This is a genomic window from Haemophilus haemolyticus, assembly GCF_003490935.1.
GTDB lineage: Bacteria > Pseudomonadota > Gammaproteobacteria > Enterobacterales > Pasteurellaceae > Haemophilus > Haemophilus haemolyticus_M.
Genome location: NZ_QQGD01000001.1, coordinates 172,471 through 230,141 on the forward strand (window position 1 = coordinate 172,471; position 57,671 = coordinate 230,141).

55 protein-coding genes and 3 pseudogenes (2 of these 58 only partly in view) are annotated in these 57,671 nt (G+C 38.5%); 36 read left to right on the forward strand and 22 right to left on the reverse strand.

Going from position 1 to position 57,671, the window contains the following annotated elements; translation table 11 throughout:
* The 4 genes from leuS to DV417_RS00930 form a co-directional block, all read left to right on the forward strand.
* Positions 1 to 1,174: the 3' end of a leucine--tRNA ligase gene (gene leuS, locus DV417_RS00915; RefSeq protein ID WP_118878024.1), read on the forward strand. Its footprint begins 1,412 nt before the window's first position; only the last 1,174 of its 2,586 coding nucleotides appear in the window; the start codon falls outside the window, past its left edge; it ends in the stop codon at positions 1,172 to 1,174.
* 95 nt (positions 1,175 to 1,269) lie between these two features.
* Positions 1,270 to 1,773, forward strand: coding sequence for an LPS-assembly lipoprotein LptE (locus DV417_RS00920; RefSeq protein WP_118878026.1), 504 nt, complete (start codon positions 1,270 to 1,272; stop codon positions 1,771 to 1,773).
* A complete protein-coding gene (gene holA / locus DV417_RS00925; protein ID WP_118878028.1) occupies positions 1,773 to 2,807 on the forward strand; it encodes a DNA polymerase III subunit delta in 1,035 nt (344 codons plus the stop codon). Before DV417_RS00920 ends, holA begins: the two co-directional genes overlap by 1 nt.
* 87 nt (positions 2,808 to 2,894) lie before the next feature.
* The gene (locus tag DV417_RS00930; protein WP_118878031.1) at positions 2,895 to 3,161 is read left to right on the forward strand and encodes a DUF5339 domain-containing protein; all 267 of its coding nucleotides are present in this window, start codon (positions 2,895 to 2,897) and stop codon (positions 3,159 to 3,161) included.
* 48 nt (positions 3,162 to 3,209) lie between these two features.
* Here DV417_RS00930 and mutT read toward each other — a convergent pair whose 3' ends face one another.
* The 3 genes from mutT to secM form a co-directional block, all read right to left on the reverse strand.
* A complete protein-coding gene (gene mutT, locus DV417_RS00935; RefSeq protein WP_118878033.1) occupies positions 3,210 to 3,623 on the reverse strand; it encodes an 8-oxo-dGTP diphosphatase MutT in 414 nt (137 codons plus the stop codon).
* Positions 3,624 to 3,687: 64 nt separating this feature from the next.
* Entirely contained in the window at positions 3,688 to 6,393 is a 2,706-nt protein-coding gene (gene secA, locus DV417_RS00940) for a preprotein translocase subunit SecA (protein WP_118878035.1), read from the reverse strand.
* 124 nt (positions 6,394 to 6,517) lie between these two features.
* Positions 6,518 to 6,820, reverse strand: a complete 303-nt coding sequence (gene secM, locus DV417_RS00945; protein ID WP_065245803.1) for a secA translation cis-regulator SecM — start codon at positions 6,818 to 6,820, stop codon at positions 6,518 to 6,520.
* A gap of 78 nt (positions 6,821 to 6,898) precedes the next feature.
* Here secM and DV417_RS00950 point away from each other — a divergent pair, with 78 nt between their 5' ends.
* Positions 6,899 to 7,213, forward strand: a complete 315-nt coding sequence (locus DV417_RS00950; RefSeq protein WP_046942222.1) for a DUF721 domain-containing protein — start codon at positions 6,899 to 6,901, stop codon at positions 7,211 to 7,213.
* Positions 7,214 to 7,246: 33 nt separating this feature from the next.
* Here the strand turns inward: DV417_RS00950 and tadA are convergent, their stop codons facing one another.
* From tadA to ampD, 6 genes are all read right to left on the reverse strand, one after another.
* The gene (gene tadA, locus DV417_RS00955; protein WP_065245804.1) at positions 7,247 to 7,762 is read right to left on the reverse strand and encodes a tRNA adenosine(34) deaminase TadA; all 516 of its coding nucleotides are present in this window, start codon (positions 7,760 to 7,762) and stop codon (positions 7,247 to 7,249) included.
* Entirely contained in the window at positions 7,762 to 8,613 is an 852-nt protein-coding gene (locus DV417_RS00960; protein WP_065245805.1) for a thymidylate synthase, read from the reverse strand. The genes tadA and DV417_RS00960 overlap by 1 nt, the downstream gene beginning before the upstream one ends.
* A gap of 9 nt (positions 8,614 to 8,622) precedes the next feature.
* The gene (gene lgt, locus DV417_RS00965) at positions 8,623 to 9,429 is read right to left on the reverse strand and encodes a prolipoprotein diacylglyceryl transferase (RefSeq protein ID WP_118878038.1); all 807 of its coding nucleotides are present in this window, start codon (positions 9,427 to 9,429) and stop codon (positions 8,623 to 8,625) included.
* An 8-nt stretch (positions 9,430 to 9,437) separates the two neighbouring features.
* On the reverse strand, positions 9,438 to 10,235 hold the full coding sequence (locus DV417_RS00970) for a sulfite exporter TauE/SafE family protein (RefSeq protein ID WP_118878041.1): 798 nt from the start codon (positions 10,233 to 10,235) through the stop codon (positions 9,438 to 9,440).
* Positions 10,235 to 10,825, reverse strand: a complete 591-nt coding sequence (gene rppH, locus DV417_RS00975; protein ID WP_005637259.1) for an RNA pyrophosphohydrolase — start codon at positions 10,823 to 10,825, stop codon at positions 10,235 to 10,237. The genes DV417_RS00970 and rppH overlap by 1 nt, the downstream gene beginning before the upstream one ends.
* Before the next feature lie 525 nt (positions 10,826 to 11,350).
* Positions 11,351 to 11,905, reverse strand: a complete 555-nt coding sequence (gene ampD, locus DV417_RS00980; protein WP_009499712.1) for a 1,6-anhydro-N-acetylmuramyl-L-alanine amidase AmpD — start codon at positions 11,903 to 11,905, stop codon at positions 11,351 to 11,353.
* A gap of 114 nt (positions 11,906 to 12,019) precedes the next feature.
* Between ampD and ppdD the strand changes: the two genes are divergently transcribed.
* Genes ppdD through DV417_RS01000 form a run of 4 tightly spaced genes read left to right on the forward strand, consistent with a single transcriptional unit; the run spans position 12,020 to position 15,757 of the window.
* Positions 12,020 to 12,460: a prepilin peptidase-dependent pilin gene (gene ppdD / locus DV417_RS00985; RefSeq protein ID WP_005637257.1), complete on the forward strand. Its 441-nt coding sequence runs from the start codon at positions 12,020 to 12,022 to the stop codon at positions 12,458 to 12,460.
* Entirely contained in the window at positions 12,457 to 13,851 is a 1,395-nt protein-coding gene (locus tag DV417_RS00990) for a GspE/PulE family protein (protein ID WP_009499710.1), read from the forward strand. The genes ppdD and DV417_RS00990 overlap by 4 nt, the downstream gene beginning before the upstream one ends.
* The gene (locus DV417_RS00995; protein ID WP_009499709.1) at positions 13,848 to 15,068 is read left to right on the forward strand and encodes a type II secretion system F family protein; all 1,221 of its coding nucleotides are present in this window, start codon (positions 13,848 to 13,850) and stop codon (positions 15,066 to 15,068) included. The genes DV417_RS00990 and DV417_RS00995 overlap by 4 nt, the downstream gene beginning before the upstream one ends.
* Positions 15,065 to 15,757: a prepilin peptidase gene (locus tag DV417_RS01000; protein ID WP_118805232.1), complete on the forward strand. Its 693-nt coding sequence runs from the start codon at positions 15,065 to 15,067 to the stop codon at positions 15,755 to 15,757. The genes DV417_RS00995 and DV417_RS01000 overlap by 4 nt, the downstream gene beginning before the upstream one ends.
* 53 nt (positions 15,758 to 15,810) lie before the next feature.
* On the opposite strand, the gene rho is transcribed toward DV417_RS01000, so the two are convergent.
* Positions 15,811 to 17,073, reverse strand: coding sequence for a transcription termination factor Rho (gene rho, locus DV417_RS01005; RefSeq protein WP_005629550.1), 1,263 nt, complete (start codon positions 17,071 to 17,073; stop codon positions 15,811 to 15,813).
* Positions 17,074 to 17,320: 247 nt separating this feature from the next.
* Between rho and metJ the strand changes: the two genes are divergently transcribed.
* The gene (gene metJ / locus DV417_RS01010; RefSeq protein WP_005634287.1) at positions 17,321 to 17,638 is read left to right on the forward strand and encodes a met regulon transcriptional regulator MetJ; all 318 of its coding nucleotides are present in this window, start codon (positions 17,321 to 17,323) and stop codon (positions 17,636 to 17,638) included.
* Between the two features lie 13 nt (positions 17,639 to 17,651).
* Here the strand turns inward: metJ and DV417_RS01015 are convergent, their stop codons facing one another.
* A complete protein-coding gene (locus tag DV417_RS01015; protein ID WP_046942234.1) occupies positions 17,652 to 18,038 on the reverse strand; it encodes a Cu(I)-responsive transcriptional regulator in 387 nt (128 codons plus the stop codon).
* A 76-nt stretch (positions 18,039 to 18,114) separates the two neighbouring features.
* Here DV417_RS01015 and DV417_RS01020 point away from each other — a divergent pair, with 76 nt between their 5' ends.
* The 5 genes and pseudogenes from DV417_RS01020 (at position 18,115) to DV417_RS01040 (ending at position 23,539) form a co-directional block, all read left to right on the forward strand.
* Entirely contained in the window at positions 18,115 to 18,321 is a 207-nt protein-coding gene (locus tag DV417_RS01020; protein ID WP_046942235.1) for a heavy-metal-associated domain-containing protein, read from the forward strand.
* 24 nt (positions 18,322 to 18,345) lie between these two features.
* A pseudogene (locus DV417_RS01025) lies at positions 18,346 to 18,486 on the forward strand (cation transporter); the annotation flags it as partial.
* Positions 18,487 to 18,503: 17 nt separating this feature from the next.
* Positions 18,504 to 20,675 (forward strand): heavy metal translocating P-type ATPase, encoded by a 2,172-nt coding sequence (locus tag DV417_RS01030; protein ID WP_118878046.1) that lies wholly within the window; start codon positions 18,504 to 18,506, stop codon positions 20,673 to 20,675.
* A gap of 222 nt (positions 20,676 to 20,897) precedes the next feature.
* Entirely contained in the window at positions 20,898 to 22,136 is a 1,239-nt protein-coding gene (locus tag DV417_RS01035; RefSeq protein ID WP_118878048.1) for an HAAAP family serine/threonine permease, read from the forward strand.
* A 35-nt stretch (positions 22,137 to 22,171) separates the two neighbouring features.
* Complete coding sequence (locus DV417_RS01040) at positions 22,172 to 23,539, forward strand: L-serine ammonia-lyase (protein WP_065250236.1); 1,368 nt, start codon at positions 22,172 to 22,174, stop codon at positions 23,537 to 23,539.
* A 1,414-nt stretch (positions 23,540 to 24,953) separates the two neighbouring features.
* Here the strand turns inward: DV417_RS01040 and gorA are convergent.
* A complete protein-coding gene (gorA, locus tag DV417_RS01050) occupies positions 24,954 to 26,324 on the reverse strand; it encodes a glutathione-disulfide reductase (protein ID WP_118878050.1) in 1,371 nt (456 codons plus the stop codon).
* 230 nt (positions 26,325 to 26,554) lie between these two features.
* Entirely contained in the window at positions 26,555 to 27,154 is a 600-nt protein-coding gene (locus DV417_RS01055) for a YajG family lipoprotein (RefSeq protein ID WP_118878053.1), read from the reverse strand.
* 92 nt (positions 27,155 to 27,246) lie between these two features.
* Between DV417_RS01055 and DV417_RS01060 the strand changes: the two genes are divergently transcribed.
* The 10 genes from DV417_RS01060 to mnmA all read left to right on the forward strand — a co-directional run bounded on the left by DV417_RS01060 (position 27,247) and on the right by mnmA (position 36,349).
* A complete protein-coding gene (locus DV417_RS01060; protein WP_118878055.1) occupies positions 27,247 to 27,558 on the forward strand; it encodes a BolA family protein in 312 nt (103 codons plus the stop codon).
* A gap of 292 nt (positions 27,559 to 27,850) precedes the next feature.
* The gene (locus tag DV417_RS01065) at positions 27,851 to 29,194 is read left to right on the forward strand and encodes a Na(+)-translocating NADH-quinone reductase subunit A (RefSeq protein ID WP_005629172.1); all 1,344 of its coding nucleotides are present in this window, start codon (positions 27,851 to 27,853) and stop codon (positions 29,192 to 29,194) included.
* A 2-nt stretch (positions 29,195 to 29,196) separates the two neighbouring features.
* Positions 29,197 to 30,432 (forward strand): NADH:ubiquinone reductase (Na(+)-transporting) subunit B, encoded by a 1,236-nt coding sequence (locus tag DV417_RS01070; RefSeq protein WP_005636872.1) that lies wholly within the window; start codon positions 29,197 to 29,199, stop codon positions 30,430 to 30,432.
* Positions 30,425 to 31,159 (forward strand): Na(+)-translocating NADH-quinone reductase subunit C, encoded by a 735-nt coding sequence (locus DV417_RS01075; protein WP_118878057.1) that lies wholly within the window; start codon positions 30,425 to 30,427, stop codon positions 31,157 to 31,159. The genes DV417_RS01070 and DV417_RS01075 overlap by 8 nt, the downstream gene beginning before the upstream one ends.
* A complete protein-coding gene (gene nqrD, locus DV417_RS01080) occupies positions 31,159 to 31,785 on the forward strand; it encodes an NADH:ubiquinone reductase (Na(+)-transporting) subunit D (protein WP_005629349.1) in 627 nt (208 codons plus the stop codon). The genes DV417_RS01075 and nqrD overlap by 1 nt, the downstream gene beginning before the upstream one ends.
* Before the next feature lie 3 nt (positions 31,786 to 31,788).
* Positions 31,789 to 32,385 carry an NADH:ubiquinone reductase (Na(+)-transporting) subunit E gene (gene nqrE / locus DV417_RS01085; protein WP_005631374.1) on the forward strand — a complete coding sequence of 199 codons (597 nt, stop codon included), beginning with the start codon at positions 31,789 to 31,791 and terminating at the stop codon, positions 32,383 to 32,385.
* 12 nt (positions 32,386 to 32,397) lie between these two features.
* Positions 32,398 to 33,633, forward strand: coding sequence for an NADH:ubiquinone reductase (Na(+)-transporting) subunit F (gene nqrF, locus DV417_RS01090; protein ID WP_118878059.1), 1,236 nt, complete (start codon positions 32,398 to 32,400; stop codon positions 33,631 to 33,633).
* Positions 33,634 to 33,777: 144 nt separating this feature from the next.
* Complete coding sequence (locus tag DV417_RS01095) at positions 33,778 to 34,818, forward strand: FAD:protein FMN transferase (protein WP_118878061.1); 1,041 nt, start codon at positions 33,778 to 33,780, stop codon at positions 34,816 to 34,818.
* A gap of 2 nt (positions 34,819 to 34,820) precedes the next feature.
* A complete protein-coding gene (gene nqrM / locus DV417_RS01100) occupies positions 34,821 to 35,081 on the forward strand; it encodes a (Na+)-NQR maturation NqrM (protein WP_118878063.1) in 261 nt (86 codons plus the stop codon).
* A 116-nt stretch (positions 35,082 to 35,197) separates the two neighbouring features.
* Entirely contained in the window at positions 35,198 to 36,349 is a 1,152-nt protein-coding gene (mnmA, locus tag DV417_RS01105) for a tRNA 2-thiouridine(34) synthase MnmA (protein WP_118878066.1), read from the forward strand.
* 42 nt (positions 36,350 to 36,391) lie between these two features.
* Here mnmA and pgeF read toward each other — a convergent pair whose 3' ends face one another.
* Positions 36,392 to 37,126 carry a peptidoglycan editing factor PgeF gene (gene pgeF / locus DV417_RS01110; protein WP_118878068.1) on the reverse strand — a complete coding sequence of 245 codons (735 nt, stop codon included), beginning with the start codon at positions 37,124 to 37,126 and terminating at the stop codon, positions 36,392 to 36,394.
* A 1-nt stretch (position 37,127) separates the two neighbouring features.
* On the reverse strand, positions 37,128 to 38,102 hold the full coding sequence (rluD, locus tag DV417_RS01115; protein WP_118878071.1) for a 23S rRNA pseudouridine(1911/1915/1917) synthase RluD: 975 nt from the start codon (positions 38,100 to 38,102) through the stop codon (positions 37,128 to 37,130).
* Between the two features lie 107 nt (positions 38,103 to 38,209).
* Between rluD and DV417_RS01120 the strand changes: the two genes are divergently transcribed.
* Positions 38,210 to 38,998, forward strand: a complete 789-nt coding sequence (locus DV417_RS01120; RefSeq protein WP_118878074.1) for an outer membrane protein assembly factor BamD — start codon at positions 38,210 to 38,212, stop codon at positions 38,996 to 38,998.
* Positions 38,999 to 39,049: 51 nt separating this feature from the next.
* Here DV417_RS01120 and smpB read toward each other — a convergent pair whose 3' ends face one another.
* From smpB to dprA, 5 genes are all read right to left on the reverse strand, one after another.
* Positions 39,050 to 39,532, reverse strand: coding sequence for an SsrA-binding protein SmpB (smpB, locus tag DV417_RS01125; RefSeq protein ID WP_005633362.1), 483 nt, complete (start codon positions 39,530 to 39,532; stop codon positions 39,050 to 39,052).
* A 243-nt stretch (positions 39,533 to 39,775) separates the two neighbouring features.
* Entirely contained in the window at positions 39,776 to 40,741 is a 966-nt protein-coding gene (gene pfkA, locus DV417_RS01130) for a 6-phosphofructokinase (protein ID WP_005633361.1), read from the reverse strand.
* Positions 40,742 to 40,848: 107 nt separating this feature from the next.
* Positions 40,849 to 41,430 (reverse strand): hypothetical protein, encoded by a 582-nt coding sequence (locus DV417_RS01135; RefSeq protein ID WP_118878076.1) that lies wholly within the window; start codon positions 41,428 to 41,430, stop codon positions 40,849 to 40,851.
* Positions 41,423 to 42,199 carry a peroxide stress protein YaaA gene (yaaA, locus tag DV417_RS01140; RefSeq protein ID WP_118878079.1) on the reverse strand — a complete coding sequence of 259 codons (777 nt, stop codon included), beginning with the start codon at positions 42,197 to 42,199 and terminating at the stop codon, positions 41,423 to 41,425. The genes DV417_RS01135 and yaaA overlap by 8 nt, the downstream gene beginning before the upstream one ends.
* A 52-nt stretch (positions 42,200 to 42,251) precedes the next feature.
* Complete coding sequence (dprA, locus tag DV417_RS01145) at positions 42,252 to 43,373, reverse strand: DNA-processing protein DprA (protein ID WP_114891002.1); 1,122 nt, start codon at positions 43,371 to 43,373, stop codon at positions 42,252 to 42,254.
* A gap of 531 nt (positions 43,374 to 43,904) precedes the next feature.
* Here dprA and leuA point away from each other — a divergent pair.
* The 4 genes from leuA to leuD all read left to right on the forward strand — a co-directional run bounded on the left by leuA (position 43,905) and on the right by leuD (position 48,717).
* Complete coding sequence (gene leuA / locus DV417_RS01150) at positions 43,905 to 45,452, forward strand: 2-isopropylmalate synthase (RefSeq protein ID WP_118878081.1); 1,548 nt, start codon at positions 43,905 to 43,907, stop codon at positions 45,450 to 45,452.
* A 77-nt stretch (positions 45,453 to 45,529) separates the two neighbouring features.
* Complete coding sequence (gene leuB / locus DV417_RS01155) at positions 45,530 to 46,606, forward strand: 3-isopropylmalate dehydrogenase (RefSeq protein WP_065245828.1); 1,077 nt, start codon at positions 45,530 to 45,532, stop codon at positions 46,604 to 46,606.
* An 88-nt stretch (positions 46,607 to 46,694) separates the two neighbouring features.
* A complete protein-coding gene (gene leuC, locus DV417_RS01160; protein ID WP_065250218.1) occupies positions 46,695 to 48,104 on the forward strand; it encodes a 3-isopropylmalate dehydratase large subunit in 1,410 nt (469 codons plus the stop codon).
* Positions 48,105 to 48,114: 10 nt separating this feature from the next.
* Positions 48,115 to 48,717 carry a 3-isopropylmalate dehydratase small subunit gene (leuD, locus tag DV417_RS01165; RefSeq protein WP_065245830.1) on the forward strand — a complete coding sequence of 201 codons (603 nt, stop codon included), beginning with the start codon at positions 48,115 to 48,117 and terminating at the stop codon, positions 48,715 to 48,717.
* 48 nt (positions 48,718 to 48,765) lie between these two features.
* On the opposite strand, the pseudogene DV417_RS01170 reads toward leuD, so the two are convergent.
* Positions 48,766 to 49,024 (reverse strand): annotated as a pseudogene (locus tag DV417_RS01170) (IS3 family transposase); the annotation flags it as partial.
* 498 nt (positions 49,025 to 49,522) lie between these two features.
* On the reverse strand, positions 49,523 to 50,737 hold the full coding sequence (locus tag DV417_RS01175; RefSeq protein ID WP_118878084.1) for a pyridoxal phosphate-dependent aminotransferase: 1,215 nt from the start codon (positions 50,735 to 50,737) through the stop codon (positions 49,523 to 49,525).
* A 157-nt stretch (positions 50,738 to 50,894) separates the two neighbouring features.
* Between DV417_RS01175 and DV417_RS01185 the strand changes: the two genes are divergently transcribed.
* The 6 genes and pseudogenes from DV417_RS01185 to DV417_RS01215 form a co-directional block, all read left to right on the forward strand.
* A complete protein-coding gene (locus DV417_RS01185) occupies positions 50,895 to 52,166 on the forward strand; it encodes an isochorismate synthase (RefSeq protein ID WP_192878519.1) in 1,272 nt (423 codons plus the stop codon).
* A gap of 14 nt (positions 52,167 to 52,180) precedes the next feature.
* The gene (menD, locus tag DV417_RS01190; RefSeq protein ID WP_118878089.1) at positions 52,181 to 53,890 is read left to right on the forward strand and encodes a 2-succinyl-5-enolpyruvyl-6-hydroxy-3-cyclohexene-1-carboxylic-acid synthase; all 1,710 of its coding nucleotides are present in this window, start codon (positions 52,181 to 52,183) and stop codon (positions 53,888 to 53,890) included.
* A 61-nt stretch (positions 53,891 to 53,951) separates the two neighbouring features.
* Positions 53,952 to 54,695: a 2-succinyl-6-hydroxy-2,4-cyclohexadiene-1-carboxylate synthase gene (menH, locus tag DV417_RS01195; protein ID WP_118878091.1), complete on the forward strand. Its 744-nt coding sequence runs from the start codon at positions 53,952 to 53,954 to the stop codon at positions 54,693 to 54,695.
* Positions 54,696 to 54,750: 55 nt separating this feature from the next.
* Positions 54,751 to 56,067 (forward strand): MFS transporter, encoded by a 1,317-nt coding sequence (locus DV417_RS01200; RefSeq protein ID WP_005634220.1) that lies wholly within the window; start codon positions 54,751 to 54,753, stop codon positions 56,065 to 56,067.
* Between the two features lie 1,086 nt (positions 56,068 to 57,153).
* Positions 57,154 to 57,294, forward strand: a pseudogene (locus DV417_RS09630) (IS3 family transposase); the annotation flags it as partial.
* Between the two features lie 130 nt (positions 57,295 to 57,424).
* Positions 57,425 to 57,671: the start of a sigma 54-interacting transcriptional regulator gene (locus tag DV417_RS01215; RefSeq protein ID WP_118878095.1), read on the forward strand. 710 nt of this gene lie beyond the right edge of the window; the window shows 247 of its 957 coding nt (coding positions 1-247); it begins with the start codon at positions 57,425 to 57,427; its stop codon lies beyond the right edge, outside the window.

Consider the following 57,671-nt stretch of genomic DNA (forward strand, 5'->3'; position numbering starts at 1 on the left):
TAACTGGGCAAAAACAACCCTTAACGGCGCACCAGCGTTAAAAGAAACGGATACCTTTGATACCTTTATGGAATCCTCTTGGTATTACGCGCGCTACACTTGTCCACAATATCAAAATGGCATGCTTGATGCGGAAGAAGCAAACTATTGGTTACCAGTGGATCAATATATCGGTGGTATTGAACATGCAACAATGCACTTGCTCTACTTCCGTTTCTTCCACAAATTATTGCGTGATGCAGGATTTGTAACCAGTGACGAACCAGCCGATAAATTATTATGTCAAGGTATGGTGCTTGCAGATGCTTTCTACTACACCAGTCCAACCAATGAGCGTATTTGGGTGAGTCCAACACAGGTGACTCTTGAACGTGATGAAAAAGGCAGAATTATTAAAGCGACCGATCCTGAAGGGCGTGAACTAGTCCACAGTGGCATGACCAAAATGTCGAAATCCAAAAATAACGGTATTGACCCACAAGAAATGGTAGAGAAATATGGTGCCGATACTGTTCGTCTCTTTATGATGTTTGCCTCTCCAGCAGAAATGACCTTGGAATGGCAAGAATCTGGCGTAGAAGGTGCTAAACGTTTCTTAGGGCGTGTTTGGAACTTGGTATATCAATATCAACAAAATCCAGCAAAAACAAGCCTAGATACCACCGCACTTTCAGCAGCTCAAAAAGCGCTTCGTCGTGAAGTACATAAAACCATTGCGAAAGTGAGCGATGATATTGGTCGTCGTCAAACATTTAATACTGCTATTGCAGCAGTGATGGAGTTGATGAATAAACTCACTAAGGCTTCCTTAGAAAGTGATCAAGATCGGGCTGTCATGGCGGAAGCGTTAAGTGCAGTTGTGCGCATGCTTTATCCAATTACGCCACATATCTGCTTTGAATTATGGCAAGCGCTAGGAAATGAAAGCAACATCGATACCGCTGAATGGGTGAAAGCTGATGAAGCCGCAATGGTAGAAGATGAAAAACTCATTGTTGTGCAAGTAAATGGCAAGGTTCGTGGAAAAGTGACTGTTCCCGCAACGTCTTCAGAAGAAGAAATTAAAGCGGCGGCCAAAGCAGATCCTAATGTTGCAAAATTCCTTGATGGAAAAGAAATTCTTAAAGAAATCTATATTCCATTAAAAATGTTGAATTTTGTGGTTAAACCATAATCCGTAGAATCTGTGGAATATTGATATTTCACAGATTCTATCTTTATTAGTGTATGGATTTTAAATTTGTACACTCCACAATAAAGGTAATTTTTATGATTAAATCAATCAAAGCGTTGTTTATTGTAGCAAGCATTACCGCTCTTTCTGCTTGTGGCTGGCATTTTCAAAACGGTACATTAATTCCACAAGAATTACGTACTCTTACCTTTGAAAGCGCTGATCCATACAGTGAAATGTCAGTGGCGATGCGTAATCAGTTACAAGCGAATAATGTTCAACTCGTCAATTCGACTCAAGGCATTCCTGTTTTGCGGATCAATAAATTTCGCACAAATGATGAAGTTGCTTCTGTCTTTAAACGCGGGCGAGAAGCTGAGAAAGTATTGATGTTAGAAGTGGAAGCAAGCATTCGTTTAGCGAATGGTGAAAGCCATCCAATCACGGCAAAAGTCAACCGCACTTTCTTTGATAACTCTCGCGCAGCATTAGCTAAATCTAGCGAACGAGAAGTAATTTGGAATGATATGCGAGAACAAGCTGCACGTCAGCTCATTACTAAAATGGTTGCATTAGAAAAACAAGTGAAAAACAAATAATGAATCGAATCTTCCCTGAGCAACTTAATCAACATCTTTCCCAACGTTTAGCCAAAGTTTACTTTTTGGTCGGGCAAGATCCATTGTTACTGAGTGAAAGTGAAGATGCCATTTATAAAACAGCCAACCAACAAGGATTCGATGAGAAAAATAGCATTCAGATTGATAGCCAAACTGACTGGGCGCAACTCATAGAATCCTGTCAATCCATGGGATTGTTTTTTAATAAACAAGTCATGGTATTAAATTTACCAGAAAACTTCACCGCACTTTTACAGAAAAATCTGCCAGAATTTATTTCGGTTCTACATGACGATATCTTGCTGATTTTACAAATTGCAAAGCTAGCAAAAGCAAATGAAAACCAAGCATGGTTTGTTGAACTAAACCAATATGAAACCAGTGCGATTCTTGTAAATTGCCAAACGCCTACAGCTGAAAATCTCCCCCGTTGGGTAAAAAATCGTACCAAAACGATGGGATTAGAAGCTGATGATGAAGCAATCCAACAACTTTGTTACAGTTATGAGAATAACCTGCTCGCACTCAAACAAGCTCTGCAACTTTTAGATTTGCTCTATCCTGACCATAAACTTAACTACAATCGTGTAATTAGCGTAGTCGAACAATCCTCAATTTTTACACCATTTCAATGGATTGATGCTTTGCTAATGGGAAAAGCAAATCGCGCTAAACGTATTTTAAAAGGTTTACAAGCTGAAGATGTGCAACCTGTTATTTTATTACGCACGCTACAGCGAGAATTATTTACGTTGCTGGAACTCACAAAACCACAGCAACATACGATGACAACGGAAAAACTTCCAACTCAACAAATTAAGGTTGAATTTGACCGTCTAAAAATCTGGCAAAATCGCCGACCGCTCTTTTTAAGTGCGATTCAACGTTTAACCTACCAAAAGCTCTACGAAATTATTCAAGAGCTCGCCAATATCGAACGTCTTGCTAAACAAGAATTTAGCGATGAAGTGTGGATTAAACTTGCTGATTTATCTGTAAAAATTTGTTTGTAATCGCTATTGTTTTTTTTTTTGCACTAAAGCGGTATAATAAAACGCCACATCGGCAATGACTTATTAATTAACTTTCGTGAGGATATCATGATAAAAAAAACACTAGCTACACTTATTTTAATGGGATTTGGTTTTTCAGCTTCTGCAGCTGATTTGTCTGCAAGTTGTAAAACTTATTTCGCTGAAATTGATTCTTTCTTAGCATCAATGCCAGCTGCGCAAGCAAATGCAATGAAAGCGCAATATGAATCAAGCAAACAACAATTTGCCTCAATGCCCGTAGCGGCACAAGATAAGGCTTGTAATCAAGCGGCAGAACAACTTAAACAAATGAAAGCCGCAATGCCGAAATAATTTGAAAAAATCAATAGATGTTATATAAACCCTAGTCTGACTAGGGTTTTATTTTATAGGATGGAGAATTTCATTCAATAACCGATGAATTAATTTTGCATTAGCGGGAGGAAACTGTCCTGCATCTAATGCACGTTGCTCAACCCAAAAACCTTCTTGCCCCTCTCGCCCAAAAGGCTCACCAATCCATTCATCTACGATATAAAAGAAAAAAGAAATAATCTTTGTTGGATATTCAAATTGGAAGCGCTCGTAAAGTTCAGCATTTAATACCACAATGCCAATTTCCTCTTCCAGTTCACGTTTTAAAGCCTGTTCTGGGGTTTCTCCCGCGTCCACTTTTCCACCGGGGAATTCTAAAGATTGCGCAAAATCCTGTCCTTCTAAACGCTGCGTTAAATAGATCTGACCAAACTCATTACGAATAATCCCTGCAGCAACTTGTATAATTTTTTTATCCATTTCTTCTATCCAATAGCACCTATGAAAAAAGTGCGGTGAAAAATCACCGCACTTTGGCTAATCATTAATGGCGAGCTGCACGACTGCCATGACAATGCTTATATTTTTTACCCGAACCACAAGGACAAGGCTCATTGCGTCCAATACGACGATCTGAATAATCTCCAGAATCTGAATTCTGGATTGCCTGACCATTTTCATCCACAGGTAAATTATTTTGATTGATACGAGCAGCCATCTCCTGACGAGCACGTTCAGCTTCTTCCATTTCTTCCTGAGTACGCACACGTACACGCGTTAACGTCGTGATAACGTGGTGTTTTAAAGAATCCAACATTTCCGTAAACATACGGAAAGATTCTTTTTTGTACTCTTGTTTTGGATCTTTTTGCGCATAACCGCGTAAATGAATACCTTGGCGTAAATAATCCATTGCAGCTAAGTGTTCTTTCCAAAGCTCATCTAAGGTTTGTAACATGACGCCTTTTTCAAAGTTGCGCATGGTTTCTTCACCAGCGAGTGCTTCTTTTTCTTTATATTCTTTTTCGGCGACTTCGACGATGCGTTCACGCAAGTTTTCTTCGTGAAGATTATTATCTTCTTCCAGCCAATGAGAAATTGGTAATTCCATACCAAACTCTTGAGCCAAACGTTCCTCAAGCCCTTTAATATCCCATTGTTCTTCCAAAGATTGCGGTGGAATATATTGATCAATCACGCTATTAAATACATCGTGGCGAATGGCGTTGATAGTTTCAGAAATATCATCATTATCAAGCAAATAATTGCGTTGCTCATAAATTGCATGACGTTGGTCATTTGCCACATCATCATATTCAAGTAGGTTTTTACGACCATCGAAATGGAAGGCCTCAACTTTTGCTTGAGCTGATGCGATCACTTTCGCCAACATTTTCGATTCCATAGCCTCACCAGGCACGGTGAACGCTTTACGCATTAAATTAAGTTTACCTTCATTTAAATAAATGCGCATTAAGCCATCTTCCAAAGAAAGATAGAAGCGAGAAGAACCAGGGTCACCTTGACGGCCAGAACGACCACGCAACTGGTTATCGATACGGCGAGATTCATGACGCTCTGTACCGATAATATGCAAACCACCTGCTTTCATTACAATCTCGTGGTTCTTTTCCCACTCAGCTTTAAGCGCTTCAATTTGTTCTTGAGTTGGATTTTCTAATTTAGCAGCCTGCGCTTTCCAGTTACCCCCAAGGATAATATCCGTACCGCGACCCGCCATATTCGTTGCGATAGTCACCGCACCAGGATAACCTGCTTCAGCCACGATTTCCGCTTCTTGTTGGTGGAATTTCGCATTCAACACATTGTGTTTGATGCCCACTTTATCTAAGGCCTTAGATAATTTTTCTGATTTTTCTACTGAAATCGTCCCCACTAACACTGGTTGCTGGCGTTCTACACAATCTTTGATGTCTTCAATAATCGCATTAAATTTATATTGTTCATTTTCAAACATAACATCTGTGCGATCATCACGAATCATTGGACGGTTTGTTGGAATCACAACAGTTTCCAAGCCGTAAATTTGTTGGAACTCAAACGCTTCGGTATCCGCAGTCCCCGTCATACCCGCAAGACGCTCATATAAACGGAAGTAATTTTGGTAAGAAATTGACGCAACAGTTTGGTTTTCACTCTTAATTTCAACCCCTTCTTTTGCCTCAATGGCTTGATGTAAACCATCTGACCAACGACGCCCTGCCATTGTTCGACCTGTGTGTTCATCAACAATCACGATTTCACCATCTTTCACAATGTAATCGACATCTTTTTCAAACAATGTGTGAGCACGCAATGCAGCCATAACATGGTGAAGCAACACGATTCGACCAGGAGAGTACAAAGAATCCCCTTCAGGCATTAAACCTTGCGCAATCAACCAATCTTCTACTTTTTCTTGGCCACGTTCAGTTAAGTGTGCCTGTTTAGATTTAAGATCTAAGGTAAAATCACCTTCACCTTGGTATTCTTCTGTATCTTCTTTTTCTTGTTTAATTAAGTTTGGAATCAGTTTATTGACTGCAATATAAAGCGCAGAACTGTCTTCAGCTTGACCAGAAATAATCAATGGCGTACGCGCTTCATCAATTAAGATGGAATCCACTTCATCCACCAGCGCATAGCCTAAAGTACGTTGGAAACGCTCTTCTTTTGAGTGGGCTAAATTGTCACGTAAGTAGTCAAAACCAAGTTCACTATTAGTTGCATAAGTAATATCAGCTGCATAAGCTGCACGTTTTTCTTCAGGTGGTAAACCAGGAATATTTACGCCTACAGTCATACCTAAAAATTCAAATAACGGACGGTTTGTTTCTGCATCTCGGCGAGCAAGATAGTCATTCACCGTCACAACATGAACGCCTTTCCCTTCAAGGGCGATTAAATAACAAGGCAAAGTCGCAGTTAATGTTTTACCTTCACCAGTACGCATTTCTGCGATACAGCGGTTAGTCAATACCATTCCACCAATAAGCTGAACATCAAAATGGCGCATACCAAGCACGCGCTTACTTGCTTCACGTACCGTTGCGAATGCTTCTGGTAAAATTTGTTGCAAAGTTTCGCCCGCACTTAAACGATCACGAAACTCTTGTGTTTTTGCTTTTAATTCATCATCACTTAATGCCTCAAAAGCTGGCTCCATTTTATTAATTTTAACGACTTGTTTTTTTAATTTACGTAGAATACGTTCATTACGACTGCCAAAAATTCTTGTTAAAATGCTCATAATTTCTCTTTTTAAATATATAAGTTAAATAGTTAAATGCTTATGAAATACTTTATTTCATGCACAATAATTTTTTAAAATATCGCTATTTCAATAGCAATATTCTTCACAAAAAACAGAAAAATTAAATAAGCAAGGGGCCTGCTCGAATTGGCGCACTAAGATTCAACGCTTCAGCAAAAAAGTGCGGTTGAATTTTAAGTTGTTTTTCAGTTTGGTGGGAAATTGAAGGTTGAGGAATGGCTTGTCGTTGCACTTCGCGTGCCACTTTTACCGTCTCTAACGCTTGTTGAATCGAAACACTCGAGGAATAATTTTCCGCGTTATTTTGATTTTCAAAACTTTGTGCGTTAGGCAAAGCAAAAATTGCGATAATACTCAAAAGTAATCGCGACCAAAAATTCGGTTTGACAGTGCCTGAAATCATCATCTCGTTGTTTATTATGAAAATTGCGTGTATTGTAGCGGAAATCTAAACTAATGTCATTTACTGGGGGCAGACTTTATGGAAAACAAGGCTGATCGTTATCAAAAAGCAGTCAATATTATGGATGTGCTTGAGCAATCTCCCTTTGCCAAAATAATGAAAAAAGGTCTTGCTATCAATGAACTTAATCAAAAATTTAACCGCATTTTTCCACAGGAATTTCACGGAAAATTTCGTATTGGTAATATGATAGATAACTCAATTTTTATTGAGACAGCAAATGCCATTGTTCGCCAAGGAATTTTATTCAGACAGACTGAATTATTAAAACTTATTCAAGAAGAATTTCCGCATGTAAAACGACTTGAGATAACAATAAACCCTGGTTTTTAAAAGCTAAGAATAGGAGAGAGGGGAGATTTAATATCAATCAGACTTTTTTAACAATGCTTTCTCTATTTTTTTCTCTTCGCGTCTCTTCTGAAAAAATGCGCTTAATTTATGACTACACTCTTCTGCCAATACACCAGATGTGATCTCCAGAGTATGATTCATCTTATAATCATCAAAAAAATGGAAACGTGATCCAACAGCCCCAGTTTTATAATCAGAAGCGCCGAACACAAGGCGTTTAATTCTACTATGTAAAATCGCCCCAGCACACATTGTGCAAGGCTCCAATGTCACATAAAGCGTAGTATTTAGTAAGCGATAATTTTGAATATTTTTCGCGCCATTACGCAAAGCGATAATTTCAGCATGTGCGGTGGGATCGCTTTGAACAATGGAAAGATTCCAACCTTCTCCAATAATATTTCCAGCGTCATCAACCAAAACCGCCCCCACAGGAATCTCACCTAACGCTTCTGCTTTATCGGCAAGTTCAAGGGCATAGCGCATCATTTTCTCGTCAAATTCTGACCGCACTTTTGCTGCATCCATTAGACGGAAAAAGGATACTTAATCGGTTCATGAGATTGATAGCCAACGACTTTGAAATCATCCATCGTGACCCAAGTTTCTAAATCTTCAAGGCTTTTTATATCTGGATTGATTTCTAATTTTGGCAACGGGAAAGGCTCGCGTTTAAGTTGCACATCACGCATTAACTCAAGCTGATCTTCATAAATATGCGCATTCACAATTTTATGATATGCCTTGCCTGCTTTTTTGCCCGTAATCTGAGCCATAAGCGCCAAGAAAGTAAACACTTGAATTTGATTGAAATTCAATCCAAGCGGAACATCACAGGAACGTTGATAGCTAGTGAGATGTAAAGTATCACTCACAAGAGAAAAAGTATGCGTGTGCATACAAGGACGAAGACAACCAAGATCAAATTCTCCTGGATTAAAGAAGGTTAAAATTTCCCCTCTATCATCAATACCCTTGGTCAAATTATTAACAATTTTGCGTAGCTGATCGATGGTTTCACCATTAGGTTTACGCCATGCTCTGCCTTGCACACCATATACGCGCCCCATATCATCAACACCTCTACGGTGCGGATTCGCGAGCCATGCTGCATTTTCATTCGCATTGGCATCCCAAGTTTTAGTACCAAGTGCGCGGAAATCAGCGGCATTGTCATAACCACGAATATAACCTAAAAATTCGGCAATTGCCGCTTTCCAATAACTTTTACGCGTGGTTATCAACGGAAATTGATTATTCGCCACATCATATTCTAAATCTGCATTAATAACCGTCAAACAACGCTTACCTGTACGCTCATTGGCAATCCATTCACCTTCATTAACAATGCGACGACAAAGATCAAGATATTGTTTCATAAAAATCTCCTATTTTATTACCGCACTTTTGCGTGAATAAGCCCAAGCCATAATTAAAGTCCCACCAATAATCATTGGTAAACAAAGTGCTTGTCCTCTTGTAATGACCCCAAAGAAATTTTCAACTTCAGGCTCACGCACATATTCCACAATAAAACGGAAGACGCCATAACCAATTAAGAATAAGCCTGCAACAGAGCCCATTGGACGTGGCTTTTTAATAAAAATATTCAGAATCGTAAACAACACTACGCCTTCTAAAAAGGCTTCATAAAGTTGTGATGGATGACGAGGAAGTAATAGTGGATCATTCGGGAAAATCATTGCCCAAGGCACATCCGTTTCGCGTCCCCATAGCTCAAGATTAATAAAATTACCAATTCTACCTAAACCTAAACCAAACGGAATCAAAGGCGCAACAAAATCAGCCGTTTGCCAAAAATTACGTTTTTGTGAGTAAGACGTCCAAATCATGGCAACAATGACGCCTATTAAGCCGCCATGGAAAGACATTCCACCTTCCCAAACACGGAACAAATAAAGCGGCTCTTGTAAGAAACGATCCAAATTATAAAAAAATACATCGCCAACACGTCCGCCAATAAATACGCCCATAAAACCGTTGAAAAGTAAGGTATCAACTTGATCCACCGTCCAACCGCTATTTGGGTGACTAGCACGGTGAACCGCAAGCCAACGTGCAAAAATAAACCCCAAAAGGTACATCAAACCATACCAACGTAAGCCGATATTGCTATCACCAAGAGTAAAAATAGTTGGGTCAAAATGAGGCAGAAGCAAATAATTTGAATTCATAATTTTCTCTATCTAATAAACATATCAACAGCAATGGTAATTAATAAAAGTGCAAATCCTTTCTTTAAAGTTGGCACTGGTAGTTTTGAGGTGGCTGTCGCACCAAGTTTTGACGTGAAAAAGGATGTGGCAGTAATACATAACACGGCAGGGAAATAAATGTAACCTAAAGAATATTCCGGCATTGCTGCATTCCCCAAGCCACTTAACATGAAACTGAACATTCCAGAAGTTCCGAGTAACATGCCACAGAAAGCCGAGGAACCAATAGCCTTTTTCATATCGATACCGCGAGAATTTAAAAACGGCACAATAAATCCACCACCACCGATGCCTGCAGCACTAGATGCCATGCCAATTAGAATGCCACCGATAATAGACGATTGAGTCGTCAAAGGTTTAACTGTTTTATTTGTCTTAGGTTTAATAGATAAGACCATTTTAACTGCGAGATAAACCACTAAACAGGCAAATAATTTACTAGAAATATCGCGATCAAGTTTTCCGATAAAAAAACCGCAAATAAACACGCTAACCATGATGCTCGGAGCAAGTACCTTCACCGCACTCCACACAACATTACCTAACTTATGATGTCGTTGAGCTGAAGAAAAGCCAGTAATAACAATCGTTGCGAAAGAGGTTCCAAGTGCGGTAGACATCAATAAAGGTTCTGGCACGCCCACCATTGGCAATAAGTACACTAACACAGGAACAATCAGCAATCCGCCACCAATACCAAAAAGCCCCGCAAAAAAGCCAGCAACCGCCCCCACAAGCAAACAAAGTAAAATAAAGCTAAGCATTATGAATTCCTTGTTTTATTAAAAGAACGTTTTGGAAATTTTGAACCATTATATTTTTTAGGATGAGTATAAGATTTTTGCTCCAATTCTCGTGTAGGTTGATATACAGGAGGATTTTCTGAGAACAACACCCCCGAAAACTCTTTCATCGCTTTGCGATACACTTCTTTTTTGAACGACACGACTTGACGAACTGGATACCAAAAACTCACCCAACGCCATCCATCAAATTCTGGCGATTTGGTCGTTTGCATATTGATATTTTTTTCATCGCCAACAAGCTGCAACAAAAACCAGCGTTGTTTTTGCCCTATACACATCGGTTTGCTGTCATAACGCAACAAACGCTTTGGTAATTTATAACGCAACCAATGTTTAGATACATATAAAATGCGCACATCTTTAGGCTGTAGCCCAACTTCTTCGTACAGTTCACGGTACATCGCTTGCTCGGCACTTTCATTATCATTAATGCCACCTTGCGGAAACTGCCACGAATTTTGCCCACAGCGCTTCGCCCAAAGCACTTGCCCTTTGCGATTACAAATCACAATACCCACATTTGGACGGTAGCCATCAAAATCGATCACTATCGTTTTACCTTAAATTTTTCATATAAAAATAGTCTGCAGATTGTTTCATAAATCAGTGTTTTTATCAACCAAAGGGCGGATTACGCAATAAAATATACAGATTGTGGATAACATTGTGAATAACAGATTTCTGATTGTGAATTGAGCACGTAAAAATGGGAAAGGATCCTTATCTCATCAAACTTGAAAATAAATTGAGTTATTTCCAATCAAAAGATCTTAAACAAAAATAAACCGCACTTTTCACATATAAAAATGGAAGAAAGTGCGGTAAAAAAATACAATTTTTAAAGGAACTCCATTCACCAAAGAGCTTTTAGCTATCTCTTTGAGTTATTCAATATTTCTGTGGATAAAATTGTGGTTGAGAAAATCCATAATGTTGTATAACTCAAAAAAACCTTTCCAAGACAATTTCAAGAGAAAATTTATCCATTTAAATTCAATTGCTTAGCAACAAAACATGACAATATCTTTAATACACAGAATCCTCTAATTTTTGATGTCTAATTTTTAAACAAATTATTTTAGGCTGGCAAAATAACGTTCCCAATCGAAATATTGACCAGGATCGATCTTACGTCCTGGCGAAATATCACAATGCCCAACAATTCGTTCTTTCGTAATTTTAGGGTAATTTTTCATGATTAAGTTAGTAAGCTCTTGCAATGCCAAATACTGCTCATTAGTAAAAGGCTGCTCATTACTACCTTCTAACTCAATTCCAATGGCAAAATCATTACATTTTTCTCTCCCTTGAAAGCTAGATAATCCAGCATGCCAAGCCCTTTGGTTAAAATTAACATATTGTGTGATTCGCCCGTCTCGTTCAATCAAACAATGGGCAGAAACACGCATTTGATGAATTTCTTCAAAATAAGGGTGAATCTTAGGATCTAATTTCCCTTGAAAAAAATCATCCACATATCCGCCACCAAATTGTTCTGGCGGTAAGCTAATGTAATGGATCACAAGAAGTGAAATATCCTCTAAATCTGGGCGTTCATCAAAATGCGGAGATGGAATTTGTCGACAATCAGTCAGAAATCCTTTCTCAATATCTTTTATTTTTCGCATACATTTTTCCTATTTTTGCGATCAGGATCGCAGAAAAAGTGCGGTCTGTTTTACAAAACAATTTTCCCTTTTCACAATATTTCAGCCAATAAAGGCTTAACGAAAGGAAAATAAATGAAACTAACTACACAAACTACCTTGAATAAAGGGTTTACTTTAATTGAATTGATGATAGTCATCGCCATCATCGCGATTTTAGCTACTATCGCTATTCCTTCTTATCAAAATTATACCAAAAAAGCCGCGGTATCCGAATTACTGCAAGCTTCTGCACCTTATAAGTCAGATGTGGAATTATGCGTTTATAGCACAGGTAAACCGTCCACTTGCTCGGGAGGAAGCAATGGAATTGCGGCTGATATTACAACAGCAAAAGGCTATGTAAAATCAGTGACAACAAGCAACGGTGCAATAACAGTAGAGGGCAATGGTACATTAGACGGAATGAGTTACACACTTACTGCTGAAGGCAATAGTGCAAACGGCGTTACATGGAAAACTACCTGTGGCACAACGAATGCCGATATTTTCCCTGCTGGATTCTGTTCAAAATGATCGACTTAACTAGTGCCAAACCTCGTGTAAAAGCACAAAATGGCGAGATATTTACGATCTCGCCAGATTTATGGGGGCGTAATCAGCAACAACAGTCTCTGCTCTTACGTTATTTTGCTTTACCACTCAAAGAAGAAAATAATCGTCTTTGGTTAGGTGTTGATTCCCTTTCTAATCTTTCCGCCTGTGAAACTATTGCGTTTATAACCGGTAAACTTGTTGAGCCTGTTTTATTAGAAAGCACTCAACTTAAAGAACTATTACAACAACTTGCCCCTAATCAACTTCAAGTGGAAGAGCAAGTTAAATATTACCAACATCAAGAACAGTCTCATCTTGACCAACAAGATGATGAACCCGTCATTCGCTTGCTTAACCAAATTTTTGAATCTGCTTTACAAAATAATGCCTCAGATATTCATTTAGAGATCTTATCGGATCATTTCCAAGTGCGGTTTAGAATTGACGGTGTTTTACAAGCTCAGCCTCCACTTAGCAAAAATTTGGCGAATCGAATTATTTCTCGCCTAAAACTGCTCGCTAAATTAGATATCAGTGAAACCCGCCTTCCACAAGATGGACGATTTCAATTTAAAACTACGTTTTCCGATATTCTTGATTTCCGTCTTTCAACGTTACCAACCCATTGGGGAGAGAAAGTTGTCCTAAGAGCACAGCAAAATAAACCAGTAGACCTCAGCTTTTCTGAACTAGGCATGACTGAAAGTCAACAGAAAGAATTTCAACGCGCGCTTAGCCAACCACAAGGATTAATTTTAGTAACTGGCCCAACAGGAAGTGGGAAAAGTATCTCACTTTACACCGCACTTCAGTGGCTAAATACGCCAGATAAACATATTATGACCGCTGAGGATCCCATTGAAATTGAACTTGATGGCATTATTCAAAGCCAAATTAATCCACAGATTGGATTAGATTTTAGCCGTCTATTGCGCGCTTTTTTACGCCAAGATCCCGATATCATTATGCTAGGTGAAATTCGCGATGAAGAAAGTGCAATGATTGCACTACGTGCCGCCCAAACGGGGCATTTGGTGCTTTCAACTTTACATACCAATGATGCAATATCTGCCATTTCCCGCTTACAACAACTCGGTATTCAACAACATGAAATTGAAAATAGTTTACTGCTCGTTATTGCGCAGCGTCTTGTACGAAAAATCTGTCCAAAGTGTGGTGGAAATTTAATAAATTCTTGTGATTGCCATCAAGGTTATCGAGGTCGAATCGGCGTATATCAATTTCTACATTGGCAGCAGAATGGCTATCAAACGGATTTTAAAAATTTACATATGAGTGGTTTAGAAAAAGTGAGCCAAGGTATAACAGATGAGAAAGAAATTGAACGTGTGTTAGGTAAAAACTCATGACTAAAAAACTCTTTTATTATCAAGGTAGTAACGCATTAAATCAGAAACAAAAAGGCTCAATTATTGCGGATACGAAACAACAAGCATACTTTCAATTAATAAGCCGCGGGCTTACTCACATCAAATTACAACAAAACTGGCAATTTGGGGCAAAGGCCAAAAATTCAGAAATTAGCGAATTACTCAATCAATTAGCAACATTGCTACAATCCGCAATTCCGTTAAAAAACAGCCTGCAAATTTTACAACAAAATTGCACTCAAATTATGCTCAATGAATGGCTTGAGCGACTGCTTCAATCTATTGAATCTGGTTTAGCATTATCACAGGCAATTGAACAACAAGGGAAATATCTCACACAACAAGAAATTCAACTGATTCAAGTGGGAGAAATAACGGGAAAACTTTCCGTTGTTTGTAAAAAAATAGCCACACATCGTAGCCAATCTTTAGCATTACAACGTAAATTACAGAAAATTATGTTGTACCCATCAATGGTGTTGGGAATTTCTCTATTATTGACACTCGCATTACTGCTTTTTATCGTGCCTCAATTTGCTGAAATGTACAGTGGCAATAATGCCGAATTACCAACAATAACCGCAATATTGCTCTCTATATCTAATTTTCTTAAGCAAAATATTGGGATTTTGCTATTTTTCACTTTTAGTTTTTTTCTATTTTATTACTTTTATCTAAAACGCCAGACTTGGTTTCATCAAAAGAAAAATCAACTTATTTCTATCACGCCTATTTTTGGCACAATTCAAAAGCTTTCACGTTTAGTGAACTTTAGTCAAAGTTTACAAATTATGTTGCAGGCTGGCGTACCGCTTAATCAAGCACTAGAGAGTTTTCTCCCTCGCACACAAACGTGGCAAACCAAGAAAACCCTCGTAAATGACCTAGTATTAGATAAAGAAGTGCGGTCAATTTTACAATGGGTTTCTCAAGGCTATGCGTTTTCTCATAGTGTAAGTAGCAATCTTTTCCCGATGGAAGCACAACAAATGCTCCAAATTGGCGAACAAAGCGGAAAACTCGCTTTGATGCTAGAGCACATAGCGGATAATTACCAAGAAAAACTTAATCATCAAATTGACTTACTCTCACAAATGCTGGAACCATTAATGATGGTGATCATCGGCAGTCTGATTGGAATTATTATGATGGGAATGTATTTACCTATCTTTAATATGGGCTCTGTTATTCAATGATTTACTTCGCAATGTTTTTATTAGGTGGCCTCTTAGGGATCGCATTGTGGTTCTACCTATCTGGTTTTATTACGCGTTTGCAGCAAGAGATTTATGCGACTTACGTTGAATTATTTCCACAAAACCGTTCTCCATTTCAACCGCACTTTGCCTATATTCAACCAAAAAAGTGCGGTCATATTTTGAGGTATTTTTTAGGTATTGGAGTAGGATTTATATTTTTACAAATTGCCTTCAAAGATTCTATTTTTACTGTATGGTTCGGACTCACACTTCTTATCCTTTGGGCAATCAGCTATCTTGATTGGCACTATCAACTTATTTCTACTACTCCCTGTTTATGGCTACTTACAATCAGTTTATTTGGAGCAGACAATAACTTTTCATTGCTTACGTTATCTGAAAGCATAAAAAGTGCGGCAAGTTTTTTTATTGTTTTCTACGCAATCTATTGGATTGCAAAATTCTATTACGGCAAAGAAGCCTTTGGACGGGGAGATTATTGGCTAGCAATGGCATTAGGAAGTTTTATTCATTTAGAAACCTTACCGCACTTTTTATTATTAGCCTCAGTTCTTGGAATATGTTTTTCGCTTATTCATAGGAAGAAAAAAGAATTTTTACCTTTTGCCCCTTTTATGAACTTGTCGGCTATCATAATTTATTTCGTCAAATATTACGGATATTAAAAAGGGGAAAACATAATATTTTCCCCTTGTTCTTCATGGAAGTGCAGTTACTTTTACGAACGTTTCATCACTTCAAAAAACTCTTCGTTAGTTTTCGCCATCATGAGTTTATCAATCAAGAATTCCATTGCATCCACTTCATCCATTGGATTAAGAATCTTACGAAGAATCCACATTTTTTGTAATTCATCAGATGTTGTGAGTAAGTCTTCTTTACGAGTACCAGAGCGTTTAAAGTCAATGGCTGGGAATACGCGTCTTTCTGCAATTTTACGAGAAAGGTGTAATTCCATATTACCTGTACCTTTAAATTCTTCGAAAATAACTTCATCCATTTTCGAACCAGTATCAACTAGCGCGGTGGCAATAATCGTTAAACTACCGCCTTCTTCCACGTTACGTGCAGCACCAAAGAAACGTTTTGGACGATGCAATGCATTCGCATCCACACCACCAGATAAAATTTTACCTGAAGCTGGGGTTACCGTATTGTAAGCGCGCGCTAAACGTGTAATAGAGTCAAGCAAAATTACCACATCTTTTTTATGCTCTACTGAACGTTTTGCTTTTTCGATTACCATTTCTGCCACTTGAACGTGACGAGTTGCAGGCTCATCAAAAGTAGAAGCAATGACTTCGCCTTTTACTGAACGTTGCATTTCTGTCACCTCTTCTGGGCGTTCATCAATCAATAATACGATAAGCTCTACATCAGGATAATTATGCGTGATACTTTGCGCAATATTTTGCAGCAACATGGTTTTACCTGCTTTTGGTGGAGCAACAATCAAACCACGTTGACCTTTACCAATTGGTGATGCTAAATCCAAAATACGTGCGGTTAAATCTTCTGTTGAGCCATTTCCTCGCTCCATTCTTAAACGAGAGTTAGCATGTAATGGCGTTAGGTTTTCAAATAAGATTTTGCTACGAGAAACTTCAGGTTTGTCATCATTAACTTGATCAACTTTTAAAAGTGCAAAATAGCGTTCGCCTTCTTTTGGTGGACGGATTTTACCTTCGATTTTATCACCAGTTTGAAGGTTAAAACGACGAATTTGACTTGGGGAAACATAGATATCATCAGGGCCTGCAAGGTAGGAACTGTCAGCAGAACGAAGGAAACCAAAACCATCCGGTAAGATTTCTAACACGCCACCACCGAAAATATCTTCACCGCTTTTGGCGTGCTGTTTTAAAATTGCAAAGACAATATCTTGTTTACGCAAACGAGCTAAATTCTCTAAGCCCATTTGTTCTTCGCCAAGTTTCACAAGATCAGAAACAGGCGTATTTTTAAGTTCAGTTAAATGCATAATGAATAAATATTGGAATTAATAAGAATTGATGATTCGAATGGTGAGCTAATGCTCTTTGAATGGCGCGTAAATTACCACTAAAACCCTGTACTGTCTAGCGTTTCTTTATATTTAATCTAAAAAATTACCGCACTTTTCTTTCTCTTTTTAACATAGAAGTTTAGCCGTCTAGATTGTTATTTATTTGATTTTTCATTAGAATACGGACAATTTGTAAGGTTATCAATAAGCACTAAGGTAAATTATGGCGGATTGGGACGGAAAATATATCAGCCCTTATGCAGAACATGGCAAAAAAAGCGAGCAAGTAAAAAAAATCACTGTGTCTATTCCAATCAAAGTATTGGAAATTTTGACGAATGAACGCACTCGCCGCCAATTAAAAAGTTTACGTCATGCAACTAACAGTGAATTACTTTGCGAAGCATTTTTGCATGCTTTCACCGGTCAACCTTTGCCCACCGATGCAGATTTAATGAAAGAGCGTAATGATGAAATTCCCGAAGATGCCAAAGTGCTTATGCGAGAATTAGGCGTCGACCCAGAAAGTTGGGAATATTAACCGCACTTTTCATTTATCCTTTTAATCCATTCAAAATTGAACATTCAGGGCAATCATTGCCCTGACAATTATCATGCCAACGCTGCAATTCTTGTACCATTTTTTGTAACTGTTCTATTTGTTGATTCAACATCGCAATATGTTGAGCAGTTAGCACTTTCACTTCTCGGCTACTACGCTTAGGATTATCTTGTAGTGCTAATAATTGTGCGATTTGATGTAATGAAAACCCCACATCGCGTGAGTGGCGAATAAAATGCAACCTTTCTAAATCACTTTCTCCATAATTTCTATATCCCGACAAACTGCGAATAGCGGGTTTAATTAAACCCATTTTTTCATAATCACGGATTTGTTTCGTAGATAAACCTACTAATTTTGCGGCTTCACTAATATTCATAAAAAATCTCTTGACCTTAACCTTACGTAAAAGTTTATAGTGTAGCCATCAATAAAACGACTCACAAGGAGTAAAAATGAAAACTATCACATTAAACATAGAAGGCATGCATTGCGGCGGTTGCGTAAAAAGCGTTACTCAAGTTTTAACTGAATTAGATGGCGTACAGTCTGCTGATGTTCAACTAGAAGGTAAAGCAAATATTACTTTTGATGAAAATCGAGTCAATGTTGCACAGTTGATTGAGGTCATTGAAGATGCTGGATTTGACGCCACAGAGTAAAAAATTTCGATTCAGATTGGTGGGATGACCTGCCAATCTTGTGCCAATCGTATTGAAAAAGTTTTAAATAAGAAAACATTTATACAACAAGCTGGAGTGAATTTTGCCGCCGAAGAAGCACAAGTTGTATTTGACTCTACGCAAGTAAGCGAAACTGAAATAGTTGATTGAGGTAATTGAAGATGCCGGATTTGACGTCACAGAGTAAAAAAATTTCGATTCAGATTGGTGGGATGACCTGCCAATCTTGTGCCAATCGTATTGAAAAAGTTTTAAATAAGAAAACATTTGTACAACAAGCTGGAGTGAATTTTGCTGCCGAAGAAGCACAAGTTGTATTTGACTCTACGCAAGTAAGCGAAACTGAAATTATAGAGATTATTCATAAAACAGGTTTTTCTGCTCATATCAAACAAGCCAACGAATTACCAATAGAAGAAAAAAATATATCAATCCCTTGGCGATTAATCATACTTTGGATAATCAATATTCCATTTCTGATTGGTATGCTTGGCATGATGAGTGGCTCACATAACTTAATGTTGCCACCTATTTGGCAATTTGCATTAGCGAGCATTGTGCAACTTTGGTTAGCCATTCCATTTTATCGCGGAGCAATCGGTAGTATTCGTGGTGGACTTGCCAATATGGATGTCCTTGTCAGTACAGGAACGCTCACCATTTATCTTTATTCTGCTTTCATGTTGTTTTACCACGACAATCATGCAATGGGACATGTGTACTTTGAAGTTTCTGTTATGGTGATTGGTTTTGTCAGTCTTGGAAAATTTCTTGAAGATCGCACTAAAAAGCACAGCCTAAATAGCTTAAGCATGCTCTTGCAACTGACACCGAAAAAAGTCACTGCTCTGCGTAATGACAAATGGACTGAAATTGCTCTTGACCAAGTAAATATCGGCGAAATCATTCGTGCGAATCAAGGCGAGCGTATTGCGGCAGACGGCATAATTGAAAGTGGAAATGGGTGGTGTGACGAAAGCCATTTAACGGGTGAATCTCGTCCAGAAGAAAAACAGAAAGGTGGAAAAGTATTAGCTGGGGCGATGGTAACAGAAGGTTCTATTATCTATCGAGCGAATCAACTTGGTAGCCAAACCTTACTTGGCGATATGATGAATGCATTATCAGATGCGCAGGGCTCAAAAGCACCAATTGCACGATTTGCAGACAAAGTTGCGTCAGTGTTTGTGCCAGCTGTATTAGTGATTTCACTTGTTACTTTCGCGTTAACTTACGTTCTGACGAATGATAGTGTGTCTTCACTTATTCACGCGGTATCCGTGCTTGTGATTGCTTGCCCTTGTGCCTTGGGATTAGCCACACCAGCATCCATAATGGTTGGTTTAGGTAAAGCGGTCAATGCTGGCGTATGGTTTAAAGATGCAGCAGCAATGGAGGGAACTGCCCATGTAGATACCGTTGTACTTGATAAAACTGGCACACTAACAAAGGGAGAGCTTGAAATTTCAGCACTATGGCAACCACAAAGTGCGGTGTATTCTGAAGACGATTTGTATCGTTTTGCCGCAGCCGTTGAACGACAAGCTAACCACCCAATTGCAAAAGCTATTGTGCAAGCAGCAGAACAAAAAATGTTAGACATTCCCACCGCACTTTTTTCAAAGATGGAAGTCGGTCAAGGCATTCAAGCCGAATTAGAACAAGTAGGAACAATAAAAGTAGGCAAACCAGATTATTGCGGTTTAATCTTGCCTAAAAATTTAGAGGATATCTGGCAAATTGCGAGCATTGTCGCGGTATCTATAAATAATGAACCCATTGGCGCATTTGCGCTGACGGATACCTTAAAAAACGATAGCTTACACGCCATTCAACGCTTACAACAGCAAAATATTGATGTAGTAATTATGAGTGGCGATCAACAATCTGTCGTGGATTACATAGCTAAACAACTCGGCATTAAGAAAGCCTTTGGTGGACTCAGCCCTAGAGATAAGGCGGAACAAATTCAAAAGTTGAAAGCTCTAGGTCATGTTGTAGCCATGGTAGGTGATGGGATAAATGATGCGCCTGCTTTAGCCGCTGCAAACGTCAGTTTTGCGATGAAATCAGGTTCAGATATTGCAGAACAAACGGCCTCGGCAACGCTTATGCAACATTCGGTGAATCAACTTGTGGATGCGCTTTTTATTGCTAGAGCAACCTTGAAAAATATAAAACAAAATCTATTTTTTGCTTTGATTTACAATATTCTCGGCATACCTCTTGCTGCTTTAGGTTTTCTAAATCCAGTGATTGCAGGCGCCGCGATGGCGATGAGTTCAATTTCCGTATTAATGAACGCCTTAAGATTGAAAAAAGTGCGGTTCTAATTTCATTTATTTTTATAGGCAATCGGTGTCGTGCTCGCACCGATTTTTTGTCGCTGAAAATTACCGCACTTTTGATAAAAAAAATTTTAACTTGATCACAATTTTAAAATTTGCTCTTTGAGATTCTCTATTTATCGGCATAACATAATACTCAAATTTTGTTAGGGCATATTTTGCTCTGCAAATTGACAAATTTAAATAATTTATGCTTTGGAGCAAACTATGAAACCAACAGAAAAACTCAAATGGAACAAATTTGATGCAACATGGATGTTAAACCTTTTCGGTACGGCAGTTGGCGCTGGCGTCTTATTCCTACCGATTAACGCAGGGATGGGTGGATTTTGGCCGTTAGTTTTAATGGCAATTATCGTCGGACCGATGACCTATTTTGCTCACCGAGGCTTAGCCTATTTTGTACTTTCATCAAAAAATCCTGGCAGCGATATTACTGAAGTGGTGGAAGAACACTTTGGTAAAACAGCGGGTAAACTTATCACCCTACTTTATTTCTTCGCGATTTTCCCAATTCTTTTAATTTACGGTAACGGTATTACTAACACTGTCGATTCTTTCATTGTGAATCAACTTGGCATGGCATCGCCAAACCGAGCAGTTCTCTCTTTTTTATTAATTGCAGTATTGATTTCCGTCATGCTATTTAATGAAAAAGTGATGTTAAAAATCACAGAATGGCTTGTTTACCCGTTAGTATTAATTTTATTCGCACTTTCTATTTACTTAATTCCAGAATGGAATGGTGCGATGTTACATGAATTCCCAACAGCAAGCAGTTTTGTCACCACATTGTGGCTTACGATTCCTGTATTGGTATTCTCATTTAACCATTCACCAGCAATTTCATCTTTCACTTGCTCACAATTCCGTGAATACAAAACTTTCGATGGTGCAGAACGCCATATCGGCCATACAGAAAAAGGCACCTCAACAATTTTGTTATTCTTTGTAATGTTCTTCGTATTTAGCTGTGTATTAACATTAACACCTGAAGAATTAGTAGCAGCAAAAGCACAAAATATCAGTATCTTGTCTTTCTTAGCGAATAAATTTGATAATCCATATATCTCTTATTTTGGCCCGCTTGTTGCATTCTTAGCGATTACTAGCTCATTCTTCGGTCACTATATGGGCGCACGTGAAGGCTTAGAAGGTTTATATTTAAAAATGAAAGGCGAAGCAGTAAATCGTAAAAAACTCAATTATGCGACCGCACTTTTCTTCTTATTAACGTTATGGGGCGTTGCGATTATTAATCCAAGTATCTTAGGCTTAATCGAATCTCTTGGTGGTCCAATCATTGCGATGATTTTGTTTATCATGCCAATGTACGCGATTCGCAAAATCCCAGCGATGAAACGCTACAGCGGACGGTTCAGCAATGTTTTTGTAACGATTATGGGATTAATCGCTATCTCTGCGGTTGTTTATGGATTATTATAAGCGCCCTTTAAAGTTTAGCGAATTTTGAGAAATTTATGATTAGCGTATTTGATATGTTTAAAGTGGGAATTGGGCCATCTAGTTCCCACACTGTCGGTCCGATGAAAGCTGGCAAACAATTTATAGATGACTTAATTGAACGAAATCAGTTTGAACAAACCGCTGAAATTCATGTGGATGTGTATGGTTCTCTTTCGATGACTGGGAGAGGCCACAGTACAGATATAGCCATCATCATGGGGTTAGCGGGTTATTTACCACATAATGTGAATATCGATATGATTTCAGGTTTCATCGAGAAAGTGAAACAAACTGCTCTTTTACCCATTAATGTTGGTCAAAAAACGGTAAAATTTGATTTTGAAAATAATCTTATTTTCCACCGCACTTTTTTAAAATTGCACGAAAATGGCATGACAATTACCTCTCTTGATGAAAATCGCACAGAGCTTTATCGCCAAACCTATTATTCGATCGGTGGTGGTTTTATTATTGATGAAGCCCATTTTGGCCAAGAAGAAAAAAACACGATCCAAGTGCCTTATCCTTACAAAAATGCAGAAGATATTTTAAAACATTGCAGTGATAACGGCTTAATGCTTTCGACTGTGATGTTGGAAAATGAAGTCGCATTGCATGGCAAAGAAGCTGTCAGTGCTCATCTAGTGAATGTTTGGAAAACGATGCAAGCTTGTATCGAACACGGTATTCACACTGAAGGAATTTTACCTGGGCCATTACGAGTGCCACGTCGTGCCGCATCTCTTTATCGTATGTTGCAAGCAAATACTAATTTGTCCAACGATCCAATGCGTGTAATCGACTGGGTCAATATGTTTGCGCTTGCTGTCAATGAAGAAAATGCAGCGGGTGGACGAGTAGTCACAGCCCCAACTAACGGTGCATGCGGGATTATTCCAGCTGTATTAGCTTACTATGAGAAGTTCATTTCACCATTAACACCTGAAATCATTGAACGCTATTTATTAGCAGCAGGTATGATTGGTTCACTTTATAAAATGAATGCTTCGATTTCTGGCGCAGAAGTGGGATGTCAAGGTGAAGTAGGCGTAGCCTGTTCAATGGCAGCTGCGGGACTAGCTGAAATTTTGGGTGGTAATCCACTGCAAGTATGTATCGCAGCTGAAATTGCAATGGAGCATAACTTAGGATTAACTTGCGATCCGGTGGGCGGCCAAGTTCAAGTACCTTGTATCGAACGCAATGCGATTGCTTCAGTTAAAGCAATCAATGCATCACGTATGGCTTTACGCCGTACCACTAATCCAAGAGTAACCTTGGATAAAGTGATTGAAACAATGTATGAAACAGGCAAAGACATGAACGCCAAGTATCGTGAAACATCTCAAGGCGGACTTGCAGTTAAAATTGTTTGTACTTAAATATAAAAATCTCAATTCAATTTATCGCATATAAAACTAAATCCTTGATTTGATCTGCACCTCAAAAGTTGGGCTAAACAACCAACTGATTAAGGTGTAGATTTTTTATGACTAAATACAACTAATCCTTCAAACAACAAGTGATAGATTTTTATATTTAAAACGGTATAAGTAGTTTACTTATAAAAATATTTTAAACATTAAGACACTGGATTAAACAATCTAATCGTAGTGGAGCCAATGGATTGTCAGTAGTGAGTGATATTCTCAGAATTTAAACTCACAGTTATTCAAGCGGTTAAATACGGAATTTGCCAATCTGCATTGCCAATTCAAGTATAATCACTCATGGCTGTCCCCCTTTGAAAGGCAAGATATAAACGGTTTAATGTCGAAATCTAAAGGGCTCCGAGTATGAAACCTAACTACGCCAAAATGCCACCTAAGCCCCAAATATGAGATAATATGTTGGAATTAGAGAACCTCAAACTCCGTGCGGAGAGTACGATTCTAAAAAGTTGTAGGCTCTCAATCAACAAAAAATACAGAAAAAGCCACAGTCGTAAAGGCATTAAGGTGGAATTTTACGCTTCAGATATTGATTGATTTACTGGGTTTTGCTCACAATGTTTTCTTTTATCATCTGAAAAAAATCAATAAAAATACGACGATATCAGAATAAATTATTCGTATTTATCGTGATAATCATGAATGTTATGGTTATCTTGTGTTACTTTACACTAAAAACTCAATATCAATCATAAAAAAGCCCAACGTATGATGAATTGGACATTAAGAGAAATATAAGAGACAAAAATATCTTAATTACCAAGGTGAAATAGACTGTATTACCGATAATTTATTAAAACACAATTTTGCTACAAGCTGACAGAATGAAAAGTGGGTAACAAACTTCAGCGAATTTAAAGGTATAGAAGGTAGGCTTTATTTATTGACAATTAAGGATTTATTTAATCATGAAATCATTGCCAATGATTTATTAATAAGCCCTAATTTTGAGCAAATTATCTAAATGATATAGAAAGCTTTATCAAGACTTGAGGGAACAACACCTATTTTACATTTTGCTCAAGTGTGGCAATATCAAATGAGAAGTTATCAAGAAATCCTGTTGAAAATTGTATTCGACAAAGTATGTCGATAAAAGGAAATTGTTCAGATAATGTGGCCATAGAGAACTTTTGGGGCTGTTAAAAACAGCGTGCTGCGATGTAAAATAATTTGATACTTTTGAGCCGGTCAAAAAACGATTCATGATTACAATCATAAGCGTATTCAGTGTAAACTAAAAGAACTAAGCTCATTAATTAGAGAGCTTAGTTCTTCTTGATTTAATAGTTTAACTTTTTGGGCTGAGCGATAATTTACAACCCTTTTTTGTTTGCTCTAAAGATTAACGCATGGTCACGAATTCTTCTGAACCCGTTGGGTGAATAGCCACGGTGTTATCAAAATCAGCTTTTGTTGCGCCCATTTTGATTGCGACGGCAAATCCTTGAATCATTTCATCTACACCAAAACCAATACCATGTAAACCCACAACTTTTTCATCTTTACCCACACAAACCAATTTCATTTTGCACGGTTGGCGATGTTGAGTGACCGCAGTGTACATTGCTGTGAAAGAGGATTTATATACCTTAACATTTTCAGCACCATATTGTTCAATAGCTTGAGGTTCAGTTAAACCTACAGTGCCGATTGGTGGATGGCTGAATACAACGGTTGGAACCAAATTGTAATCTAAATGTTCAGTCGGTTTATTATTGAATAAACGCTCAGAAAGGCGACGACCTGCTGCAACTGCAACTGGTGTTAATTCAATGCCGTTTTCGATAATATCGCCTACCGCATAAATGCCTTTCACATTGGTGTTTTGATATTTATCTACTTTGACATAGCCGTGTTCATTCGTTTCTACGCCAGCATTTTCTAAGCCAATTTTATCTGTCGCTGGAACACGACCTGCAGCCCAAATAACACAATCCACAGTAACATCAGATTGACCATCACATTTTACTGTAAGAGAGCCATCTGCATTTTTAACAATTTCAGATGGTGTGGAATTTGTATGTAATTGAATTCCATCTTGCGCAAGCACTTCCACTAATGTTTCTACGATTAATGGATCTTGATTACGCATTGGTGCATGGCGACGTACTAATAAATGTGTTTCCACGCCTAGGCTGTTTAATACACCAGAAAGTTCAACGGCAATATAGCCAGCCCCGATAACAACAGCGCGTTTTGGTAATTCGGTTAATGCAAAGAAACCATCTGAATCAATGCCGTATTCTTGCCCTTTAATGTTTGGACGATATGGGCGACCACCTGTTGCGATTAAAATATGATCTGCGGTTACTTGCTCTTTTGTACCATCAGCAAGTGTTACTTCAATGGTATGGGAATCTACAAATTTTCCGAAACCGTTAATTACATCAATGTTATTTTTTGCTAATACATTGTTATAAGATGTATGAATACGACCAATATAGGCTTGGCGACTTTCAATTAGTTTTGAAAAATCAAATTTTTTCACTTCAACATCAAAACCATAATCTGGCGCATAATTGTTAATTGCTTCTGCAATGTGTGCACCATAAAACATTACTTTTTTAGGCACGCAACCTACATTTACACAAGTACCGCCAAGATGTTTTGCTTCAATAATTACGCATTTTTTTCCATAGCTTGCAGCACGATTTAGAGAAGCAATACCGCCACTGCCACCGCCAATAGCGATGTAATCATAATGTTTAGTCATAGTTTGATCCTTTTTGAACTCAAAAATTTTCTGTATTTTGCCTAATTTTTATGAAGAATGCTATAAATTGATGTAATTGGTTTGATGAATATTTTTATTCTTTTTGAACAGATAATTAGCTTTAGATGATTTTATGTGAAAAGTACTATGTAAAATAAAATGGCATCATAAAAAATGAGAAAGGTTATATTAACCTTCCTCACTTAAGATATATCTAATTAGCTATGCGATTAATTAGAATATTGGTTAATAGCCGCGGATACTTCTTGATCTTGATAAATGTTATTCACAATATCGTTAAATGTTTGAGATAGAACTTTTTGAATTTCGTCATTATCCGCGTTTAATGCGCCTTCTTGTGAACGAGTAGCATTAAATGCTTTGTTATATGAACCTTTTGCGCCTTGAACATAAACAGTTGCTTGAATTTTTGTATTAAGTTTATAACGAAGATTGCCTTGTTCTACTTGCGTAGCAAATTCACGCACATCCACAGTTACCCAGGCATTTGATCCATTGGATTGCCCAATTCTGAAACCTTTACTAATAAGATTTTGTTGCATCACTTGTTGGAATAATTGTGTAACACTTGGTGATAAATTTAATTTAATGAGTTCTCCACGTTTGGTATAGCTCGCGATATCTTGCGTTGTACGGCTATCTTTTGTTGTTACATACACAATCGCATTTTGATTAATATTCATTGTTGCATTCGGTGCTGGTGGTGTGAACGTTAATGTATTTGATTGTGCTTGGCAGCCAGCAAGGAACAGCGTAGCGGCTGCAATACTTACTGCTGATAATGTTTTGATTTTGTTTGATAATGTCATAATTTCCCCAATGAGCCAGTTAAAACTGTGTTATTCTTGCAAACTTCATTGCTAATGTATAGCGTTTCATTGTGATTTTGTGGAGATTTATGATGTCTGTTCAACAAACTATCGAACAAAAAATTCAACTAGAATTTCAACCGCACTTTTTTAGTGTAGAAAATGAAAGCCACTTACATAGTTCTGGTCGTGGCGCGGAATCTCATTTTAAATGTGTGATTGTGAGTAATGTTTTTGAAGGAACGCGTAAAGTACAGCGTCATCAACGTGTTTATCAATTGCTTTCAGATGAGCTTAATGGCGGTGTTCATGCGTTAGCATTGCACTTGTTTACCGTAGAGGAATGGGGCGAGTTAAATGAGAAAATTCCCGCTTCAACGAAATGCGCAGGCGTTGGACATTAATTTTTATGTTATGAAGATGTAACATTTTTTTGATATATCGCAAAAGGTTTTTACAAAAAAGTAGGCGTTTAAGTAGCGAAAAAAGCAGATTTTCGCTAGAATAAGGCGTTTAATTTTATCCAAATTCAATTTCTCGATAATGATGTCTATCGTGAAGTTAACCGATTTGAGTTTTTTATTTTTGTGGCATTAATGTCTTTTAAAAGGCATTTTGCCACGCTCAAACACGAGATTGCATTTAACTTGTTTATCTGCAATTGTATTTTTAACCTTGAAAAGTAGTGCAAACAGTATGATTACAATTAAGAAAGGCTTGGATCTCCCAATTGCGGGAAAACCAGCACAAGTAATCCACAACGGAAATGTTGTGAATCAAGTTGCGATTCTAGGTGAGGAGTATGTGGGGATGCGTCCTTCGATGAAGGTACGTGAAGGTGATGTTGTAAAGAAAGGCCAAGTGCTTTTTGAAGACAAGAAAAATCCAGGTGTGATTTTTACAGCCCCTGCAAGTGGTACTATCACTGTAATCAATCGTGGTGAGAAGCGCGTGTTACAATCTGTCGTAATTAATGTGGAAGGAAATGAGCAAATCACTTTCGCAAAATATAGTGCAGAACAATTGAATACGCTTTCTTCTGAACAAGTAAAACAAAACCTTGTTGAATCAGGTTTATGGACTGCATTACGTACTCGTCCATTTAGCAAAGTACCTGCAATTGATAGTGAACCAGCCTCAATTTTCGTGAATGCAATGGATACCAATCCATTAGCCGCAGATCCTGCAATCGTGCTAAAAGAATTTTGGCAAGATTTCACGAATGGTTTGACAGTATTAAGTCGTTTATTCCCTTCAAAACCGTTACACTTGTGTAAAGCAGGTGATACCAATATCCCAACGGTTGATCTTGAAAATTTACAGATTCATGATTTTGGTGGCGTTCACCCTGCAGGTCTTGTTGGTACTCATATTCATTTTATTGATCCTGTTGGTGTAAATAAAACTGTATGGCACATCAATTATCAAGATGTGATCGCAGTGGGTAAATTATTTACAACAGGCGAGCTTTATGTTGAACGTGTTATTTCTCTTGCTGGTCCGCAAGTGAAAGAACCTCGTTTAATTCGCACTGTAATTGGCGCTAATCTTTCTCAATTAACCCAAAATGAATTAAGTGCGGGTGAAAATCGCGTAATTTCTGGTTCAGTGCTTTGTGGACAAATTGCAAAAGGTGCTCATGACTATTTAAGTCGCTATGCATTGCAAGTATCGGTAATCGCTGAAGGTAATGAGAAAGAATTCCTTGGTTGGATTACACCGCAATCAAATAAATATTCAATTACTCGCACAGTGTTAGGTCACTTCGGTAAGAAATTATTCAACTTCACTACGGCTGAAAATGGTGGTGAGCGTGCAATGGTTCCAATTGGTAGCTATGAGCGTGTTATGCCGTTGGATATTTTACCGACATTATTATTACGTGATTTAATTGTGGGTGATACCGATGGTGCGCAAGCGTTAGGTTGTCTTGAGTTAGATGAAGAAGACTTAGCGTTATGTTCTTTCGTTTGCCCGGGCAAATATGAATACGGTTCAATCTTGCGTCAAGTATTAGATAAGATTGAGAAGGAAGGTTAAAAATGGGTTTAAAAAATCTTTTTGAAAAAATGGAACCCGCGTTTTTACCAGGTGGTAAATACAGCAAGCTTTATCCGATCTTTGAATCGATTTATACCTTGCTTTATACACCAGGTACGGTAACGCACAAAAATACTCACGTTCGTGATGCGTTAGACTCAAAACGTATGATGATTACGGTTTTCCTTGCGTTGTTCCCTGCGATTTTCTACGGGATGTACAATGTGGGTAACCAAGCGATTCCAGCTTTAAATCAATTAGGCAATTTAGATCAACTAATTGCTAACGATTGGCACTATGCCCTTGCAAGTTCATTAGGTTTAGATTTAACTGCCAATGCAACTTGGGGCTCAAAAATGGCGCTGGGTGCAATTTTCTTTTTACCAATTTACTTAGTGGTGTTCACCGTTTGTACAATTTGGGAATTGTTGTTCTCAGTTGTGCGTGGTCATGAAGTAAATGAAGGGATGTTCGTTTCAACCATTTTATTTGCGTTGATCGTTCCACCAACATTGCCATTATGGCAAGCCGCATTAGGTATTACTTTTGGTATCGTAGTTGCAAAAGAAATTTTTGGTGGCGTAGGCCGTAACTTTATGAACCCTGCACTTGCTGGTCGAGCTTTCTTGTTCTTCGCCTATCCAGCTCAAATTTCAGGTGATACTGTTTGGACTGCTGCTGATGGTTTCTCTGGCGCAACCGCACTTTCACAATGGTCACAAGGTGGTCAGGGAGCATTACAACATACAGCCACTGGCGCTCCAATCACTTGGATGGATGCTTTTGTTGGTAACTTACCTGGTTCAATGGGTGAAGTGTCTACGCTTGCAATTTTAATCGGTGGTGCAGTGATTGTGTTCACTCGTATTGCAGCATGGCGCATCATTGCTGGTGTGATGATTGGTATGATTGCAACTTCAACGCTATTCAATTTAGTTGGTTCTGATACTAACCCAATGTTCTCAATGCCTTGGCATTGGCACCTTGTTTTAGGTGGATTTGCATTAGGTATGGTATTTATGGCAACAGACCCTGTTTCAGCATCCTTTACCAATGCAGGTAAGTGGTGGTACGGTGCATTAATTGGTGTAATGGCTGTATTAATTCGTACTGTAAACCCAGCTTATCCGGAAGGCATGATGTTAGCGATTTTATTTGCAAACTTATTTGCACCGATTTTCGACTACATCGTTGTTCAAGCAAATATCAAACGTCGGAGAGCAAGAACAAATGGCTAAGTTTAATAAAGACAGCGTAGGCGGCACAATTCTTGTCGTATTGCTACTGAGTTTAGTTTGTTCCATTATTGTTGCTGGTTCCGCAGTAATGTTAAAGCCTGCACAAGAAGAACAGAAGTTACTCGATAAACAAAAAAATATCTTAAATGTAGCTGGTCTTTTACAAGAAAACACGAATGTAAAAGAAACTTATGCGAAATTTATCGAGCCCCGTTTCGTTGATTTAGCAACGGGTGAATACACACAACAAGCAGATGATAGCCAACAAGCAATTCCTGCTGAAGCGGATAAAGCACGTATTCGTTCTCGTAGCAAAACGACCGAAGTTTATCTTGTAAAAGATGAACAGGGTCAAACTCAACAAGTTATTTTACCAATTTATGGAACTGGCTTGTGGTCAGTGATGTATGGTTTAGTATCTGTTCAACCAGATGGTAATACTATTAATGGAATCACTTACTACCAACATGGTGAAACGCCAGGATTGGGTGGTGAGATTGAAAATCCAAACTGGGCAAGTTTATTTAAAGGTAAAAAATTGTTTAATGAACAACATCAACCTGCAATTCACATCGTGAAAGGGCAAGCTCCACAAGATGAGCATAGTATTGATGGTTTATCAGGCGCGACTTTAACTGGTAATGGCGTACAGGGTACGTTTGATTATTGGTTTAGTGCGAACGGTTTTGGTCCATATCTTGAAAAACTTCATGCGGGAGCAAACTAATGTCTGAAAAAGCAAATTATAAAGATCTGTTGTTAGCTCCGGTTGTTAAGAACAACCCAATTGCATTACAAATCTTGGGTATTTGTTCTGCATTAGCGGTAACAACAAAATTAGAAACGGCTGTTGTAATGGCGATTGCAGTGAGTTTGGTAACAGGGTTATCAAGTTTCTTTGTTTCTCTGATTCGTAACTACATTCCAAACAGTATTCGTATTATTGTGCAACTTGCAATTATTGCATCACTTGTAATCGTTGTTGACCAAATATTAAAAGCCTACGCTTATGGTTTATCTAAACAACTTTCGGTATTCGTTGGTTTGATTATTACTAACTGTATCGTAATGGGACGTGCTGAAGCATTTGCGATGAAGTCTCCTCCCGTTGAAAGTTTTGTAGATGGTATCGGTAATGGTTTAGGTTATGGTGCGATGTTAATTATCGTAGCATTTTTCCGTGAACTTATCGGTTCAGGTAAATTATTTGGTATGACTATTTTTGAAACGATTCAGAATGGTGGTTGGTACCAAGCAAATGGTTTATTCCTACTTGCACCAAGTGCATTCTTTATCATCGGATTTGTGATCTGGGGATTAAGAACTTGGAAACCAGAGCAACAGGAGAAGTAATCAATGGAACATTATATTAGCCTATTCGTTAAGGCAGTCTTCATTGAAAATATGGCACTTTCCTTCTTCTTGGGAATGTGTACTTTCTTAGCAGTATCTAAAAAGGTATCAACTGCGTTTGGTCTTGGTATTGCGGTAACTTTCGTTCTTGGTATCGCTGTGCCGGTAAACCAATTAATTTATGCAAATGTACTAAAAGAAAATGCTTTAATTGAAGGTGTAGATTTATCATTCTTGAATTTCATTACCTTCATTGGGGTTATTGCTGGTTTAGTGCAAATTCTTGAAATGGTATTAGACAAATTTATGCCATCTCTTTATAACGCATTAGGGATTTTCTTACCGTTAATCGCAGTAAACTGTGCGATCTTTGGTGGGGTATCTTTCATGGTTCAACGTGATTACAATTTCCCTGAATCTATCGTGTACGGTTTCGGCTCTGGTTTAGGTTGGATGTTAGCGATTGTGGCGCTTGCTGGCTTAACTGAGAAAATGAAATATGCGGATATTCCTGCTGGGTTAAAAGGTTTAGGTATTACCTTTATCTCTGTTGGTTTAATGGCGTTAGGCTTTATGTCTTTCTCTGGTATTCAATTATAAGGAGTGTAATCAATGAGCGATTCAGTAATTCTTGCACTCGGTATTGCCGCATTCACCGTTATTGTATTAGTGTTAGTGGCGATCATCTTATTTGCGAAATCAAAATTAGTCGATTCTGGTGATATTACTATCGGCATCAATGACGATCCTGAAAAAACGATCACATTACCTGCAGGTGGCAAATTATTAGGTGCTTTAGCAAGTAAGGGTATTTTCGTGTCTTCTGCTTGCGGCGGCGGTGGCTCTTGTGGTCAATGTATTGTTAAAGTGAAAAATGGTGGTGGAGAAATTCTTCCAACCGAACTTTCTCACATTAACAAACGTGAAGCAAAAGAAGGTTATCGTCTAGCTTGTCAAGTTAACGTGAAAGGTAATATGGAAGTTGAACTTCCAGAAGAAATCTTCGGCGTGAAAAAATGGGAATGTACTGTTATTTCTAACGATAACAAAGCAACCTTTATCAAAGAGCTTAAATTGGCTATTCCTGAAGGCGAGGAAGTACCATTCCGCGCGGGTGGTTATATTCAAATCGAAGCTGATCCACATGTGGTGAACTATAAGGATTTCGATATTCCTGAAGAATACCATGAAGACTGGGATAAATATGATTTATGGCGTTATGTCTCTAAAGTGGACGAGCATATTATTCGTGCTTACTCAATGGCTTCATACCCTGAAGAGAAAGGCATCATTATGCTTAACGTACGTATTGCAACGCCTCCGCCACGCCAACCAGATGCACCTCCAGGTCAAATGTCTTCATACATTTGGTCATTAAAAGCAGGTGACAAAGTTACTATTTCTGGTCCATTTGGTGAATTCTTTGCGAAAGAAACTGATGCAGAAATGGTATTTATCGGTGGTGGTGCGGGTATGGCTCCAATGCGTTCTCATATTTTTGACCAATTAAAACGTCTCCACTCTAAACGTAAAATGTCGTTCTGGTATGGTGCACGTTCTAAACGTGAAATTTTCTATCAAGAAGACTTTGACCAATTACAAGCTGAAAATCCAAACTTTGTATGGCATGTTGCATTATCGGACGCATTGCCTGAAGATAATTGGACCGGCTATACAGGCTTTATTCACAATGTACTTTATGAAAACTACTTGAAAAATCATGAAGCACCAGAAGATTGTGAATACTATATGTGTGGACCTCCGGTGATGAATGCAGCTGTAATTAAAATGTTGAAAGATCTTGGTGTTGAAGATGAAAACATTTTATTAGATGACTTTGGTGGCTGATTTTAGTTAATCAATTCATCATAAAAACTGACCGCACTTTGTGATGAAGTGCGGTCAAAATTTAAGGTGTTTTTAGAAAATTTTCTATGATTACAGGTAAGTTTTGTTGAATTTGCCAGTAGTTCACAGATTTAGGAAATCCAGATGAAAAAATTAATAAGCGGTATCATGGCGGTAGCAATGGCATTAAGTCTTGCAGCCTGTCAAAAAGAAACAAAAGTTATCTCATTAAGTGGTAAAACAATGGGAACAACTTATCATGTTAAATACCTTGATGAAGGCTCAATGAAAGCAACATCTGAAAAGACGCATGAAGAAATTGAAGCTATCTTAAAAGATGTGAACGCTAAAATGTCCACTTACAAAAAAGATTCGGAATTGAGTCGTTTCAATCAAAATACCCAAGTGAACACACCGATTGAAATTTCAGCGGATTTTGCCAAAGTATTAGCCGAAGCGATTCGTTTAAATAAAGTGACTGAAGGTGCATTGGATGTAACTGTTGGCCCCGTCGTGAATTTATGGGGATTTGGCCCTGAAAAACGTCCAGAAAAACAACCTACACCAGAACAATTAGCTGAACGCCAAGCGTGGGTTGGTATTGATAAAATTTCCCTTGATATGAGTGGTGCAAAACCGACATTAAGTAAAGCACTTCCTCAAGTTTATGTCGATTTATCATCGATTGCTAAAGGCTTTGGCGTTGATCAGGTCGCTGAGAAGTTAGAACAATTAAATGCTCAGAATTACATGGTTGAAATCGGAGGTGAAATTCGTGCGAAAGGAAAAAATATTGAAGGTAAACCTTGGCAGATCGCAATTGAAAAACCAACTACGACAGGTGAAAGAGCAGTTGAAGCTGTCATTGGATTAGACAATATGGGAATGGCAAGTTCTGGCGATTATCGTATTTACTTTGAAGAAAATGGTAAGCGCTTTGCTCATGAAATTGATCCGAAAACAGGTTACCCAATTCAGCATCATTTAGCCTCAATTACGGTCCTTGCTCCAACCTCAATGACTGCAGATGGCCTATCAACAGGCTTATTTGTGCTTGGGGAAGACAAGGCGTTAGAAGTGGCTGAGAAAAATAATCTTGCCGTTTACTTAATCATTAAAACAGATAATGGTTTTGTCACAAAATCATCCTCTGCTTTCAAAAAATTAACAGAAACAAAAGAATAGTTATGCAAACTTTATTTTTTACTTTAATCGTTTTCGTCGCAATTATATTGTTGATGTCTATCGGATTTATTATCAAAAAACAAAGTTTAAAAGGCAGCTGTGGTGGTTTATCTACCCTTGGTATTGCCAAAGCTTGTGATTGTGATAAACCTTGCGACACGCTTCAATCAAAATTAGATGCGGGCGATGAACAAGCAAAAGCCGAATATGAGCAAAAATTTGCGAAAAAAGATGATGATTCGCAATTTTATGAAGTGAAATAACTTGCTCAAAAATGACCGCACTTTATGTGCAAAATAAACTTAACGGCAAAATTATTTTGCCGTTTTCTCATTCAATGACCAATGTGCTTCGCCTTAACCGAAGTTACGGGAGAACTATGTTAATTTCAAATACTTATAATCAACACTTTCCTCAACTAACGCAAGAGCAGCTTGCGAGAAATGCGACAAAAAAAGTCATTTGTGGTATGTCTGGAGGCGTGGATTCTTCTGTGTCAGCTTTTATTCTTCAACAGCAAGGCTATCAGGTAGAAGGCCTGTTTATGAAAAACTGGGAAGAAGATGATGATACGGATTACTGTACTGCCGCAGCAGATCTTGCAGATGCTCAAGCAGTATGTGATAAGTTGGGGATCAAACTACATAAAATTAATTTTGCAGCAGAATATTGGGATAATGTCTTTGAGCATTTTTTAACTGAATATAAAGCAGGGCGCACGCCGAACCCAGATATTTTGTGTAATAAAGAAATTAAATTTAAAGCGTTTTTAGAATATGCAGCTGAAGATCTTGGTGCCCATTACATTGCAACAGGACATTATGTACGTAGAGCTGGTGATGATGAAAATGCAAAATTATTACGTGGTCTAGACGCCAATAAAGATCAAAGTTATTTTCTTTATACCTTAAGCCATAAACAAGTAGGGCAAAGTTTATTCCCCGTTGGTGAAATTGAGAAACCGATTGTTCGCGCTATTGCTGAAGATCTTGGCTTAATTACGGCGAAGAAAAAAGACTCTACTGGTATTTGTTTTATTGGTGAACGTAAATTTAAGGATTTCTTAGCTCGTTACTTACCTGCTCAGCCTGGTGATATTCGTACTGTTGATGGTGAAATTATTGGTCTTCATGATGGTTTGATGTATCACACGTTGGGACAGCGTAAAGGATTAGGCATTGGTGGTTTAAAAAATGCGGGTGATGAGGCTTGGTATGTGGTCGATAAGGATGTGGAAAATAATGAACTTATTGTCGCTCAGGGGCATGACCATCCTCGTTTATTTTCAAAAGGTTTGATTGCTAGCCAATTACATTGGGTTGATCGCGAACCAATGCGTGAATTATTACGTTGCACGGTGAAAACGCGTTATCGTCAGCAAGATATTCCTTGTGTGATTGAACCAATTGATGATGAAACCATTCGAGTGATTTTCGATGAACCTCAATCAGCCGTCACACCAGGACAATCAGCCGTATTTTACCTTTGTGAAGTTTGTTTGGGCGGTGGTATTATCGAAGAAAGAATATAAAACAAAGATACTAAAAGCGTATTTTATGCGCTTTTAGACTATTTATTCAAACCAAATGACACTTGCCATTCGGCCCGTTTGGTTGTCACGGCGATAAGAGAAGAACAATTCTTTTTCATTGAATGTACAGTGATTTCCACCATAAATTTGTGTAATGCCTAGATTGTTTAATCGTTGAGTCGCGATTTGATAAAGATTACCTAGGTATTTACCTTCTTCTATTGAATCAGGTTGAAAGGCGAGTTTGGCTTTTTCATCTACCGCAACAAATTGTTTTACAACATCAATTCCAACTTGAAATGCTGTTGGGCCAATTGCAGGGCCAAACCACGCGACAATATCTTCAGGTTTAGCCTGAAAGTATTTGACAGTTTCTTCTAATACGCCATCGCATAAACCACGCCAGCCAGCATGTGCTGCAGCTACTTCATTGCCAGATGTTGTGGTGAATAGAACCGGCAAACAGTCTGCAGTCATAACAAGACAAACTTGATTACGAATATTTGTATAAACTGCATCCGCTTCAAGATTTTGTCCTGAATAAGGTAATTGAATTACTCGAGTGCTGTGTGTTTGAGTTAGAAATATAGGTGTTTGTGGCAAACCAAATTTTTCTACTAATAAAGTGCGGTTAGTTTTTACCGCACTTTTGTTATCACCGACATGATCGCCTAAGTTAAAACTAAAATAAGGTGTCAAGCTCACGCCCCCTGCACGAGTAGTGGTAAAGGCATGAATATTCTTTGGAACGTTCCAATTTGGGTTAATCACTTGCATATTAATAATCTAACTCATCTTGATGTTCGAGATAGTCGGCTTTGAGTGCATTAAGCAATTCAACAAAGTCATCAGGTAATGGTGCATACCATTCCATCATTTCACCTGTAATTGGATGAGCTAAGCGCAACATGACCGCATGTAAAGCTTGGCGTTTGAAATTACGCAATACTTCCATAAAGTCTTCACTCGCATTTTTGGGTGGACGAGGGCGTCCACCATAGGTTTGATCGCCTAGTAATGGATGGGCAATATGTGCCATATGAACACGGATTTGATGCGTACGACCCGTTTCCAAACGTAAACGTAAACGGGTGTAGTTACGGTAATTCTCCATAATACGATAATGGGTTACAGCTGGTTTTCCCATTGGATGAACCGCCATTAAAGTACGTTTGGTTGCATGACGAGCCATAGGTTGATCTACTGTGCCACCTTTGGTCATAATGCCTGAAGCGACTGCTTCATATTCACGCGTAATTTTGCGTTTTTGTAAGTCGCGTACTAATTTAGTTTGTGCTGGAATAGTTTTCGCAACAACCATTAGACCTGTTGTATCTTTATCTAATCGATGCACAATTCCTGCTCTTGGTACTTCTGCAATCGGTGGATAATGATAGAGTAGCCCATTGAGCACAGTTCCATTTGGATTGCCAGCACCAGGGTGTACCACAAGATCTTTAGGTTTGTTAATCACAATAATGTCGTCATCTTCATACACGATATTCAATGGAATATTTTCTGGTTCAAAACGTGTCTCATCTTCCACTTCCACGGTGATTTCTATTTTTTCTCCTCCGAGCACTTTCTCACGCGGAATATTGGTAATGCGATCATTAAGTTTTACGAGATCAGCTTCAATCCACGTTTTTAATCGGGAGCGAGAATATTCAGGGAACAACTCTGCAAGTGTTTGGTCTAAACGCTGTCCCATTTGTTCTGGCTGCACTTCAGCCGAAAGGGTAATTTGTGGCATAAATAGCTCTCAAAAATTTTAAAAGTTGGCTTATTGATTAATGTTCTATACAATAGCGGACAATTGTATCTTATTTATTAGTTTTCGTAAAAATTAAGGAAAAAACAATGCGTAAAATAAAATCTTTGGCATTGCTTGCCGTGGCAGCATTGGTTGTTGGATGTTCAAGTGGTTCAAAAGATGTTGAGCAAGCATCAGTAAATGAGTTGTACACTAAAGGTGTTACATCATTACAAGAAGGCGGTTATTCTGAAGCTATTCGTTATTTAAAAGCGGCGACTGAACGTTTTCCTGGTAGTATTTATCAAGAACAGGCGATGCTAGATTTAATTTATGCAAATTATAAAGCACAAGATTATACGCAAGTATTATTGACGGTAGATAGCTTTTTACATCAATTCCCACAAAGTCCGAACCAAGACTATGCAGTCTATATGGCGGGGTTAACCAACGCAGCAACAGGTGATAATTTCATTCAAGATTTCTTTGGAATTGATCGTGCGACACGTGAAACCACTTCTATGCGTACCGCTTTTTCTAATTTCCAAAATTTAGTTCGTGTATTCCCTAATAGTCCTTATGCTCAAGATGCTTTAGCGCGTATGGCTTATATTAAAGATGCGCTTGCTCGTCATGAGTTAGATATTGCAAAATTCTATGCAAAACGTGATGCTTGGGTTGCAGTGTCAAACCGTGTAGTTGGAATGTTGAAACAATATCCTGATGCTAAAGCAACTTATGAAGGTTTATCTTTGATGAAAGAAGCTTATGAAAAAATGGGTTTAACAGCATTAGCCAATGATACCCAAAAAATTATTGATGCGAATAAAGATAAAACTTTTACTCCAATTGAAAAACCAGATGAGCCAGAATTAAAAGTTCCAACTGCTAAATAGTCATAAGATATGAATAAAAAGCCCGAATAATTTCGGGCTTTTTGCTATATATTATCCTCGATGTGCATTTTTCATAATGCGATCTTTTGTTACTTTCCATTCACGCTCTTTAATATCATCTCGTTTATCATGTTGTTTTTTACCTTTGGCTAAACCAATTTTGACTTTTGCCCATGCACTTTTCCAATAAAGAGAAAGTGCTACGATGGTAAAACCGTCTCGGTTTGCTTTGCCAAATAGGGATGCTAATTCGCGTTTGTTTAATAATAACTTACGAGTGCGAGTTGGATCACAAACAATATGCGTTGATGCAACATTTAATGGCTGAATACTTGCACCGAATAAAAAGGCTTCGCCATTTTTAAAAATGACATAACTATCACTAATGTTTGCCTTGCCTGCGCGCATGGATTTGACTTCCCAGCCTTGTAATTCAAGACCTGCTTCAATTTCATCTTCTATAAAATAATCATGTCTCGCACGTTTATTCAGTGCGATAGTATTTGATCCTGGTTTTACTTTTTTCTTTGTCATAATTTTTATACTTTATTTTGCTTAGCGCATTTTATCGGATATCTATTTTTATAGCAAAAAAGATCATCTAGGTAGAACTGGCAGTCGCATTTATTTTCAAACTTTAAAAGATAAAGGGTTTATAGAAAATTCAAGAAAAAATCACCGCACTTTTGTAAGAAAAACAGACACATTGCTGTGTCTGTTTAAGTAAGATAAAAAAATGAATTAAGTTTTGGTGATTTATAGAAAGTAAATAAACGATTATTCCAAACGTTTTGCCACTTTAAGCCAATCAGCTTTAAATTCGCGATGCATATTATTAATTGCATCGATAATATCATGGTGAACAAGTTGTTCATTTTGGATGCCTACGCAGTAGCCACCTTTACCTTGTAGCAATAAATCTACCGCGTATGCGCCCATACGTGAAGCAAGAATACGGTCAAATGCACAAGGAGAACCGCCACGTTGAATATGCCCTAAAACAGTTGCACGAGTTTCGTGTCCAACGCGAGCTTCAATTTCTTTTGCGAGAGAATGAACATCGGTTAAAAGTTCAGTGATTGCAATGATTGCATGGCGTTTACCACGAATAATGCTACGTTCAATTTGTTGAATTAATTCTTCGCGATTAAATTCAATTTCTGATGCGACGATATATTCACAACCGCCAGCGATACCCGCAGAAATCGTTAAGTCACTACAATGGCGTCCCATAATTTCAACGATAGAAATACGTTGGTGTGAGCTTGATGTATCGCGTAAACGGTCGATAGCATCGACTGCAGTTTGTAATGCGGTTTGATAGCCGATGGTATAATCAGTACCTGCAACATCATTATCAATAGTGCCAGGTAAGCCAACACAAGGGAAACCATGTTCTTCGGTTAACAATTTTGCGCCCATGTAAGAACCGTCACCACCGATAACCACAAGTGCATCAATGCCGTGAGAACGTAAAATTTCTGCGCATTTCGCACGAACATTTGGATCTTTAAATTCAGGAAAGCGTGCAGAACCTAAGAAAGTACCGCCACGATTAATCACATCAGATACGCTGTAGCGGTTTAGTTGTTTGATTTTATTGTTGTATAAGCCTTGGTAACCATCATAGATACCAAACACTTCTAGGCCTTCTGCAAGTGCTGAACGTACTACACCACGGATTGCTGCATTCATACCTGGCGCATCGCCACCACTTGTTAAAACTGCAATTTTTTTAATCATATTTACCTACTTTTAACCGTAATTGGAAACTGGCATAAGATTACATCATTAGAGGTATCTGCTCTAGTAAAATCTGATGAGATTTTGATCCGGCATAATTTTTTACATTATTTTTGACAGAACAGTTGCCACTTCAAATCTTGTAAATGCTTTCTTTCTATATCCACAACGTATTTTTGCAAATGTTGTTGCACTTTATCGACGGATAAATGTTTAGAAAGTGTTGGTTGCTGTACTTTTTGTGAATATTGATACTGAACAAAGCCACATTGGGGCAATTGTCGTCCTTTCATCACATTGACTTGCCAAGATGGATTTTCCTTCGTTGGCGAATAGATGACATATCCATTTAATTCATTTGGATTGGTCGAATTTTCTGGAATAGCATCAAAATGAAAATCTTTTACGCCTGTATTACGATAAATGCGTTCTCTCAATGCGATCCGCTCTTTAATTGAGCGTGCTGGTTGATTGCGATCAAAGAGAATTTCAATTTCAGATTGCCAATTTTCTGGCGTATCTGGCTTAGCTATATAAACATAGCGAGCAATGGTTTCTAAATCTTGGCTGCCAGTAAGGGCATAATTTTTACCGTTGTGCTCTAACTGTGTAGGAACATTTAATTGAGTCAGTTTAGTTGCACAGCCAGAGAGTATAAGTGCGGTCAATATAACAAAAATTTTATTCATTGATATCTCGCTTAAATACAAATTCGGTTTCAGTTGATGATGCTGAATCAAACCAATAACCACCTAAATCAAATTCTTTTAATTGTTCAATGTCGGTTAAACGATTTTGAATAAGATAACGGCACATTAAGCCTCGAGCTTTTTTAGCATAAAAGCTAATTACTTTGTATTTGCCATTTTTATTGTCTAAGAAAACTGGCTTAATAATTTTGGCATTAAGCTGGTTTTCTTTAACAGATTTATAATATTCATCAGAGGCTAAATTTATCAGAACGTTATCACCTTGTGCATCTATAGCTTGTTGAACCGCTTGGGTAATCACATTTCCCCAAAATGCATACAGATCTTTTCCTTTCGGATTGGCTAATTTTGTGCCCATTTCTAATCGGTAAGGTTGCATTAAATCAAGTGGTTTTAAAAGCCCATAAAGTCCAGACAGCATACGTAAATGAGATTGAGTAAAAATGACATCATCTTCTGAAAGTGAATCAGCATCTAAACCAGTATAAACATCGCCTTTAAATGCAAATAATGCAGCGCGGGAATTATTTTCATTGTGAATTTTTGTCCATTCTGCAAAGCGTGCGGCATTTAGACCGGCTAACTTATCGCTGATAGACATAAGAGATGAAAGATCTTGCGGAGAAAGTTTACGACAAACCTCAATAAGTTGTTCGCTGTAATCAGTAAAGTGAGGTTGAGAAACAGGAAAATTTTTTACCGCACTTTCAAAGTCAAGGGTTTTCGCAGGGGAGATAATGGCTAACATAATCGTCCTTTTATGAAAAAAGAATGGGCGTATATTAGCATAAAAATTTACACTAAACGCGTTTATATAGCCCATTTTCACTCATGATGAGATCTTGCAATTCAAGATCGAGCAACTGAACAAGTAAAACATCGACACTCAAGTTAAATTCTTCAGCTAAATCATCAATGCTCACAGGCGTGTAACCGATACGAGAGTAAAGTTTCGGGTGACTTGGTGCTTCTACTAATCGCCGAGGATCGGGTGGAGGCGTGTAATTAGGCACAGCGATCTGGTCAAAATCGATTTCAGTTTGGCTATGGATAGAATGTTGGTAGAGAGTTTCCAAAATATCCTTTGCATTTTCCACCAACATTGCGCCTTGTTTGATGAGGCGATTACAACCTTGGCTAAATTCACTTTGAATATTGCCTGGCACAGCAAAAACCTCTCGGTTTTGTTCCAATGCATACCGAGCGGTAATCAGAGAACCGCTTTTTTCCGTGGCTTCAACCACTAATGTCCCAACCGAAAGCCCGCTAATAATCCTATTACGACGAGGGAAGTTTGTCGCAATTGGTGCTTGGTTTGGTAAAAACTCAGAAACTAATGTACCGTTGTTTTGCAAAATGAGTTCTGAAAGTTTTCGGTGCTTTACGGGATAAATTTGTTCTAATCCGCTTCCTAAAACTGCAATGGTTTGTCCTTGAATATCAACAACTGCTTGATGGCAATGCCCATCTATTCCCAACGCAAGTCCACTGGTAATCGTAAAGCCAGCCAATGAAAGTTCCGTAGCAAAATATTTAGCCCAATATTCACCATAAGCTGTGCAGTAGCGACTTCCCACCATAGCAATTTGACGTTGTGAAAGTGCGGTCAAATTTCCTTTTACAAATAGCAGAGGGGGAAAGCTCGCTATTTGTTTCAATAGAAAGGGGTAAAAAGGGGAAAAATAATTCACCAAATGATTTCCCTCTTTTTGTGACCACTCTAGTGCAGGCTCAATAAATTTTGCTTCAGGCTTGAACCAACGACGAATTTGAATGGCGCCCCATCCCATTTGTCGGAAAGCAATATCATCATAATTGAGCAACTCATCTAGCGTAATATTGGATAAAATTTTATCAATGCCCACTCCGCCAAGTTTAGGGACTTGCATTAGGCGGAGTAGCGTGTAAGTAATATCTTGCATGCTTTTTCCTTTTTGATTTGAAAATTTAGTATGGAAAAAACGAGTAAAAGAAACGATTAACTTGAAAGCATTTTGCGATATAGATCGCAAAAATTCTTTTTGATGAGTAAAAAATTGCAAAATTTTTCTTATTTTGAAAATGTAAAAAATTAAATAATAAAAATTTGCTGATTGTAATAGACTTGGTTGAATATTCTTTTTATTTTGAATTTATTAGTTAAATGTATATTTTATGTTGTGTTGAAATAATTTTTTTTGATATAAAACGCTAAAAAATAGTTTGACAGCCAGTTTTTTATTCGTAATATGAAAAGCGTTTTACACAGAAGGATTTTTATTTATGTCTCGTATTGTTTCTTTATCTCTCAACCTGCTGCTCTCACATTTTGTGTGCGGCTAAGTTGTGGATGAAAAACATCAGATGTAAATACCCAATTTTAAACCCGCACTTTATAAGTTGCGGGTTTTTTTGTCTAAAAAATACAGGAAAATGCGCCGCACTTTCGGAGTGATTTAAGAAGGATATAAATTATGACAGATCGCGTTATTATTTTTGATACGACTTTGCGTGATGGGGAACAGGCGTTAAAAGCAAGTTTGACGGTAAAAGAAAAATTACAGATCGCTTTAGCACTTGAACGCTTAGGCGTGGATGTAATGGAAGTGGGGTTCCCCGTTTCTTCTCAAGGGGATTTTGAATCGGTACAAACCATTGCACGCCATATCAAAAACGCTCGTGTTGCCGCGTTATCTCGAGCGGTAGATAAAGACATTGATGCCGCATACCAAGCATTGAAAGTTGCTGAAGCATTTCGTATTCATACTTTTATTGCAAGCTCGGCATTACACGTTGAAGAGAAATTAAAACGTTCTTTTGATGATGTGGTAGGAATGGCTGTTGCAGCAGTGAAACGCGCACGTAATTATACGGATGATGTTGAGTTCTCTTGTGAAGATGCAGGCCGTACAGGCATTGATAATATCTGTCGTATTGTTGAAGCGGCAATTAATGCCGGTGCAACTACGGTAAATATTCCCGATACCGTAGGTTTTTGCTTACCAAATGAATACGGCAATATTATTGCTCAAGTACGTAACCGTGTGCCAAATATCGACAAAGCTGTGATTTCTGTGCACTGCCACAATGACTTAGGTATGGCAACAGCCAACTCCTTAACTGCAGTACAAAATGGTGCTCGCCAAATTGAATGTACTATCAACGGTATTGGCGAGCGCGCAGGCAATACCGCCTTGGAAGAAGTTGTGATGGCAATGAAAGTTCGCCAAGAATTTATGGGCGTAGATACTCGTATCAATACTCAAGAAATTCACCGTGTTAGTCAAATGGTTAGCCAGCTTTGCAATATGCCGATTCAGCCGAATAAAGCCATTGTGGGTTCAAATGCTTTTGCGCACTCTTCTGGCATCCATCAAGATGGTATGTTGAAAAACAAAAATACTTACGAAATTATGTCTCCAGAAACGATCGGTTTGAAAAAAGAAAAATTGAATTTAACCGCTCGTTCCGGCCGTGCAGCAGTGAAGGGGCACATGACCGACATGGGCTACACCGAGCAAGATTACGATTTGGATAAATTGTACGATGCCTTCTTGAAATTAGCGGACAAAAAGGGCCAAGTGTTCGATTATGATTTGGAAGCATTGGCGTTTATTGATATGCAACAAGGCGATGAAGATCGTTTAGTGTTAGATAAACTTTCTGCACACTCCACTAAAGAATATCCAGCAACAGCCTTTGTTCAATTGAAATTAGATGGTGAAAAATTAAGTACGTCTTCAATTGGCGGTAACGGCCCGGTCGATGCGGTTTATAACGCTATCTTAAATTTAACTGGCTTAGAAATCAAAATGTCTCACTATAACTTAACCGCTAAAGGCGAGGGGGCAGAAGCATTAGGGCAAGTGGATATTGTGGTTGAACACGAAGGGCGTAAATTCCATGGTGTTGGTTTAGCAACAGACATCGTTGAATCTTCTGCACTTGCTTTAGTCCACGCGATCAATGCGATTTATCGAGCGCATAAAGTCGCAGACATTAAAAGCCATAAACATCATTAATTGATTAGTCCCCCTCTTTACAAAAGAAGGGAGAAAATTAACCGCACTTTAGTGTGACAGAACATAGGAAAAATAATATGCAATCATACAACATCGCTGTTCTACCGGGAGACGGTATTGGTCCAGAAGTGATGGCTGAAGCCATTAAAGTATTAAACAAAGTCCAAGAAAAATTCGGTTTCAAACTTAACTTTAACGAATTTTATGTAGGAGGTGCTGCAATTGATAATTGTGGTTGCCCATTACCAGCCGAAACCTTAAAAGGTTGTGATGAGGCTGATGCGATTTTGTTTGGTTCTGTGGGCGGCCCTAAATGGACAAATTTACCACCGGATCAACAACCAGAACGCGGTGCATTGTTACCATTGCGTAAACATTTCAAATTATTCTGCAATCTTCGTCCTGCTACCCTTTATAAAGGACTCGAAAAATTCTGTCCATTACGTGCAGATATTGCAGCAAAAGGATTTGATATGGTGGTGGTTCGTGAATTAACAGGCGGAATTTATTTCGGTCAGCCTAAAGGTCGCGAAGGCGAAGGCGCACAAACCAAAGCATTCGATACGGAAGTTTATTACAAATTCGAAATCGAACGCATTGCTCGCGCAGCCTTTGATGCGGCAATGAAACGTCGTAAACACGTGACTTCTGTGGATAAAGCTAACGTATTACAAGCGTCAATCTTATGGCGTGAAACCGTGACCGAAGTGGCGAAAGATTATCCTGAAGTCACCTTAGATCATATTTATATCGACAACGCGACCATGCAGTTAATCAAAGCGCCTGAGTCTTTCGACGTGCTCCTCTGCTCTAACATTTTCGGTGATATTATTTCTGATGAAGCGGCGATGATCACAGGTTCTATGGGGATGTTACCATCTGCTAGCTTAAATGAAGAAGGTTTCGGCTTATATGAGCCAGCTGGCGGTTCAGCACCTGATATTGCAGGCAAAGGCATTGCTAACCCAATTGCACAAATTCTTTCTGCTGCAATGATGTTACGTTACAGTTTCAACTTAAATGAAGCAGCGGATGCCATTGAAAATGCGGTACAGCAAGTTTTAGCAAATGGTCACCGTACGGGTGATTTAGCCGATGATTCTGCGCCTGTTTTAACTGCGGAAATGGGCACATTGATTGCTGACGCAATCTAATAAAAAACAATGAAAGTGCGGTTCAAAAATACCTCGGATTTTAACCGCACTTACCCTAACAAAAGCCTCTAACGAATTGAGAAATATTATGGCAAAAACACTTTACGAAAAATTATTTGATTCGCACATTGTGTATGAAGCAGAGGGCGAAACGCCGATTTTGTATATTAACCGTCATTTGATCCATGAAGTGACTAGTCCACAAGCCTTTGATGGTTTACGTGTTGCGGGGCGCCAAGTGCGTCAAGTGAGCAAAACTTTTGGTACCATGGATCATAGCATTTCTACCCAAGTGCGTGATGTGAACAAACTTGAAGGACAAGCGAAAATTCAAGTGTTAGAACTTGATAAAAATACCAAAGCGACGGGTATCAAATTATTTGATATGACAACGAAAGAGCAGGGAATCGTACATGTGATGGGGCCTGAGCAAGGCTTAACTTTACCTGGTATGACAATCGTCTGCGGTGACTCCCACACAGCTACTCACGGTGCTTTCGGTGCTTTAGCATTTGGTATTGGCACTTCTGAAGTTGAACATGTATTAGCCACTCAAACACTAAAACAAGCTCGCGCAAAAAGTATGAAAATTGAAGTTCGCGGCAAAGTGGCACCAGGCATCACCGCCAAAGATATTATTCTTGCCATTATCGGTAAAACCACCATGGCAGGTGGCACAGGCCATGTGGTGGAATTCTGCGGTGAAGCGATTCGTGATCTTTCTATGGAAGGCCGTATGACCGTATGTAATATGGCGATTGAAATGGGTGCGAAAGCAGGTTTAATCGCACCAGATGAAACCACTTTCGAATACTTAAAAGGTCGTCCACATGCACCGAAAGGTAAAGATTGGGATGATGCCGTTGCTTATTGGAAAACCTTAAAATCTGATGACGATGCACAATTTGATACAGTGGTAACATTAGAAGCAAAAGATATCGCACCGCAAGTCACTTGGGGCACGAATCCTGGGCAAGTAATTGGTATCGATCAACGCGTACCTAATCCAGAAGAAATGACTGATCCCGTGACTCGTGCTTCAGCAGAAAAAGCCTTGAACTATATCGGTTTAGAAGCTAACACCAATTTAAAAGAAATCCCTGTGGATCAAGTGTTTATCGGTTCTTGCACCAATGCTCGTATCGAAGATTTACGCGCGGCGGCGGCGGTGATGAAAGGACGCAAAAAAGCCGATAACGTAAAACGCATTTTAGTGGTGCCGGGCTCTGGTTTAGTAAAAGAACAAGCGGAAAAAGAAGGCTTGGATAAAATCTTTACCGAAGCGGGCGCTGAATGGCGTAATCCGGGCTGTTCAATGTGTTTAGGCATGAATGACGACCGTTTGGGCGAATGGGAACGTTGTGCTTCTACGTCAAACCGTAATTTTGAAGGTCGCCAAGGCCGTAACGGTCGCACTCACTTAGTGAGTCCTGCAATGGCAGCAGCAGCAGGGATGTTCGGTAAATTCGTTGATATTCGTGACGTAACATTAAACTAAGGAGCAGAACATGGCAGGATTTAAACAACTTTCAGGCTTAGTAGTGCCATTGGATGCGGCAAACGTGGATACGGATGCGATTATTCCAAAACAATTTTTACAAGCCATTACCCGTGTAGGTTTCGGTAAACACTTATTCCATGAATGGCGTTATTTGGATGTAGAAGGCACCAAGCCAAACCCAGATTTCGTATTGAATTATCCACAATATCAAGGCGCGACCATTTTATTAGCGCGTAAAAACCTTGGTTGTGGTTCTTCTCGTGAACATGCGCCTTGGGCATTGGCGGACTATGGTTTCAAAGTGATGATCGCACCCAGTTTTGCGGATATTTTCTATAACAACAGCTTAAATAACCATATGTTACCGATTCGTTTAAGCGAAGAAGAAGTGGAAGAAATCTTCCAATGGGTGTGGGAAAATGAAGGCAAACAAATCCATGTGGATTTAGAAGCCATGACTGTAACCGTAGGTGACAAAGTCTATCACTTTGAGCTGGATGAATTCCGTCGTCATTGTTTGTTAAACGGCTTGGATAATATCGGTTTAACTCTTCAACACGAAGACAAAATCTCAGAATACGAGAAAAACATTCCAGCGTTCTTGCGCTAAAAAAGATAAAAGTTAGGTGTTTTTTATCTAATCCTAAAAGTTAGACTATTAAATCAAGGACTGAGTTCTATACTCCATGGGGCTTAGTCCTTTTAGTTTACACTGAGTACGCTCATGATAATGAATGCACTCATGAATTATTTTTCTAGTTGATCAAAAGTATCAAATTGTTTTCCATTGTAGTCTTTCTTTTTTACTGCCTAAAGAAGCTCTCCGTCACCGCATTATCTAAACAATTTCTTTTTCTCGACATACTTTGTTGAATACCGTTTTTCAATAGGATTTATTGATAACCTCTCATTTGATATTACCTTCTTTGGTCGCGCTACAGTGCAATAAAATCTGGTCCAATTATTGCACAATGGCTTTTCACTTCAGATATTGCTTGATTTAATGGGGGGATTATTCAGTATTTTCTTTTATCATTTGAAAGAACAAATCAATAAAGATAAGACGATATCACAACAAATTATACGGATTATTGTGATAATCATGAATGTTACGTTTATCGTCTTATTACTCTAGCACTAAGTCCTCCTCAACATTAATCATAAGAAAGTCCAACGTATGATAAATATATTGGACATAAAGGAGAATTAGACGATTTAATGTTTGTTCGAGAGATTGAAAATATGTTTGGATGAGAAAACAATTTTTACTATATTGAAGATAAAAATTCCTCACTTGTTGTTTGAAAGATAAGGTATTTAGTTAATAAAAAATCTGCACCTTAGTGAGTTGGTTATTTAGTCCAACTTTAGGGGCAGATTATTTAGTCCTATTTATTCTTTTGTCAAAGAATACATTATTGACGGTAATCCGACAAAAATCTTGCTAATTTTGTAATGGCTTCTTCAAGTTGATTCACATAAGGAAGGGTGACAACACGGAAGTGATCTGGCGAATGCCAATTAAATCCTTTACCGTGCACAAGTAGTACTTTTTCTTGGCGGAGTAAATCCAGCACCATTTTTTCATCACTGTGAATATTGAATTTTTTTACATCAATTTTCGGGAACATATACATCGCCCCCATTGGTTTCACGCAAGTAATGCCTGGAATTTGAGTGATGAGATCGTAGGCTTTATTACGTTGCTCAAGTAATCTGCCGCCCGGTAAAATAAATTCATTAATACTTTGATAGCCACCAAGTGCGGTTTGAATTGCATGTTGCATTGGTACGTTAGCGCATAAACGCATTGATGCCAGCATATCCAAGCCTTCAATATAACCTTTCGCATTATGTTTTGGTCCGTTTAAAATCATCCAGCCTTGGCGGAAGCCCGCAACTCGATAAGCTTTTGATAAACCATTTAAGGTAACGGTTAATAAATCAGGAGCAAGTGCGGCAATGTGATGATGTATCGCGCCATCGTATAAAATTTTGTCGTAGATTTCGTCAGCGAAGATAATCAAATTATTTTGGCGAGCGATTTCCACAATTTCTTGTAATAATTCTTTGCTATACACTGCACCAGTTGGGTTGTTTGGGTTGATGATAACAATCGCTTTAGTTTTCGCATTCACCTTTGCTTTAATATCATCAATAGCGGGGAACCAATTTGCCTCTTCATCACAAAGGTAATGAACAGCTTTACCGCCAGAAAGTGTTACCGCAGCAGTCCAAAGAGGATAATCAGGCATCGGCACAAGTACCTCATCGCCATCATTGAGTAATGCTTGCATGGCCATTGTAATAAGCTCAGAGACGCCGTTGCCAATATATACATCATTGACGGTCGCGCCGTGGATCCCTTTTGATTGATAATATTGAACAATGGCTTTACGAGCAGAATATAAACCTTTTGAATCACAGTAGCCTTGAGCTGACGGTAAATTACGTAATACGTCAACCAAAATTTCATCAGGTGCTTCAAAGCCGAAAGGTGCGGGATTACCGATATTTAGTTTTAAAATTTTATTGCCTTCTTCTTCTAAGCGTAGTGCTTCTTTGTGCACGGGGCCGCGAATGTCATAACATACGTGTTCTAATTTGTCGGATTTTGGGAATAATCGCATAGTGAAATCCTTTTATTTCTAATAAATTTTTCGAGAAAAGTGCGGTTAATTTACGCTGAATTTTCAATATTGAAAAGATTTTGTAAAAAAATTTTTTGTCATTAACAATCTGCGGTAGAATACCAGCTAATTTTTTGTGTATTTAAAACAAAATCTAATGAGTTATTTAGCGCAGGCAATAGGCGAGTTAAAATCGCAAATTCACGCATATTTACAGCAATCAACGAATGAACTTGTCCGTTTTCAGGTAAAACTGGATAAGGTCGATTTATTGGCTTGGCTGAAAGGTCAATCTGCGTATCCACAATTTTATTTACATTTTCGTGATGAAGCAAAAGCATTGGCTGCTCTTGGTGAAGAGCGGTCATTTTCACAGTTAAATTTAGCGCAAGAGTTTATTGAAGAAAGTGGTTTTCCACTGGTAGGAGGTTTGCAATTTCAAGGTACCACACAATTTGTATTACCCAAAATTCTTGTTGAACAGGATGAGAAAGGTGCATTGGTATCATTTTTTGTGAAAGATGAGCAAAGTGCGAATGATACTTTAGCTCACCTCAAAACTTTTGAAAATCTCACCGCACTTTCTGCTTTGCCAAAACAGATTCCTTTGCATACAGAGCCTCGAGCGAATGAAAGAACTTGGTATGATTGGGTAAATCAGGCTTTGGTGGAAATTAAAAGTGGAGAGCTGACAAAAATTGTATTAGCCAATGAAACCACTTTTCATTTAAAGCAAGCGATTAATGCGTACGATTTTTTAGCTGAAAGCGAAAAACAAAATCAAGGTTGTTATCATTTTTTGTGGGCTGAAAATTCTCATTCGGTTTTTGTTGGTTCTACGCCAGAACGCCTATTTGCTCGAGAGTATAACTTGTTGCTAACCGAGGCTTTGGCAGGGACAGCATCAGTTTCTGAAAGTGAGGAAGAAACGCAATCTCAAGCGAATTGGTTGTTAAATGACGAGAAAAATTTAAAAGAAAATTGGTTGGTCGTAGAAGATATTTCGCAGAATTTACGTAAGCAAGTAGAAAGTTTTGATGTAAGCAATGTGGAATTGAAACCGTTACGTAAAGTACAACATTTGATTCGTAAAATTCGTGCAAATTTGACCGCACATTATGCAGATGTAAATATATTAAAAGCGATTCATCCAACAGCTGCGGTATCTGGTTTGCCACAGCAACAAGCCAAAATGATTTTGTCAGAAATTGAAACCTTTGATCGAGGCTGGTATGCGGGAACATTGGGTGTGATGAGCGATGCATGTTCAGAGTTTTGTGTGGCGATTCGTTCTGCCTTTATTGAAGGTCATCGTATTCGTGTATTTGCTGGTGCGGGCATTGTGGCAGGCTCGCAGCCATTGGAAGAATGGAAAGAAATTGAACGTAAAGCAGCAGGGTTAATTTCCTTGTTTGCAGAAGAAAAATGATAACGGAGAAAAAAATGTCGGTAAGCGTGTTTAATCGTTGTTGGTCGAAAGTGATTTTAGAAACCTTGGTGCGCCAAGGCGTTTCTCACGTTTGTATCGCGCCAGGTTCGCGTTCGACACCTTTAACTCTAGAAGCCGTACGTTTGCAAAATGCGGGTTCAGTCACTTGTCATACGCATTTTGATGAACGCGGTTTAGGTTTTTTTGCTTTGGGTATTGCTAAGGCAACTCAATCACCTGTTGCCATTATTGTGACATCAGGCACAGCGACTGCAAACCTTTATCCAGCAATTATTGAAGCACGCCAAACAGGTGTGAATTTATTTATTTTAACTGCGGATCGTCCACCAGAACTTTGGGAGTGCGGTGCAAATCAGGCTATTTTGCAGCAAAATATGTTCGGTCAGTATCCAGTTGCAAATGTTAATCTACCTAAACCGAATGCAGATTATTCTGCGCAATGGTTGATTTCTCTACTTGAACAGGCTGCCTTCCAACAAAAACAACAGGGTGGTGTTGTTCATATTAATGTGCCATTTGCCGAGCCACTTTATGATGCAACTGATGAGGCTGTAGATTCTCACCCTTGGCTGCAGCAGCCGTTACAACGTTGGTTAATTCAAACTAAGCCTTGGATGAATGTAGAGGCGCAACAGAACGAAGTATTAATGCATGAAAACTGGGATCATTGGCGCACTAAGCGTGGTGTCGTTGTGGTTGGTCAATTACCTGCAGAACAAGCGATGAGCATTAATTCTTGGGCAACCTCAATGGGCTGGGTGTTACTGACGGATATTCAATCTGGTGTTGTTCCAACGACACCTTATGAAGATATTTGGCTTGCAAACCAAACTGTTCGTGAAAAACTTCTGCAAGCTGATATTGTGATTCAATTTGGTGCACGCTTTATTAGTAAGCGAATTAATCAATTCTTACAGGCTTTTAAAGGTGAATTTTGGCTGGTTGAACAAAGCGGTAAAGCATTAGATCCTTATCATCATTCGCTTACCAGATTTAATGCCAAAGCTCATCATTGGCTGCGTGCGCATCCTCCTTTACGCCAAAAGCCTTGGTTGCTTGAGCCATTAGCTTTATCTAAGTTCTGTTCGACCTTTATTGAACAGCAAGTAGGCGGAAATTTAACGGAAGCCTCGCTCGCATTACGTTTACCAACACTTTTACCTTATAACGGTGTTTTATTTTTAGGTAATAGTTTACTTGTTCGTCTGGTTGATGCGCTAACGCAATTACCAGAAAGTTATCCTGTTTATACCAATCGTGGCGCAAGTGGAATTGATGGTTTGTTGGCTACGGCAGCTGGAATTGGTATCGGTTCAAATAAACCTGTTGTTGCGGTCATTGGCGATACGTCCACTTTATATGATTTGAATTCTTTCGCATTATTCAAAAACGTTACGCAACCAACGGTAATCTTTGTGATCAATAATAATGGTGGCGCGATTTTTGATATGTTACCTGTGGATGAACAAGTCAAAGATCAGTTCTATCGATTACCGCATAATGGCGATTTTTCTCAAATCGCGGCAATGTTCGATCTCAAATACGCTCATCCTTATACTTGGGCAGATCTCAATTCTGTTGTTAAACAGGCTTATAGTCGTCGCAAGGCAACGTTAATTGAAATTAAAACCAATCCGAGTGATGGTAGCGGTTTGTATAAACGCTTAATTGAGCAAATTAGTCACGCGGTGATTGGTGCTTAAGTATTCTGTAGGCGGGCTTTAGTCCGCCATATTTTATTATTTTCTATCAATAATCCCTTCAATGATAAATATCATTTTTCTTCACGGACTTCTTGGTACAAAAAACGATTGGCAAAAAGTCATTGAAAATTTACCGCACTTTAATTGTATTGCGTTAGATTTGCCTTTTCACGGGCAAGCTAAAGATATTGAAGTCACAAATTTTGAAGAAACGGCGGAGTATTTGGCTCAGCAAATTAAAAGTACGGTGAAAAATGAACCCTATTTTCTTGTTGGGTATTCTTTAGGCGGACGGATCGCTTTGTATTATGCACTGCAAGCTCAGGTGGAACGATCTAATTTGCAAGGCGTTATTTTAGAAGGGGCGAATCTAGGTTTAAAAACTGACGAGGAAAAGCAGGCTCGTTTTCAGCAGGATTTTGCGTGGGCGCAACGTTTTATACAAGAACCACCAGAAAATGTATTAAATGATTGGTATCAACAGCCAGTATTTTCTCATTTGACTACAGAAGAAAGACTGCAGTTAGTTGAAAAACGAAAATCAAATTGCGGTGAAAATATTGGCAAGATGCTGCTGGCGACAAGTCTATCTAAACAACCTGATTTTAGTGAAAAAGTGCGGTTAAGTTCTTTGCCATTTTTTTATTTTTGTGGTGAGCGAGATCATAAGTTCCAGGTTCTAGCTAAAGAAAATCAAATAGATTTAGTAACCATTCCTTCCGCTGGACATAATTCACATTTAGAAAATTCAAAATATTTCTCTGAAAAAATAGAAAATTGCATATTAAAAATTGATAGACCTTAGTTAAAATGCTAGGATTCAATCCTTTCTCTTTATAATAAACTACTAAGGAAACACAATGTCTACACAACTTCGTAATAATCCGATGAAAGTGGCGTTAGCCTCTATGGTCGGTACGGCAATCGAATTTTTTGATTATTATATCTATGCGGCTGCCGCTGTATTAGTTTTCAATACGCAATTCTTCCATAGCGATGATCCGCTTTCTAATGATTTACTTTCTCTTTCTACGCTTGCTTTAGCATTTTTTGCACGTCCAATTGGTTCTGCATTATTTGGTCACTTTGGCGATAAAATTGGTCGTAAAAAAACCTTGGTTGCCTCCCTTGTTTTAATGGGTGGTTCAACGGTAGTAATTGGTTTACTTCCGAACTATGCTCAAATCGGTATCTGGGCGCCAATTTTGCTTTGCGTATGCCGTGTTGGCCAAGGAATTGGACTTGGTGGTGAATGGGGAGGGGCAGCTTTAGTCGCCACAGAAAATGCGCCAGAAGGCAAACGAGCTTGGTACGGTACTTTCCCTCAATTAGGTGCGCCAATTGGCTTATTTGTAGCGAATGCAACATTCTTCTTAGTTAGCTATTTCCTCGGGCAAGATGCCCTTGTGGAATGGGCATGGCGTATTCCGTTTGTATCTTCTGTTTTATTGGTCGCTGTCGGCTTATATGTTCGCTTAACTTTGCATGAAAGCCATGTATTTGTGGAGGCGGAGCAAAAAGGTAAAAAGTTGAATGCACCAGTGAGTGTTGTTTTTACTAAACACTTAAAACCAATGGTTATTGGCACATTTATCATGGTGGCAACTTATTCTCTGTTTTACATTATGACGGCTTTTGCTCAGGCATATTCTCGAACAGCACCAAAGCTTTCTGAAGCAGGTTATGCGCTTGGCTTAGGTATCCCAGCAAATACATTTACTGGCTTGTTATTAATTAGTGCGATTGTATTTGGTATCTTTATCAGTATTTCTGGTGTTTATGCCGATAAAATTGGTCGCCGTAAATGGTTAATTTGGGTGACTGTAGCTGTTGGTGTGCTCGGTTTAACCATGCCATTCTTCTTAGAAAATGGTACTCCAATGAGCGTATTTGCATTTTTAGTAATTGGTATGGCGATCATGGGGATGACGTTTGGTCCAATGGCTGCGCTATTACCAGAATTATTTCCAACGGAGGTGCGTTATTCTGGTGCTTCTCTCGCTTATAATTTAGCATCAATTATTGGTGCAACGATTGCGGCGATGATTTCTTTAAAAATTAATGCGTCATTTGGTGTGATGGGCGTAGGTATTTATTTAGCAATCAATGCCCTCATGACGCTATTGGCATTATTAGCGTCAAAAGAAACTAAAAATGTAGATTTAACACAAATCTAATCCTAGTTAAGAAAAAAGAGCTGTGAAAATTTGATCTGCACTCTAAAAGTTGGACTCAACAACCAACAATTGAGGTGCAGATTTTTTTATGGGTAAACATTACACAATAGAATTTAAATTACAGGCTTTCCACTCTATTTTAAATGGGAAAATGAGTATCAGAGAAGCTGCGTGTTTTTACAATATTCCTTCCAACTCCCTAGTCTGTATGTGGTTGAAACGGTTTGAAAAAAAGTGGCATAAAAGAACTTATTCCCCGTAAACCATCAGGACGACCGCCGATGAAACCCAAATATGCAAAAATGCCACCTCTACCCAAAACTGAAGAAGAGCCTTTACGCCTGAGAATTTTACAGCTTGAAGCCTACCTAAATGAATTGAGAAGGCTCAGATTTCAGTACGAAGCCGAGTAAAGGAAATTATCCAAAGGTTAAGAACGCATTACCCATTAAAATGGCTTTTAGGATTTGTACGGTTAGCACGTAGTGCATTTTTTGCTAAACTTCAGATTAAACTGGATAAGGGGCGTAGCTGAAAAAGGCCATTAAACGCATCAAAGCCAATCAGCCTGATTATGGCTATCGAAGTGTTCAGCCTGTCTGCCAACGTTAAATCACAAGAAAATCCAGCTTCTAATGCGGTACTTGGACGCCAAGTGCGGTTAAGAAACGCAAGAAATTCATGACCTATCGAGGAACAATAGGCCATATTTCTCCGAATCGTCTTGAGTGTGATTTTACGGCAACTGCCCCGAATCAATAGTGGGTAACAGATATCACGGAGTTTAAAGCGAAAGATAGGGGGAGTCTATTTATCCCCGATTTTAGACTTATTTAACAATGAGATAGTCGCCTTTAATCTCAGTTACTTGCTGAATTGGGTACAAGTCAATGTTAAACATGGCGGGCAAACGCCAGAATAAGGTTGAGGGCTTGATTTTACATTCAGACTAAGGTAGCAGTATGAGATGAGTGCTTACACCGAATACTTGCCGAGAAAGGTATAATTCAAAGTATGTCAAGAAAAGGGAATTGCTTAGATAACGCAGCAATGGAAAGTTTCTTTGGGGATTAAAAACGGGAATGCTTTTACAAGTGGGAATTTAAAACGAAAGAAGCGATAGGTGAATCGGTAAGGGATTATTTGGACTATTATAACCACCGTCGAATCCAAGTGAAATTAAAAGGACTGAGCCTGATACAATATCGTTGTCAGTCCTTGAATTAATCGTCCTGATTTTTGGGGGCAGATCAAAATAGACCGCATTTTTATTTTTTTTGATGTGTAAAATAATATTTACACTTTTCTGTAAAAAAACTATCATAATCCAATCTTATTTTCCCTACATTTCTGATATATGACCAGTTTCAAATTTAATCCACAAAATCCTTTCGATTGTTTTATTGTGCAAAGTGAATCCATGAAAAGTGCGGTAGAAAATGCGAAACGTTTTGCTATGTTTGATGCGCCTTTATTAATTCAAGGTGAAACTGGGACTGGAAAAGATTTGTTGGCAAAAGCCTGCCATTATCAAAGTTTACGTCGTGATAAAAAATTTATTGCAGTAAACTGTGCGGGTTTGCCTGATGAAGATGCCGAAAGTG

Bases quoted from the DNA above. Each gene is read 5' to 3' on its own strand.
- DV417_RS00920 (WP_118878026.1), top strand. From the start codon at position 1,270: ATGATTAAATCAATCAAAGCGTTGTTTATTGTAGCAAGCATTACCGCT.
- holA (WP_118878028.1), top strand. From the start codon at position 1,773: ATGAATCGAATCTTCCCTGAGCAACTTAATCAACATCTTTCCCAACGT.
- DV417_RS00930 (WP_118878031.1), top strand. From the start codon at position 2,895: ATGATAAAAAAAACACTAGCTACACTTATTTTAATGGGATTTGGTTTT.
- mutT (WP_118878033.1), bottom strand. From the start codon at position 3,623: ATGGATAAAAAAATTATACAAGTTGCTGCAGGGATTATTCGTAATGAG.
- secA (WP_118878035.1), bottom strand. From the start codon at position 6,393: ATGAGCATTTTAACAAGAATTTTTGGCAGTCGTAATGAACGTATTCTA.
- secM (WP_065245803.1), bottom strand. From the start codon at position 6,820: ATGATTTCAGGCACTGTCAAACCGAATTTTTGGTCGCGATTACTTTTG.
- DV417_RS00950 (WP_046942222.1), top strand. From the start codon at position 6,899: ATGGAAAACAAGGCTGATCGTTATCAAAAAGCAGTCAATATTATGGAT.
- tadA (WP_065245804.1), bottom strand. From the start codon at position 7,762: ATGGATGCAGCAAAAGTGCGGTCAGAATTTGACGAGAAAATGATGCGC.
- DV417_RS00960 (WP_065245805.1), bottom strand. From the start codon at position 8,613: ATGAAACAATATCTTGATCTTTGTCGTCGCATTGTTAATGAAGGTGAA.
- lgt (WP_118878038.1), bottom strand. From the start codon at position 9,429: ATGAATTCAAATTATTTGCTTCTGCCTCATTTTGACCCAACTATTTTT.
- DV417_RS00970 (WP_118878041.1), bottom strand. From the start codon at position 10,235: ATGCTTAGCTTTATTTTACTTTGTTTGCTTGTGGGGGCGGTTGCTGGC.
- ampD (WP_009499712.1), bottom strand. From the start codon at position 11,905: ATGCGAAAAATAAAAGATATTGAGAAAGGATTTCTGACTGATTGTCGA.
- ppdD (WP_005637257.1), top strand. From the start codon at position 12,020: ATGAAACTAACTACACAAACTACCTTGAATAAAGGGTTTACTTTAATT.
- DV417_RS00990 (WP_009499710.1), top strand. From the start codon at position 12,457: ATGATCGACTTAACTAGTGCCAAACCTCGTGTAAAAGCACAAAATGGC.
- DV417_RS00995 (WP_009499709.1), top strand. From the start codon at position 13,848: ATGACTAAAAAACTCTTTTATTATCAAGGTAGTAACGCATTAAATCAG.
- DV417_RS01000 (WP_118805232.1), top strand. From the start codon at position 15,065: ATGATTTACTTCGCAATGTTTTTATTAGGTGGCCTCTTAGGGATCGCA.
- rho (WP_005629550.1), bottom strand. From the start codon at position 17,073: ATGCATTTAACTGAACTTAAAAATACGCCTGTTTCTGATCTTGTGAAA.
- metJ (WP_005634287.1), top strand. From the start codon at position 17,321: ATGGCGGATTGGGACGGAAAATATATCAGCCCTTATGCAGAACATGGC.
- DV417_RS01015 (WP_046942234.1), bottom strand. From the start codon at position 18,038: ATGAATATTAGTGAAGCCGCAAAATTAGTAGGTTTATCTACGAAACAA.
- DV417_RS01020 (WP_046942235.1), top strand. From the start codon at position 18,115: ATGAAAACTATCACATTAAACATAGAAGGCATGCATTGCGGCGGTTGC.
- DV417_RS01030 (WP_118878046.1), top strand. From the start codon at position 18,504: ATGCCGGATTTGACGTCACAGAGTAAAAAAATTTCGATTCAGATTGGT.
- DV417_RS01035 (WP_118878048.1), top strand. From the start codon at position 20,898: ATGAAACCAACAGAAAAACTCAAATGGAACAAATTTGATGCAACATGG.
- DV417_RS01040 (WP_065250236.1), top strand. From the start codon at position 22,172: ATGATTAGCGTATTTGATATGTTTAAAGTGGGAATTGGGCCATCTAGT.
- gorA (WP_118878050.1), bottom strand. From the start codon at position 26,324: ATGACTAAACATTATGATTACATCGCTATTGGCGGTGGCAGTGGCGGT.
- DV417_RS01055 (WP_118878053.1), bottom strand. From the start codon at position 27,154: ATGACATTATCAAACAAAATCAAAACATTATCAGCAGTAAGTATTGCA.
- DV417_RS01060 (WP_118878055.1), top strand. From the start codon at position 27,247: ATGTCTGTTCAACAAACTATCGAACAAAAAATTCAACTAGAATTTCAA.
- DV417_RS01065 (WP_005629172.1), top strand. From the start codon at position 27,851: ATGATTACAATTAAGAAAGGCTTGGATCTCCCAATTGCGGGAAAACCA.
- DV417_RS01070 (WP_005636872.1), top strand. From the start codon at position 29,197: ATGGGTTTAAAAAATCTTTTTGAAAAAATGGAACCCGCGTTTTTACCA.
- DV417_RS01075 (WP_118878057.1), top strand. From the start codon at position 30,425: ATGGCTAAGTTTAATAAAGACAGCGTAGGCGGCACAATTCTTGTCGTA.
- nqrD (WP_005629349.1), top strand. From the start codon at position 31,159: ATGTCTGAAAAAGCAAATTATAAAGATCTGTTGTTAGCTCCGGTTGTT.
- nqrE (WP_005631374.1), top strand. From the start codon at position 31,789: ATGGAACATTATATTAGCCTATTCGTTAAGGCAGTCTTCATTGAAAAT.
- nqrF (WP_118878059.1), top strand. From the start codon at position 32,398: ATGAGCGATTCAGTAATTCTTGCACTCGGTATTGCCGCATTCACCGTT.
- DV417_RS01095 (WP_118878061.1), top strand. From the start codon at position 33,778: ATGAAAAAATTAATAAGCGGTATCATGGCGGTAGCAATGGCATTAAGT.
- nqrM (WP_118878063.1), top strand. From the start codon at position 34,821: ATGCAAACTTTATTTTTTACTTTAATCGTTTTCGTCGCAATTATATTG.
- mnmA (WP_118878066.1), top strand. From the start codon at position 35,198: ATGTTAATTTCAAATACTTATAATCAACACTTTCCTCAACTAACGCAA.
- pgeF (WP_118878068.1), bottom strand. From the start codon at position 37,126: ATGCAAGTGATTAACCCAAATTGGAACGTTCCAAAGAATATTCATGCC.
- rluD (WP_118878071.1), bottom strand. From the start codon at position 38,102: ATGCCACAAATTACCCTTTCGGCTGAAGTGCAGCCAGAACAAATGGGA.
- DV417_RS01120 (WP_118878074.1), top strand. From the start codon at position 38,210: ATGCGTAAAATAAAATCTTTGGCATTGCTTGCCGTGGCAGCATTGGTT.
- smpB (WP_005633362.1), bottom strand. From the start codon at position 39,532: ATGACAAAGAAAAAAGTAAAACCAGGATCAAATACTATCGCACTGAAT.
- pfkA (WP_005633361.1), bottom strand. From the start codon at position 40,741: ATGATTAAAAAAATTGCAGTTTTAACAAGTGGTGGCGATGCGCCAGGT.
- DV417_RS01135 (WP_118878076.1), bottom strand. From the start codon at position 41,430: ATGAATAAAATTTTTGTTATATTGACCGCACTTATACTCTCTGGCTGT.
- yaaA (WP_118878079.1), bottom strand. From the start codon at position 42,199: ATGTTAGCCATTATCTCCCCTGCGAAAACCCTTGACTTTGAAAGTGCG.
- dprA (WP_114891002.1), bottom strand. From the start codon at position 43,373: ATGCAAGATATTACTTACACGCTACTCCGCCTAATGCAAGTCCCTAAA.
- leuA (WP_118878081.1), top strand. From the start codon at position 43,905: ATGACAGATCGCGTTATTATTTTTGATACGACTTTGCGTGATGGGGAA.
- leuB (WP_065245828.1), top strand. From the start codon at position 45,530: ATGCAATCATACAACATCGCTGTTCTACCGGGAGACGGTATTGGTCCA.
- leuC (WP_065250218.1), top strand. From the start codon at position 46,695: ATGGCAAAAACACTTTACGAAAAATTATTTGATTCGCACATTGTGTAT.
- leuD (WP_065245830.1), top strand. From the start codon at position 48,115: ATGGCAGGATTTAAACAACTTTCAGGCTTAGTAGTGCCATTGGATGCG.
- DV417_RS01175 (WP_118878084.1), bottom strand. From the start codon at position 50,737: ATGCGATTATTCCCAAAATCCGACAAATTAGAACACGTATGTTATGAC.
- DV417_RS01185 (WP_192878519.1), top strand. From the start codon at position 50,895: ATGAGTTATTTAGCGCAGGCAATAGGCGAGTTAAAATCGCAAATTCAC.
- menD (WP_118878089.1), top strand. From the start codon at position 52,181: ATGTCGGTAAGCGTGTTTAATCGTTGTTGGTCGAAAGTGATTTTAGAA.
- menH (WP_118878091.1), top strand. From the start codon at position 53,952: ATGATAAATATCATTTTTCTTCACGGACTTCTTGGTACAAAAAACGAT.
- DV417_RS01200 (WP_005634220.1), top strand. From the start codon at position 54,751: ATGTCTACACAACTTCGTAATAATCCGATGAAAGTGGCGTTAGCCTCT.